This window comes from Longispora albida DSM 44784, from assembly GCF_000379825.1.
In the GTDB taxonomy this organism is placed as follows: Bacteria; Actinomycetota; Actinomycetes; order Mycobacteriales; family Micromonosporaceae; genus Longispora; species Longispora albida.
The window spans coordinates 57,672-112,532 of record NZ_KB903835.1; the positions used below are offsets into that span (position 1 = coordinate 57,672).

64 protein-coding genes and 1 tRNA gene (2 of these 65 running past the window's edge) are annotated in these 54,861 nt (G+C 70.8%); 34 read left to right on the forward strand and 31 right to left on the reverse strand.

The annotated features are described in order from the left end of the window. The 8 genes from A3G1_RS0123445 to A3G1_RS0123480 all read right to left on the reverse strand — a co-directional run. On the reverse strand, positions 1-1,197 hold the 5' portion of the coding sequence (locus A3G1_RS0123445; RefSeq protein ID WP_018351938.1) for a DUF1963 domain-containing protein. Its footprint begins 834 nt before the window's first position; only the first 1,197 of its 2,031 coding nucleotides appear in the window; the start codon lies at positions 1,195-1,197; the stop codon falls past the left edge of the window. 76 nt (positions 1,198-1,273) lie between these two features. After that, positions 1,274-1,675: a hypothetical protein gene (locus A3G1_RS0123450; protein WP_018351939.1), complete on the reverse strand. Its 402-nt coding sequence runs from the start codon at positions 1,673-1,675 to the stop codon at positions 1,274-1,276. A gap of 43 nt (positions 1,676-1,718) precedes the next feature. Beyond that, positions 1,719-2,267: an SMI1/KNR4 family protein gene (locus A3G1_RS0123455; protein ID WP_018351940.1), complete on the reverse strand. Its 549-nt coding sequence runs from the start codon at positions 2,265-2,267 to the stop codon at positions 1,719-1,721. Next, positions 2,260-3,282 carry a DUF6244 family protein gene (locus A3G1_RS0123460; protein ID WP_018351941.1) on the reverse strand — a complete coding sequence of 341 codons (1,023 nt, stop codon included), beginning with the start codon at positions 3,280-3,282 and terminating at the stop codon, positions 2,260-2,262. Before A3G1_RS0123460 ends, A3G1_RS0123455 begins: the two co-directional genes overlap by 8 nt. Positions 3,283-3,436: 154 nt before the next feature. After that, positions 3,437-4,357, reverse strand: a complete 921-nt coding sequence (locus tag A3G1_RS0123465) for an Imm1 family immunity protein (protein ID WP_018351942.1) — start codon at positions 4,355-4,357, stop codon at positions 3,437-3,439. A 48-nt stretch (positions 4,358-4,405) separates the two neighbouring features. Further along, positions 4,406-4,744: an Imm1 family immunity protein gene (locus tag A3G1_RS0123470; protein ID WP_157641339.1), complete on the reverse strand. Its 339-nt coding sequence runs from the start codon at positions 4,742-4,744 to the stop codon at positions 4,406-4,408. 94 nt (positions 4,745-4,838) lie between these two features. Continuing rightward, positions 4,839-5,285 carry an Imm1 family immunity protein gene (locus A3G1_RS0123475; protein WP_026212439.1) on the reverse strand — a complete coding sequence of 149 codons (447 nt, stop codon included), beginning with the start codon at positions 5,283-5,285 and terminating at the stop codon, positions 4,839-4,841. Between the two features lie 286 nt (positions 5,286-5,571). Beyond that, positions 5,572-6,090 (reverse strand): DUF6244 family protein, encoded by a 519-nt coding sequence (locus A3G1_RS0123480; RefSeq protein ID WP_018351945.1) that lies wholly within the window; start codon positions 6,088-6,090, stop codon positions 5,572-5,574. Between the two features lie 343 nt (positions 6,091-6,433). Here A3G1_RS0123480 and A3G1_RS0123485 point away from each other — a divergent pair, with 343 nt between their 5' ends. From A3G1_RS0123485 to A3G1_RS0123500, 4 genes are all read left to right on the forward strand, one after another. Beyond that, entirely contained in the window at positions 6,434-9,064 is a 2,631-nt protein-coding gene (locus A3G1_RS0123485) for an FtsK/SpoIIIE domain-containing protein (protein ID WP_026212440.1), read from the forward strand. Beyond that, positions 9,061-9,708 carry a hypothetical protein gene (locus A3G1_RS0123490; RefSeq protein ID WP_018351947.1) on the forward strand — a complete coding sequence of 216 codons (648 nt, stop codon included), beginning with the start codon at positions 9,061-9,063 and terminating at the stop codon, positions 9,706-9,708. Before A3G1_RS0123485 ends, A3G1_RS0123490 begins: the two co-directional genes overlap by 4 nt. A gap of 8 nt (positions 9,709-9,716) precedes the next feature. Further along, positions 9,717-10,088 carry an ASCH domain-containing protein gene (locus tag A3G1_RS0123495; protein WP_026212441.1) on the forward strand — a complete coding sequence of 124 codons (372 nt, stop codon included), beginning with the start codon at positions 9,717-9,719 and terminating at the stop codon, positions 10,086-10,088. 62 nt (positions 10,089-10,150) lie between these two features. After that, positions 10,151-10,744 carry a P-loop nucleotide/nucleoside kinase family protein gene (locus tag A3G1_RS0123500; RefSeq protein ID WP_018351949.1) on the forward strand — a complete coding sequence of 198 codons (594 nt, stop codon included), beginning with the start codon at positions 10,151-10,153 and terminating at the stop codon, positions 10,742-10,744. Between the two features lie 121 nt (positions 10,745-10,865). On the opposite strand, the gene A3G1_RS38935 is transcribed toward A3G1_RS0123500, so the two are convergent. Both A3G1_RS38935 and A3G1_RS0123510 read right to left on the reverse strand, forming a co-directional pair. Next, complete coding sequence (locus A3G1_RS38935) at positions 10,866-11,951, reverse strand: hypothetical protein (RefSeq protein ID WP_018351950.1); 1,086 nt, start codon at positions 11,949-11,951, stop codon at positions 10,866-10,868. Between the two features lie 100 nt (positions 11,952-12,051). Beyond that, entirely contained in the window at positions 12,052-13,014 is a 963-nt protein-coding gene (locus A3G1_RS0123510) for a hypothetical protein (RefSeq protein WP_040479560.1), read from the reverse strand. A gap of 253 nt (positions 13,015-13,267) precedes the next feature. Between A3G1_RS0123510 and A3G1_RS0123515 the strand changes: the two genes are divergently transcribed. The 3 genes from A3G1_RS0123515 to A3G1_RS0123525 all read left to right on the forward strand — a co-directional run bounded on the left by A3G1_RS0123515 (position 13,268) and on the right by A3G1_RS0123525 (position 15,073). After that, positions 13,268-13,498, forward strand: coding sequence for a hypothetical protein (locus A3G1_RS0123515; RefSeq protein ID WP_018351952.1), 231 nt, complete (start codon positions 13,268-13,270; stop codon positions 13,496-13,498). 72 nt (positions 13,499-13,570) lie between these two features. Then, positions 13,571-14,170 (forward strand): DUF6461 domain-containing protein, encoded by a 600-nt coding sequence (locus A3G1_RS0123520; RefSeq protein ID WP_026212442.1) that lies wholly within the window; start codon positions 13,571-13,573, stop codon positions 14,168-14,170. Positions 14,171-14,482: 312 nt separating this feature from the next. After that, positions 14,483-15,073 carry a DNA-directed RNA polymerase subunit alpha C-terminal domain-containing protein gene (locus A3G1_RS0123525; RefSeq protein WP_018351954.1) on the forward strand — a complete coding sequence of 197 codons (591 nt, stop codon included), beginning with the start codon at positions 14,483-14,485 and terminating at the stop codon, positions 15,071-15,073. A gap of 108 nt (positions 15,074-15,181) precedes the next feature. Here A3G1_RS0123525 and A3G1_RS0123530 read toward each other — a convergent pair whose 3' ends face one another. Then, the gene (locus A3G1_RS0123530; protein WP_018351955.1) at positions 15,182-15,604 is read right to left on the reverse strand and encodes a GFA family protein; all 423 of its coding nucleotides are present in this window, start codon (positions 15,602-15,604) and stop codon (positions 15,182-15,184) included. A 51-nt stretch (positions 15,605-15,655) separates the two neighbouring features. Beyond that, positions 15,656-15,883 carry a hypothetical protein gene (locus A3G1_RS0123535; protein WP_245563580.1) on the reverse strand — a complete coding sequence of 76 codons (228 nt, stop codon included), beginning with the start codon at positions 15,881-15,883 and terminating at the stop codon, positions 15,656-15,658. Between the two features lie 137 nt (positions 15,884-16,020). On the opposite strand from A3G1_RS0123535, the gene A3G1_RS40795 reads away from it, so the two are divergent. The 3 genes from A3G1_RS40795 to A3G1_RS36435 are packed head-to-tail and all read left to right on the forward strand — an operon-like array spanning position 16,021 to position 17,017. Next, positions 16,021-16,164 carry a hypothetical protein gene (locus A3G1_RS40795; RefSeq protein ID WP_018351957.1) on the forward strand — a complete coding sequence of 48 codons (144 nt, stop codon included), beginning with the start codon at positions 16,021-16,023 and terminating at the stop codon, positions 16,162-16,164. Beyond that, positions 16,137-16,496, forward strand: coding sequence for a hypothetical protein (locus A3G1_RS36430; RefSeq protein ID WP_018351958.1), 360 nt, complete (start codon positions 16,137-16,139; stop codon positions 16,494-16,496). Before A3G1_RS40795 ends, A3G1_RS36430 begins: the two co-directional genes overlap by 28 nt. Next, the gene (locus A3G1_RS36435) at positions 16,493-17,017 is read left to right on the forward strand and encodes a flavoprotein (RefSeq protein WP_083937072.1); all 525 of its coding nucleotides are present in this window, start codon (positions 16,493-16,495) and stop codon (positions 17,015-17,017) included. The genes A3G1_RS36430 and A3G1_RS36435 overlap by 4 nt, the downstream gene beginning before the upstream one ends. Before the next feature lie 8 nt (positions 17,018-17,025). Here the strand turns inward: A3G1_RS36435 and A3G1_RS0123555 are convergent, their stop codons facing one another. The 6 genes from A3G1_RS0123555 to A3G1_RS36450 all read right to left on the reverse strand — a co-directional run bounded on the left by A3G1_RS0123555 (position 17,026) and on the right by A3G1_RS36450 (position 23,180). Continuing rightward, positions 17,026-17,916: a phosphotransferase gene (locus A3G1_RS0123555; protein ID WP_018351960.1), complete on the reverse strand. Its 891-nt coding sequence runs from the start codon at positions 17,914-17,916 to the stop codon at positions 17,026-17,028. After that, entirely contained in the window at positions 17,913-19,358 is a 1,446-nt protein-coding gene (cofE, locus tag A3G1_RS38940; protein ID WP_083937073.1) for a coenzyme F420-0:L-glutamate ligase, read from the reverse strand. Before cofE ends, A3G1_RS0123555 begins: the two co-directional genes overlap by 4 nt. Positions 19,359-19,491: 133 nt before the next feature. After that, a complete protein-coding gene (locus tag A3G1_RS0123565; protein ID WP_018351962.1) occupies positions 19,492-20,490 on the reverse strand; it encodes a phosphotransferase family protein in 999 nt (332 codons plus the stop codon). A gap of 114 nt (positions 20,491-20,604) precedes the next feature. Further along, a complete protein-coding gene (locus A3G1_RS39830; protein WP_083937074.1) occupies positions 20,605-21,117 on the reverse strand; it encodes an SLOG cluster 4 domain-containing protein in 513 nt (170 codons plus the stop codon). A 27-nt stretch (positions 21,118-21,144) separates the two neighbouring features. Next, entirely contained in the window at positions 21,145-22,542 is a 1,398-nt protein-coding gene (locus A3G1_RS36440) for a helix-turn-helix domain-containing protein (protein ID WP_157641341.1), read from the reverse strand. Beyond that, on the reverse strand, positions 22,539-23,180 hold the full coding sequence (locus tag A3G1_RS36450) for a non-canonical purine NTP pyrophosphatase (protein ID WP_018351965.1): 642 nt from the start codon (positions 23,178-23,180) through the stop codon (positions 22,539-22,541). The genes A3G1_RS36440 and A3G1_RS36450 overlap by 4 nt, the downstream gene beginning before the upstream one ends. Positions 23,181-23,341: 161 nt before the next feature. Between A3G1_RS36450 and A3G1_RS0123590 the strand changes: the two genes are divergently transcribed. Beyond that, positions 23,342-23,773, forward strand: coding sequence for a hypothetical protein (locus A3G1_RS0123590; protein WP_157641342.1), 432 nt, complete (start codon positions 23,342-23,344; stop codon positions 23,771-23,773). 218 nt (positions 23,774-23,991) lie between these two features. On the opposite strand, the gene A3G1_RS0123595 is transcribed toward A3G1_RS0123590, so the two are convergent. The 9 genes from A3G1_RS0123595 to A3G1_RS0123635 all read right to left on the reverse strand — a co-directional run bounded on the left by A3G1_RS0123595 (position 23,992) and on the right by A3G1_RS0123635 (position 30,897). Next, positions 23,992-25,386: a hypothetical protein gene (locus A3G1_RS0123595; RefSeq protein WP_040479464.1), complete on the reverse strand. Its 1,395-nt coding sequence runs from the start codon at positions 25,384-25,386 to the stop codon at positions 23,992-23,994. Then, positions 25,377-26,147 carry an HD domain-containing protein gene (locus tag A3G1_RS0123600; protein ID WP_018351968.1) on the reverse strand — a complete coding sequence of 257 codons (771 nt, stop codon included), beginning with the start codon at positions 26,145-26,147 and terminating at the stop codon, positions 25,377-25,379. Before A3G1_RS0123600 ends, A3G1_RS0123595 begins: the two co-directional genes overlap by 10 nt. A 33-nt stretch (positions 26,148-26,180) precedes the next feature. Next, entirely contained in the window at positions 26,181-26,732 is a 552-nt protein-coding gene (locus A3G1_RS0123605) for a CYTH domain-containing protein (protein WP_018351969.1), read from the reverse strand. Further along, positions 26,722-27,036 (reverse strand): hypothetical protein, encoded by a 315-nt coding sequence (locus A3G1_RS0123610; protein ID WP_018351970.1) that lies wholly within the window; start codon positions 27,034-27,036, stop codon positions 26,722-26,724. The genes A3G1_RS0123605 and A3G1_RS0123610 overlap by 11 nt, the downstream gene beginning before the upstream one ends. A gap of 23 nt (positions 27,037-27,059) precedes the next feature. Then, on the reverse strand, positions 27,060-27,575 hold the full coding sequence (locus A3G1_RS0123615; protein ID WP_018351971.1) for a nucleoside-diphosphate kinase: 516 nt from the start codon (positions 27,573-27,575) through the stop codon (positions 27,060-27,062). Beyond that, positions 27,572-28,321: a class I SAM-dependent methyltransferase gene (locus tag A3G1_RS0123620; protein WP_026212446.1), complete on the reverse strand. Its 750-nt coding sequence runs from the start codon at positions 28,319-28,321 to the stop codon at positions 27,572-27,574. Before A3G1_RS0123620 ends, A3G1_RS0123615 begins: the two co-directional genes overlap by 4 nt. Before the next feature lie 172 nt (positions 28,322-28,493). Continuing rightward, on the reverse strand, positions 28,494-29,717 hold the full coding sequence (locus A3G1_RS36455; protein ID WP_157641344.1) for an MFS transporter: 1,224 nt from the start codon (positions 29,715-29,717) through the stop codon (positions 28,494-28,496). Between the two features lie 20 nt (positions 29,718-29,737). Beyond that, positions 29,738-29,959, reverse strand: a complete 222-nt coding sequence (locus A3G1_RS0123630; protein ID WP_026212447.1) for a DUF397 domain-containing protein — start codon at positions 29,957-29,959, stop codon at positions 29,738-29,740. Between the two features lie 14 nt (positions 29,960-29,973). Then, positions 29,974-30,897 (reverse strand): helix-turn-helix domain-containing protein, encoded by a 924-nt coding sequence (locus A3G1_RS0123635; RefSeq protein ID WP_157641345.1) that lies wholly within the window; start codon positions 30,895-30,897, stop codon positions 29,974-29,976. A gap of 518 nt (positions 30,898-31,415) precedes the next feature. Here A3G1_RS0123635 and A3G1_RS0123640 point away from each other — a divergent pair. Next, the gene (locus A3G1_RS0123640; RefSeq protein WP_026212448.1) at positions 31,416-32,693 is read left to right on the forward strand and encodes a helix-turn-helix domain-containing protein; all 1,278 of its coding nucleotides are present in this window, start codon (positions 31,416-31,418) and stop codon (positions 32,691-32,693) included. Here the strand turns inward: A3G1_RS0123640 and A3G1_RS38945 are convergent. After that, positions 32,682-34,397, reverse strand: coding sequence for a S9 family peptidase (locus A3G1_RS38945; protein ID WP_157641346.1), 1,716 nt, complete (start codon positions 34,395-34,397; stop codon positions 32,682-32,684). The two genes, A3G1_RS0123640 and A3G1_RS38945, sit on opposite strands and share 12 nt — an antisense overlap. Positions 34,398-34,933: 536 nt before the next feature. Here A3G1_RS38945 and A3G1_RS39835 point away from each other — a divergent pair. From A3G1_RS39835 to A3G1_RS41890, 18 genes are all read left to right on the forward strand, one after another. Beyond that, positions 34,934-35,701, forward strand: a complete 768-nt coding sequence (locus A3G1_RS39835) for a GOLPH3/VPS74 family protein (RefSeq protein ID WP_157641347.1) — start codon at positions 34,934-34,936, stop codon at positions 35,699-35,701. A 16-nt stretch (positions 35,702-35,717) separates the two neighbouring features. Next, the gene (locus tag A3G1_RS0123655; protein WP_018351978.1) at positions 35,718-37,235 is read left to right on the forward strand and encodes an APC family permease; all 1,518 of its coding nucleotides are present in this window, start codon (positions 35,718-35,720) and stop codon (positions 37,233-37,235) included. Positions 37,236-37,248: 13 nt separating this feature from the next. Continuing rightward, positions 37,249-37,941: a GNAT family N-acetyltransferase gene (locus A3G1_RS0123660; RefSeq protein ID WP_018351979.1), complete on the forward strand. Its 693-nt coding sequence runs from the start codon at positions 37,249-37,251 to the stop codon at positions 37,939-37,941. Positions 37,942-38,022: 81 nt separating this feature from the next. After that, positions 38,023-38,277, forward strand: coding sequence for a hypothetical protein (locus tag A3G1_RS0123665; RefSeq protein WP_018351980.1), 255 nt, complete (start codon positions 38,023-38,025; stop codon positions 38,275-38,277). Continuing rightward, a complete protein-coding gene (locus A3G1_RS36475; protein WP_018351981.1) occupies positions 38,277-38,876 on the forward strand; it encodes a GGDEF domain-containing protein in 600 nt (199 codons plus the stop codon). The genes A3G1_RS0123665 and A3G1_RS36475 overlap by 1 nt, the downstream gene beginning before the upstream one ends. Positions 38,877-38,899: 23 nt before the next feature. Continuing rightward, positions 38,900-39,289 carry a hypothetical protein gene (locus A3G1_RS0123675; RefSeq protein WP_026212450.1) on the forward strand — a complete coding sequence of 130 codons (390 nt, stop codon included), beginning with the start codon at positions 38,900-38,902 and terminating at the stop codon, positions 39,287-39,289. Continuing rightward, a complete protein-coding gene (locus tag A3G1_RS0123680) occupies positions 39,271-39,990 on the forward strand; it encodes a hypothetical protein (RefSeq protein WP_157641349.1) in 720 nt (239 codons plus the stop codon). The genes A3G1_RS0123675 and A3G1_RS0123680 overlap by 19 nt, the downstream gene beginning before the upstream one ends. A gap of 77 nt (positions 39,991-40,067) precedes the next feature. Beyond that, positions 40,068-40,778, forward strand: a complete 711-nt coding sequence (locus A3G1_RS0123685; RefSeq protein WP_018351984.1) for a hypothetical protein — start codon at positions 40,068-40,070, stop codon at positions 40,776-40,778. 211 nt (positions 40,779-40,989) lie between these two features. Then, on the forward strand, positions 40,990-41,691 hold the full coding sequence (locus A3G1_RS0123690) for a hypothetical protein (protein WP_018351985.1): 702 nt from the start codon (positions 40,990-40,992) through the stop codon (positions 41,689-41,691). Beyond that, on the forward strand, positions 41,688-42,302 hold the full coding sequence (locus tag A3G1_RS0123695; RefSeq protein WP_018351986.1) for a hypothetical protein: 615 nt from the start codon (positions 41,688-41,690) through the stop codon (positions 42,300-42,302). The genes A3G1_RS0123690 and A3G1_RS0123695 overlap by 4 nt, the downstream gene beginning before the upstream one ends. Next, positions 42,299-42,814: a hypothetical protein gene (locus A3G1_RS0123700; protein ID WP_018351987.1), complete on the forward strand. Its 516-nt coding sequence runs from the start codon at positions 42,299-42,301 to the stop codon at positions 42,812-42,814. The genes A3G1_RS0123695 and A3G1_RS0123700 overlap by 4 nt, the downstream gene beginning before the upstream one ends. 39 nt (positions 42,815-42,853) lie before the next feature. Continuing rightward, positions 42,854-43,384 (forward strand): hypothetical protein, encoded by a 531-nt coding sequence (locus A3G1_RS0123705; protein ID WP_157641350.1) that lies wholly within the window; start codon positions 42,854-42,856, stop codon positions 43,382-43,384. Positions 43,385-43,888: 504 nt separating this feature from the next. Continuing rightward, positions 43,889-44,734: a metallophosphoesterase family protein gene (locus A3G1_RS38955; protein WP_018351989.1), complete on the forward strand. Its 846-nt coding sequence runs from the start codon at positions 43,889-43,891 to the stop codon at positions 44,732-44,734. Between the two features lie 129 nt (positions 44,735-44,863). Beyond that, a complete protein-coding gene (locus A3G1_RS40150; RefSeq protein ID WP_018351990.1) occupies positions 44,864-45,682 on the forward strand; it encodes an NUDIX hydrolase in 819 nt (272 codons plus the stop codon). Then, positions 45,679-47,634 (forward strand): ABC transporter ATP-binding protein, encoded by a 1,956-nt coding sequence (locus A3G1_RS0123720; RefSeq protein ID WP_018351991.1) that lies wholly within the window; start codon positions 45,679-45,681, stop codon positions 47,632-47,634. Before A3G1_RS40150 ends, A3G1_RS0123720 begins: the two co-directional genes overlap by 4 nt. Then, positions 47,634-48,146: an NUDIX domain-containing protein gene (locus A3G1_RS38960; protein WP_018351992.1), complete on the forward strand. Its 513-nt coding sequence runs from the start codon at positions 47,634-47,636 to the stop codon at positions 48,144-48,146. The genes A3G1_RS0123720 and A3G1_RS38960 overlap by 1 nt, the downstream gene beginning before the upstream one ends. 146 nt (positions 48,147-48,292) lie before the next feature. Then, positions 48,293-49,228, forward strand: a complete 936-nt coding sequence (gene hemC, locus A3G1_RS0123730; protein WP_026212453.1) for a hydroxymethylbilane synthase — start codon at positions 48,293-48,295, stop codon at positions 49,226-49,228. 61 nt (positions 49,229-49,289) lie between these two features. After that, entirely contained in the window at positions 49,290-50,345 is a 1,056-nt protein-coding gene (locus tag A3G1_RS41890; protein WP_245563582.1) for a GNAT family N-acetyltransferase, read from the forward strand. Between the two features lie 132 nt (positions 50,346-50,477). Here A3G1_RS41890 and A3G1_RS0123745 read toward each other — a convergent pair whose 3' ends face one another. Further along, a complete protein-coding gene (locus A3G1_RS0123745; RefSeq protein WP_157641351.1) occupies positions 50,478-50,882 on the reverse strand; it encodes a hypothetical protein in 405 nt (134 codons plus the stop codon). Positions 50,883-51,471: 589 nt separating this feature from the next. On the opposite strand from A3G1_RS0123745, the gene A3G1_RS0123750 reads away from it, so the two are divergent. Continuing rightward, positions 51,472-52,884, forward strand: coding sequence for a DUF3631 domain-containing protein (locus A3G1_RS0123750; RefSeq protein WP_157641352.1), 1,413 nt, complete (start codon positions 51,472-51,474; stop codon positions 52,882-52,884). 46 nt (positions 52,885-52,930) lie between these two features. Here A3G1_RS0123750 and A3G1_RS36495 read toward each other — a convergent pair whose 3' ends face one another. Continuing rightward, positions 52,931-53,458 carry a hypothetical protein gene (locus tag A3G1_RS36495; protein ID WP_157641353.1) on the reverse strand — a complete coding sequence of 176 codons (528 nt, stop codon included), beginning with the start codon at positions 53,456-53,458 and terminating at the stop codon, positions 52,931-52,933. A gap of 49 nt (positions 53,459-53,507) precedes the next feature. Here A3G1_RS36495 and A3G1_RS0123760 point away from each other — a divergent pair, with 49 nt between their 5' ends. The 3 genes from A3G1_RS0123760 (at position 53,508) to A3G1_RS0123770 (ending at position 54,683) form a co-directional block, all read left to right on the forward strand. Then, on the forward strand, positions 53,508-53,810 hold the full coding sequence (locus tag A3G1_RS0123760) for a hypothetical protein (protein ID WP_018351998.1): 303 nt from the start codon (positions 53,508-53,510) through the stop codon (positions 53,808-53,810). Between the two features lie 79 nt (positions 53,811-53,889). After that, positions 53,890-54,468, forward strand: coding sequence for an eS6 family ribosomal protein (locus A3G1_RS38965; protein WP_157641354.1), 579 nt, complete (start codon positions 53,890-53,892; stop codon positions 54,466-54,468). A gap of 143 nt (positions 54,469-54,611) precedes the next feature. Next, positions 54,612-54,683: transfer RNA gene (locus A3G1_RS0123770), tRNA-Lys, on the forward strand. A 173-nt stretch (positions 54,684-54,856) separates the two neighbouring features. Here the strand turns inward: A3G1_RS0123770 and A3G1_RS0123775 are convergent. After that, a protein-coding gene (locus tag A3G1_RS0123775; protein ID WP_018352000.1) for a tyrosine-type recombinase/integrase crosses the window boundary here: on the reverse strand, positions 54,857-54,861 show its 3' end. The gene runs 1,525 nt beyond the window's last position; the window shows 5 of its 1,530 coding nt (coding positions 1,526-1,530); the start codon falls outside the window, past its right edge; its stop codon occupies positions 54,857-54,859.

The following is a 54,861-nucleotide window of genomic DNA, read 5'->3' on the forward strand; positions in this document are numbered from 1 at the left end:
GGCGCTTGCCGCGATGGCGGCGAAACGGTGGCCGAGGCCGCACCGGTCGAGCTCGGCCATCAGCACAGCGTTCTGCTCCTCGCTGAGCAGCTCCATCTCCGGTCCGGGTGCGGCGGGGCGCAGCGCGTGGGCTAGGGCTGCAGCCTGTTCGGCTTCCTCAACGGCCCACATCGCCGCCAGATCGTCGAGCTGTCTGCTGCGCAATCCTGCCGCGAGGAGGATTTCGGCGAGGTGCTCGCGCAGGTCCACGGCGTCGGGACTGCCTGCCGGGCGGCGGGTGTGGTGACCGGCAGGGAGCGTCACGGTCAGGGGGGCGGGCTGCCCGAGGTATGCCTGGAGCCCGGCGTCGAGGCCGAATGTGACGACCGCGGCCTGGCCGTCGACCTCGACGTGCTCGATCGTCGCGCCGGGCGGGAACACGAGAGTTCGCCTCGGCTGGCCGTCGATGATGACGAGCAGCGTCCACAGCCCGTCCCCGGCGGCATCCGGCCTCGCCAGCACGACATGGGAGCCGGGGCTGCGGCGGGCGGCGCGGCGCGCGACATACAGGCTCAGCCCGTTGTCGCTGATCCCGCGAAGTACTGACGCCTGAGCCCAGGCGCGCAGGTAGGTGAGTTTGGTCAGGTAGGCGTGCTGGCCGTGGGTGAGCTCGGGCCAGTCGTCGCCCGGGTCGAGATCCCGGCGCGGCCGGCGTTCGGCTGCCCGGATGACCGCGTCGTCAGCCAGTGCCAGGAACAGGCTGGTGAAGTCGGCGTACCAGGCGGTGGCCATGCTCAGGCGCACCGCCTGCCCGGCACGCGGGTGACCATCACGGATCAGGGCGTAGAGCGTGCCATGCTCGGCATGCACGCCGATGACGATCACGTCGCGCGCTGTCAGCCCTTCAGCAGCGAGAGTGCCGTGCTCGGCGTGAAACGCCACCATGGCTGGTGCGGTGAGCCCGTCGCCTTCGCCACGCAGCTCGGCGAGGCCGAACAGGGTGGTCTCGAAGTGCATTCGTGGCCAGCCGTCGGCGTGGAGCAGGAACTGCCGGTAGTCGGCCGGCAGCCGCACCCCCCACTTGTCCTCGAACACCGCGATGTCGTCGGCGGTGGCGCGGGCACGGGGCAAGGTGTAGTGCTCAGAGGGGCCGCCGCCGCGTTCGTTGATCTCGTTCTTGGCGATGATCATCATGCCGAGCAAGACACGCCAGTCCACGCCGCGAGCGTCGTCGGTGTCGATCGTGACCTCCAGATCAAGGGATCCGGCCGATCGGCCGGACGGGGGCGGCCGGTCAGGCGGCAGGCGCGTCGGTGATGCCGCAGTAGTCGAGCGTGAACGTCCGCAGGAGCCGCAGGGCCGGAGCGGACACCGTGATCTGGCCCTGGCCGGTGACGGCGAAGTCGTCCTGGCCGATCTGCCCGGCGATCACCAGCCAGCGAAACCGCGGCACCTCGGCCTTGGAGAAGGGCTCCTGCGCCTGCGGGGACATTGCCACCTGGGCGGACGCGAAGTGGCAGCCGGTCAGGCCGGACTCCTCGATGGCCCGCGCCAGGCGCGGACTGGCCAGGTAGCACGGGAAGCTTTCGATCAGATCATCGCCGAGCCAGTCAATGATCTCGTAGTGCAGCGCCGAGACCACGGGCGGGTGGACGGTGCTGTCCATGACCGTGCCCGGCCCGAGTTCCCCGGGCACTTCCGGTTCCAGAAGGTGATAGCCCACATCTCGCCTCGCCGCTTCAGGAACCGGCCGTCCCGGCGCGCAGTTTGTCGGCCTGCTGCAGGGAGTAGTCGCGCATGGTGGCGATGAACTCCGCCAGGCCGGTGTAGCGTTCGACTTCCTCGCCGTCGAGCCAGATCACCGTGCCAGCATCCGGCCGGCCGTGGCGGATCATGACGAACATGGCGCGCATGCCCACCCCGGCGCAGACCGGGAACACGTCGGCGCGGGTGACGTCCAGGTCCTCGAAGACGTCCTCGGACTCGTACACGTCGAGGATGTCTGCGGCGACCGCAGCCTCGGGTGTCTGGCCGTTCAGGTCGGCCAGGCCAAACAGCTTGGCGCGGAAGTAGAACGACCGCCACCCGTCGGCGTGTGCCAGGAACTGGCGGTACTCCTCCGGCAGCGGCCCCCCGGCGGCATCCTCGAAGGCGGCGATGTCTTCGGGTGCGGCTGGGGTGTTCGGGGCGACCAGGGGTTCGAGGTGGTCGGGGTCGAGTTTGTCGGCCTCGTTCTTGGCGAGGATCAGCTGGCCGATGAGGGCCTTCCAGTCCACCTGGTCACTCATCGTCGTCGTCCTCGTCTCGTGGGATCTCAATTTCGAAGCTTTCCGGTCGATAGCCGACAGGGTATCTGGCTGACTGCGATCCAAGCGAGCTGTTCATCCGGTGCGTGTGCCTGCCCCAGCCCTGCGGCGGATCCGCCACCCCAGTCCACGTCGTGTCGGGCAGGTGCGCGGCCACCAGCTCGCCGTAAGGCTCCCCGGCGGCCTGGGCGCGTCGGCGTTCGAGCTCAGCGGCACGCTCTTTGTCTTTGTTGAGCTGGCCCCGGACACTGACCCGGCCGGTGACCGGGGTCTGCCCGGCCTCCAGGGCGCGCTGGGCGCCCTCGACGTACTCGACCAGGTGCAGCCGCTCGTCATCTGTCGGGTTCTCGACGAGCCGCAGGATCACCGGGCCTTCGGTGATGCCGAGTCGCCGCATCAGCGTGCCGTGGCCGACCGGCCGTTTCACCGGCTTGGCTGCTCCCGTTGTCCCGCCCCCGCCGCCCCCGCCGCCCCCGAGCCCTCCGATGGCAGTGACCTCGGGGATCTGCGCGGCGGCGTGGTTGCGGGCGGTCCCGGCGGCGCGCTTGCCCCGGGCGGCGGCCTGGTTGACCTGGTCGAGCAGCCGCAGCAGAGGACCTGGCTCGGCTCCGGCGAGCGCGGTGCGCACCGTGCTCTCGGCGGTGTCCAGCGGCGGGAAGCAGGCCGTGATCGCCGTCGTGGAGGTGTCGATCGCCGCGATCGACGCCAGCAGCCGCTCCCGGACCTCCTGCGGTGTTGTCCCTGACCCGATGCCCCGCACCGGTGGCTCCGCGTCGCGCACGGCCGCATGAGCCGCGCCCAGGCTGGCGGCGACCGTCTCGATCGAGGTGACCACGTCCGACATGCTGTGCGCGACCCCGTCGAGACCCTGGGCGTGCGCCTGCTGGCGGACCCGGTCGGCGTGGCCGATCGTCGTGGCCGTCGTCGCCTGCGCGTCGCTGATCTCCACACCAGCATTGGCCAGCGCGGACAGAATCGGAGCGGTGACAGTCGCCATGCACGCCTCTCGCAGGAGTCCGGTATTCCGGACCCGCACACTAGAAGACAGACTCGCTTTTGGACAGACCCGTGACTATCCGTCAAACAATCCGCGCAGAATCGCGCAGCACCGATAACGGTCAGTGAGGGTGGCTGGCGCTGGGGCTGCTCAGCTACTTCGCGGTCCAGGCCACCCTATCGTCGCGGGCACCCGACGTTGCGTAGACAGTCACGATGCGGCGCGCGGACTGCAGTGAGACCCTGGCTTTGCTGCCAGGCACCGAAAGCGTGCGCCCGTCGGCGTCGATGCTGACGATGAGGTCCGGGCCAGGCGGCAGCTCGACGGCGTAGGTTTCATCACGTTCCCAGCAGACCGCGGCACGACCGGCGTCGACATCGACATCGACCCTGAGTTCTGGCGAACCGGGCGGGCCGAACCAGATGCGCTGCCCGCTGGTCCCGGTCGCCGTGATGTAGCCGGCCTGCTCAACAAACAAGTCCCCGGCAGCTTCGCCATCAGGCAGAACCTCTTCCTGTCCGTGGAAGTGGGTCATGACGCGCGTCACTTGGCTATGAATTTCATCCGAGCGGTCCAGCATGTCCTGTTGCGGCGGTGACCACCGGAGATTGGCTGGGCGTTTTCCGGCGGACAGGTACTCCACGACGGCAGCAGGGAACCTGCCTGTGGCCGCTGCCCACGTGAGTGCAGGCTTGCTGCCGGTGGTGATGTAGGCGATCGCCGCCTGTCGGGCGGTTCCCACAGATACCACCGCTAGCTCGGCTGGAATGGTGACCAGCGGTCCTTCGGTCTCCAACACTTCGAGAGGCCCAGCAGGTGAAAGTTCCACGGCGTGGGATCCGTCCGGGATCCAGGTAACCGCTGCCCGTCCGGCCTGCGCGTCGATATCGATCCGGAGTTCGGCCCCGGACCGGGGATCTGCCGAATCCACATCCAGGTTCGGGCAGAGCCAGATCGTCATGCCGGTACCGCCGTGGGGCTTGAGTGACTCGGAACGGATATCGAAGTGCTGGGCGGCATCGTCTGGCCCATGCAGGGCCTCAACGCTGCAGTAGTCGATGTAAATGAAGGGCACTACCGCTCACCGGCTTTCGGCCGCAGGTCTTGTATGCGTGTCTTGGCTTCAGGAGGCGGAGGGTGACCAGCGCACATTCGCCGGGCGGAGGCCGTCGGTGGTGTAGGAGACGGCTATGGCTCTGGCGGTCGGAACGGACACGACCGCGAGTTCTGCGGGGATGGTGACGTCGGCGGCGCAGGAGGACTCCACGACGGTCAGCGCGATGGTGGGCTCAAGTTCCTTGGCATGCGTGCCGTCAGGCAGCCACCTGACGTCGGCTCTCCCAGCATCCGGATCGATGTCGATGCGCAGCCGCAGCGATGCCTCGTCGAGGTCCGCGCGAGGGTCGGGGGGCTGATCGGAGATGGCCCACCACATGGTCTGGGCTGATCTGCCGCCCCGCAAGATCCGTTGGTTCTGCTGGTCAACAGCTCGGCAGCGTCGTCGGGCCCGGTGAGCTCGTAGGCGACACCGTTGTAGTCGTACATGACTGTGAGCGTCACTGAGACCATCGCAGCAGTGTTGGCCTTCGGCCGGTCATCACGTACTCAGCTATAGCCGAGTGCGCCGAATCTACGGACACCACCGCTAGTTCGGCTGGCACTTCGGAGAGCTGGCCGTCTTCTGACGTTTCCAGGACGGTGATGGGACCAGCCTGTGGCAGTTCGAGGGCGTGAGTATCGTCGGGCAGCCACCGCAGCGCCGCCCGGCCAGCGTCGTAGTCGATGTCCAGCCTGAGTTCTGCATCCTCGACGCCGACAGGCGCGAACCAGTACGCGAAGGCCCTGCTGCCATGTGGGGCGATGCGGTCGGCGCGTCGGCTGAAGAACGTCTCAACGGATGCGGCGTCGGACAGCTCTTGCTCGTCGATGTCCCACCAGACGGAGTAAGTCAGATTTTGGCGTCGCATGCGAGCCGCGACATGGCCTTCCACATGGCTGATCACAGCCTCAGGCCAGCCACCGGCTGACCAGGGCCTGAGCCCCGCTGTTGAGTCATGGTTTTCACCGCTGACAATCTGCTCCCCCTGGAACATCCCGGTCGTTCGATCTGGGCGCTTGCCGCGCACGTAAGGCCGCCGTACAGGAAGGCTCGCGCCTGCATCCCGGATCTCTGCTGGAATCTCCGCAGGTGTGTACCAGCGGTGGCCAATCGGCCGGGCTGAATCTGACTGATCGAGGGGCGCCCGGCCGATGCAGCGGCAGAAACGGCTGCGCTGGAGCTGCCCCCGCTCAGTTTCCCAGGCTGCTGGCCTGCGGGATCTGTGCCGCGGCCTTGGTCTTGGCTTCAGTGGCCTGCTGTTTGCCTCGGGCGGCTGCCTGGTTGGCCATGTCGACAAATCGCAGGAGGGGGCCGGGGTCGCCGCCGGCGAGGGCGGTTTTGATGACGCGTTCGGCTTCGTCGAACGCCGGGTAGGTAGCCATGATCGCTGCAGCAGCCTGTTCGATGCTGGCGATGGAGGTGTTGAGACGGGTCTTGACCTCCTCGGGGGTCATCCCGTCCTTGATCTCTCCGACAGGGCCGCGGGCGTCGGTGACGGCGTTGATCGCGTTGCCGAGGGTGACCTGTGCGTCGTCGAAGGCGTCGATGACCTGGCCCATGTGCTGGGCGACGCCGAGGAGACCTTGGCCGAGGGCCTGGGTGCGGACCCGGTCGGCGTGGTCACGGCCGCCCGCGGTGTTGGTTCTGGCCTCGTCGAGTTCGGTGACCGCCGCGGCGAGAGTGGTGAGGATGTCCGTGAGCGCGGTCATGCGTGAACCGGCCTTTCGGGCAGCAGGGGTGAAGACGGCGCACAGCCTTGCACACGGTTCGTCTCCGCGAAAGACCCATGACGCTCAGTTACCCCCACTGCGGGAGGTCCAGGCCGGCATGCGCGGGTGCGCCAGGCCGTGGACCGCAAGCTGTATGCCCAGGTCAGGCTCCATTGAGGAGTCCGGTGTTCGTGGTCGTGGCGCGGCTGGCCTGGTGGCGGGGCTGCCAGGGGCGGATCGCATCGAAGTTCACGCTTGGTGATCATGGCTGACAATTCGGCGGATCTTCTTGTACTCTCCGGCCGGTTGCGCGGTTTGGGATGCGGGGAGCAGGGGGTTGACGGTGAGTCGTGTCCGGCGGCATTTCGACGCGGCTGTGACCGCCTTCCAGCAGGCCCGCACTTCGCTGTCCGCAGCGCAGGAGTCACTACGGCGCGGTGCGTCGGAGCGGGGCGCTGCCGCCGCTGGTACTGAGGCGGCTGTCGGGGGTTTGGTGGCGGAGGTCGCCGCGACGGGCCGGCTGCTGACGCAGCCTGGCTGGCGGGGCCTGGACGTGCGGCGGCTGGGCATGGATCTGCCGCCGCTCGGGGAGCAGCCGCCCGGGGACGGGCCGATGCTGCTGCACGCCGGTATCGGCTGGTTGTCTCCGGATTCCTGGTTTCCCCTGGTATTGCCGCTGCTGGGTGAAGGTGGCGGGCACTGGCTGGTGGACGCGGGACTGCGGACGCGGGCGGCGTCATCGCTGCTGCGGGCCGTGCTGGTCCGGCTCCTGGGAGCGATGCCGCAGGGCCTTCTCGACGTCCGTCTCGTGGACGGGGCGACGGCGGGGTCGGTGTTCACGCCGTTCCATCCGCTGATCAGCGCCGGCGGCATGGCCCCCGTGGCTATCGACGCGCAGTCGGTGGCGGCGGTCATGGACGAGGCTGAGGAGCATGTGCGGCGCACGCAGGCGCTGGCCGCTCAGGGTCGGCTGGATGGGGCGCCGTGGATGGTGGTGTGCGGGCAGCTGCCGGAATCACGGGCGGACCTGGCCCGGGTGCAGGCCCTGGCTCATGCCGGCCCGGGTGGCCGGCTGCATTTCGTGCTCGCCGGATGGCCCCCGCCCGGACCTGGGGAGCGGCCGGTGCTGGATCACGGGTTCACCTTCGCCGTCGATGGCCAGTACGCCCGGCTCGCCGACCCGCCCGGGAAGGCGATGTTCAGCGCTGACGGGTCGGGGATGCCGGTGCCGGTCAGCCTGGATGATGATCCGAACCTGCAGGCGGTGGCAGAGCTGTGCCGCAGGCTCGCGGCGAACGCGAGGTCGGCGGCGGCGCTCACGTTCGCCGACCTTGTGCCTGGCGAACTGCAGTCGGCTTCGTCGGCGCGGGGCTTGTCGACGGCGGTGGGCTTCGAGGGCCGCGACGAGGTGGCACTCGCGTTTGATGACGTGACCCCGCACTGGCTGGTCGCTGGCCGTTCCGGCAGCGGCAAAACAGTGTTTCTCCTCGACGTCCTGTATGGACTCGCGGCCCGGTATCACCCGCGTGAGCTGGCGTTGTATCTGCTGGATTTCAAGGAAGGCGTCAGTTTCGCCGAGTTTTCGCCATCGGACCGGGACCCCACCTACATTCCGCACGCACGCGCGATCGGCATCGAGTCCGATCGTGAGTACGGCATCGCGGTGCTGCGTTCGCTGAATACGGAGATGACGGCTCGTTCCGGGGCGATGAAGAGGCACGGTGTCACGACGCTCGCGGCGCTGCGGGCCGCAGACTCGCAGGGGCATTGGCCGCGCATCGTCGCCGTGATCGATGAGTTTCATGTTCTGCTCAGTGGCCCGGGTAAGCAGGCCGCCGTCGCCGTGGGGCTGCTGGAGGACCTGGCCCGTAAGGGCCGCTCCTACGGCATCCACCTGCTCCTGGCCTCGCAGACGATCAGCGGTGTTGACGCCCTGGTCACCAAGAAGGAATCGATCTTCGCCCAGTTTCCGCTGCGTATCGCCCTGGCCGGTGCGGCTGGCATTCTCGATCCGGCGAACACGGGGGTTGAGGGCCTGCAGGTCGGGCAGATGATCGTCAACGACGCCGCCGGAGCACCGGGCCGCAACAGGGTGGTGCGCTTCCCCGACGCGCACGCCGCACCGGATGCGATCGCCGCGCTGCGCACCAGGCTGTGGACGATGCGCCCGGAGGGGCTGGCGCCGCCGCACGTGTTTCAAGGCTTCGCCGAGCAGCACGTCGACCCTGTGCTCGCCCTGCTGGCCAGCGAACAGCCTGCTGTCGTGCGGCTGGCGGTCGGCCGTGCCGTGGACCTGGCCTCCAGCGTCGCGACGGTCACGCTGGACGCCTCCCCAGGCCGGCACCTCGCGGTTTTGGGGGCTTCCGCGGTAGGAGCGGACGTCCTGCACGCCGCGACCCTGACGCTCGCCGCGCAGCATCTTGCGGGCACGGTCCGGTTCCTGATCGCCCCGCTGGCCGCCGCGGCCCAGGACACAGCCGCCGATCTCACCATGCGCCTGGCCGCCAGTGGGCATGCCTGCGCTCAGGTCACAGCAGACGGGCTGCCGGGCGTGCTGGCCGGCCTCGCCGACGGCGGCAAGGACACCTACCTCGTGCTGCTCGGCGCCGACGCCGCCAGCGCCACCCTCACGGCCCGCGACCCCGCCACCCGCCGCAGCGGCGCCGACGACCTCCGTGCCGTTCTCGCATCCGGGCCGGGCCGGGGTGTGCATGTGCTGGGCTGGTGGCGCAGTACCCGCCGCCTCGCCGACGACCTCGGCGGCTCGGCAGGCCGCGACCTGATCTCCTGCCTCCTCGCCCTCAACGTCACAGGCCCCGACCTCGCCACCCTGACCGGCGACCCGATGCTCGAGTGGCAGCCCCGCCCCAACCGCGCCCTGCTCCTCGACGCCCACAACCACACCCGCCAGCTGATCGTCCCGTTCGTCTGGCCCGGCCGCCACGACGACCTCACCGCGGGAGAATCCCTGTGACCTCCTTCGCCACCTACCGCACCCTCGTCCGCCAGCTCTGCCAGCACCTCACCGACCGGGCCGGCACAGCCGCCACCACCACCGCGCATACAGCGACAGCTAACGCCGCCGTCACCGACCTGAACACCCGCCTCACCGAGCAGGCCACCGCGATCACCGGCGCGGCCCGCAGGCTGCGCTACCCGCCGCCCCTGCTCGACACCCCGCCGCCCGCCGGGCAGCCCGCCGACGCCACGAGCGCGCTGGCGGATGCCGAGCGGCATGCTGAGGAGTCCCGCCGCGAGCTGGCCAGCGCCTTGCACGCCGCAGCCCGTCCGGCGTTCCTGCCGTCCGCGCCCGCCCGGGCCCGCAACGCCGCCGTCTACACCGCCACGGCCGCCCTGGCCTTGATCGGCCAGTGGACGGTGCATCTCGGTGTTGAGGACTGGTTCGCCTCCGCGACCTGGGCGCTGCTGGGCATCCCGGCTCTCGCATACTTCACCGCGATCGGCATCGTCCTCATCGTGTCCCGGCCCCGCCTGCCCTCCGTGTCGGCACCGGGCCTGGCGGAGGCCAACCGGCGGATGGGGGCCGCGATCTGCTGGGCGATGTTTCCTGCCAGCTGGCTGCTCGTCACCGTCCTCACCGACGTACTGACCACATAGGAGCAGCGTTGCCCGGCCGTGACGGCGGTTCCGCGCCGCAGCCCCGCCGGAGGGTGTTGCGGCTTCGCCGCGAGTTCTTCGACCACCTCGCGGCAGGACGCAAAACCGTCGAGGTCCGGGTCTGCGATCCGGAACGGGAAGGCATCGCACCCGGCGAGCAGATCCTGTTCACCTGTGAGAGCCAGGAGGTGCTGGCCGAGGTCGTGCGCGTAGCCCGCTACCGTGATTTTCACAGCCTCCTCGCCGCCGAGCCGATCGGCAGGATCAACCCCGGCCTCACCCGCGAGCAGCAGCTGGCGGTCCTGCGCGAGATCTACCCGCCCGCCAAGGAAGCCCTCGGCGCGCTCGCCATCCGCATCACCGTCCTCCGTCAGACCTGATCCGGCCGCCCGCCAGCCTCGCAGGCATGGGACTCGTGCTGGGGTGGTGTTAGTTTGTGCCGATGCACGCAGAAGCGTTCGTCGTAGCAGGCGCACCCGGCGCGGGCAAGAGCACCGTCGCCCAGCTCCTGCTCGAACTGCTGCGGCCCGTCCCGGCTCTCCTCGACAAAGACACCCTCTACGGCCCGTTCGTCGCCGCGACACTGCGGGCGGCAGGCCGTGACCCGGGCGAGCGCGAAGGACCCTGGTACGACGAGCACGTCAAACCCTTCGAATACGGTGCGCTGGCCGCCACGGCGGCAGAGATCCGCCGGCACGGCTGCCCGGTACTGCTGTCGGCCCCGTTCACCGGCCAGATCCACAACGCCGACCAGTGGGCAGGCTTTTACGAAGCGCTCGGCGGCGGGACGGTCGAACTGATCTGGGTGCGCTCTGACGAGGCGACCCTCCGTGAGCGGATCACCGCCCGAGGGCATGCCCGCGACACGGGCAAGCTGCAGCGGTGGGAGTCGTTCCTGGCCGGGGTGCGGATCGGATCGGTGCCGCCGGTGCCGCACCACGTCATCGACACCAGGATCGGCGCCCCTGCACTCTCCACGCAGATCCAGGACCTGGCCACGGTCCTGGCGGTCCAGCCACTGCCAGAAGCCCTGTGACAGCAGGTGTCTTCTCCCTCCTGAAGCGCTGGCGCCGGGATCTGCTACGGCAAGCCGGCTCGCGGCCGAGTCGGCGGCATCGTGTACCGCCGGCTCGAGCCGCGGGTCGGCGGGCTGTTAGTCACAGCCAGCTGGGCTGCAGGATGTAGGTGATCAGGGCGGCCAGGATCAGGGGGATCGCGGCGGTGAGCATGCCGCGGCCGAACCAGCGCAGTTTCTCTCGGAAATCGAAGGCCGCGACCAGGTCGTCGACACTGTGCATCCAGTCAGGTTTGGCCTCGATCTCCGCGCGGATTCCGACGAGACCGGCGATGGACCTGCTCACCTCGCTGGTCAGGTCCGTTTGGCCCGCACGCATGACTGCCTGGTCGATATTCTCGGCGGCCTGATTGAGCTGGTAGGTCCAGGTTTCCCTGTTGCGGTTGAAATCAGTGAGGGCCTGGATGAGGCTCGCGTGGTTATCGGGGTTGCCGAGCGTGTCGGCGGCTTCCAGCAGCAGGATGCTGTGCTCTTCCCAGTGTTTGAGTTTGTCCGCGGCTTCAAGAAGCGGCGCGGTGTGGTCCTGGAGATGGCTCAGGTCCTGGGCCGCTGTGTAGAGCAGACCGGCGTGGTCTTCGAGGTGACGCAGGCCGTCGGCGGCACCTGACAGCATTGCGACGGTGTCGTCGTCGAGGACGGGAACGTCAAGGAGACGGTCAGTGGTCTCCCGCAGCAGCGCGGCGGCTTCGGCGTTGATCACGGCGAGCTGGTCGATGGCGCCGCGTACCTCGGCCGCGCTGCGGGTCAGTGCCTCGTCGATGCACGCCTTGAGCATGGGCTCGGTCAGCTGCGACAGCCCGGCCATCCGCTCCCCGAGGTCCCCTTCGCGGTCATGCTTCCACTGCAGCAGGATGCGCGCGGGGTACTGGTGGGCGCGGGTGCCGTCGACGTCCTCGTGGTGGACTTTGCACAACAGCAGAAGGTTAGCGAACGAACGGCGTTCGTCGTTGGACATGGCCGGGTCGTAGCGGGGGCCGCCGGGCTTGGCGGCGTAGATGTGGGCGATGTAGACGGAGGTGGTGGCCTTGCCGGGCTGGCGGGTGACAGCCGGGACCCGGCAGCCGGGGGCGTAGCAGAAGCCGTGGCTGAGGATGAACAGCAGCCGTTCGTCGGCGGTGGCGTAGGCGCGCGGGTCGATCGGGTCAGCGGGTTTGGGCGCGGCGGTCATGGATTCCTCACGTGTGGTGCCGGTCAGGGATGGGCCTGCCGCCGCGACATGCCAGGCGGAGTGCGCGGTCGCGGCAGGCTGTGGTGGACTGCGCCTGGCGTCAGGCGGCGGCGTGTGATGCCTGCCAGTGGGCTGGCAGGTCCTCCCGGAGCACCCGGGCGAAACTCGCGCGAGCAACGGCCAGGTCGACCGGGCGGCCGGCGAGCCCCGCGAGGAACGTGTCCAGCGGCCAGACAGCGAGGTGACCGAACCGGGTGGCGTAGACGCCTACGGAGTGCAGCCGGTAGCGGTCGGTGTAGTCCATGAGGGTGTAGCCGAGGAGCTGGTCGAGGTCGTCGCGGCCGAGGCTGGCCGCTCGGGTGCCGTCCTTGCGCGGCTTGCCGCCCTGGCTGGCCTTGATGTCGAGGAGCAGGCCACCGGCGATCAGATCCGCATCCGCCCTCAAGTCGAAGCTGCCATCGAACGTCGGACCCGAAAAGATCTCGCCGCCCGGCAGCCCGGGCAGCAGACGCTCCCGGGCCAGCTCGCGCATGCCGATCAGATCCGCGACCTCGTCCGCGGTGGCCAGGGCCAGCAGTTCCCGTACCGGGGAGTCCGGGGTGAGGCGGTTGAGCCGGGAGCCCTCCACGGAGTACGCGCGCAGCGGTTCCACCAGAAGCGCCAGCGCGTAACATACCCTCGCCCACCACTCCTCGGAGCGATCTGCGAACCGGGCGGGATCCATCGCGACGGGCTCCGCCTGGCCGTCTGTCATCCTGACCGCACCCAGCCCAGCCAGCAGCCTCAGTCCGGTCTGGACACTCGGGAGGCCGTGCCGCTGCGCGGCGGCGACACCACTGAGCGCAAGACCCAAACTGGGCGAAGGGTCTGCGAGAAGCCGAATCCACCAGTCGATAGCCGTGCCCTGCGTGGACGCGGCCACTCCCGGCGCGGGCAACTGCCGGGCATGGCCCGCCGCCTCGCGGAACTCCCGCTGGAAGAGCACGTGATGCGGGAAATGCTCCCGAAGCCACAACGCAACCGGGCTGCGCGGATCACGGATCTCCGTCGTCAAATTAGACATAGGCGCACGGTAGAGCCAGGGTCCGACAAAAACACAGATGATCATCACTATGATGATCATTGATGGCAAACCTGCTGGTCAGGAACAGTGCCCGACACCCCTTGGCCCAAGTAGCGGATCCAGTGGTCCAGTCACCCAGCCGGCATGGACGTCGTGGCATCCGGACCGGCGTAGCGGGCGGCCAAGCCGATGGGCGCGGACGGCCGAGGGCAACTGGCAGGTTGACTCATCTCGATTCAGGAGGAACGTTACGGTGAACGCCCCGCAGCTCCAGCAGATCACCGCCCAACCCGACGGAACCTACGGCGTGGTGATCACCGACACCGCCGGCGAACAGCAGACCCTGCGCTGCACCGTCTCCTCCGGCCGTGACGTTCCCGTGGTAGCGGCCGACCCCGACCTGTTCATGGCCGGTCGGCTCGGCAACCCCCGGCTTGTGATCGCCGCCGTCGTTGCCTTCCACCAGGCGCGGCAAGCCGGCTGAACTACCCAGCCGCTGTCCTGCCGGTCAGCGGCGATGATGGTGTTGTCGTACCCGGACGGCAGGATCTCCCGCATGGACATCCCACCCGAATCGTTCGGCAGCGACGTCCGTCGCTGCGCGATGATCATCGACGAGTTCGATCTGGAGGTCGCCGCCTGCGTCACTGTCGTCTGCCACCCAGACATCATCGCCGTCGCCCTGGCCTACAACGCCAACCCGGCCGACGCGCCGTGCATCGACGACCCGGCCCGAACCGAGGATTACATGGCCGACGGCGTGCCGTTCGGCACCGTGCTCGCCGGCCGTATCGGGCAGGCCACGGTGCTCGTGGAGCCCAACGGCTTCGGCGGCACTGTACCCGGCGCACTACAGGCGATGTCACGGCTCGGCCGCACCGCGAGCGTGTTCTGGAACGTCAACGCCGTGTCCAAGCTGAGCCTCGCCGAAGACGGAGTGCTGCTCAGTGGCTTCGAGCTGCTGGGCCCCGAGATGCGCTGGGGCGAGCAACCGCAGGCGTGGGGCCGCTACCTGGACGGGCTCACCCTCGGCATCGACGGCAGCCCGTACCTGTGCCCCACCGGGCTGGTCGCCGTCGAACGCGCGAGCAGCACCCGGCTGTCCGCGGCGTGGTTTCGCCGCCCCGACAACCTGGTCATGCCCGTGACCTACTGACCCATGCGGACCCAGTGCCTGGGCCGGAACGACGATGCCGGTGGGCTCGCGGGAGCCGCTGGCTGCGGTGGAGCGGCACAAGGGCCGGGGGCGGGACAGTCGTGCGTCGTCCCGAACCCGTACAGATGGGAACGCAGTATCGCCAACACCGTCGCCGTCACGCAGTATGGCTGGGAGACCCAGTTCCTGATCACACCCTAGGGGAAGCCCATGACCGATGATCAACCTCAAGCTGTTCGTCCCAGCGAGGCGCCTCTGATCAGTGCGGGGACAGGTCCGGGCCGAACTGAGCACGCTGACCCGGCCAGTGCGGTGCGGCGGGCGATCGACTCCTTTCACCGCGAACGCCAGAGCAGCGCCCGATTCGGCCGGACCGCCGTCACCGGACACCACGAGACGGTCGAGATCTGCGTCACCCGCACCGGCCAGAACGTGGTGATCCTCGGCGATGGCCCCCTCGCGGACGAGCTGCGGGCGTGCTTTCCCGTACAGGGCTGGCAGATCGCATCACTGCCAGTGCCGGGTACCGCGCTTCGCGACGTCGCAGGCCAGCTCGACTCCCGGGTGTACAACGCAGTAGCGCGGAGTGGTTACCGCACCTTGGAGGAAGTCGCGGCAGTCTGCGACGGCGCGCTCCTGGACATCCGCGGTTTCGGCTCAAAGTCCGTGGACAACCTTCGCGGCGTGGTCGCCGCCCAGCTCGCCAAGCCCGGCACCGCGCTGATCGACGACCGGCCCGTCACGTTCACCGGGCCGCAGGTGCGGGAGCTGGCGAGCCTGCTCGGCAACCTCATCGACATCACCACCGCGCGCGGCAGCGACGCCATCGCCCGGCGGGCATCCGACATGCTCGCAGCTTTGCGCCCCGGCACCGACACGAGCCCCGGCAGCGAGGCCGGCTGACGGGTCGTCGAAACCCCTCGGAGCCCGCCGCGACTTGCTGCGGAGCAGCATTGAACCGTGCTGGGTGCGCATGCCAGCCAGCGCGCGCCGGACCCGGCGGGATCCCCATTAGCTGTCGGCGTGCTGGCTATCGGGTACCGCAGGGAGCCAGGGCACCGCGTTGCTGCGGAACGACTGGTTGACCGGCGTGAGGCGCGGGTCGCTGGCATCGTCAAGGGCCGGGATGTTGATGCCGATCCAGGCATTCCCATAGTCCCAGGCAGCGACCGAGCTCCCGCAGGTCCGGCAGAACCCGCGCCGGGTCTTCGCCTCGAAGGTGTCAAACCACGACGGCTCGCCATCCTCACCCGTCCAGACGAGGCTCGCGAGAGGAAACGACACCCAGGTCTGCAGCGGCCCGCCAGCACGCCGCTGGCAGTGCCCGCAGCTGCAGGCGTGCGGGTAGTCGGCTTCGCCGCTGACCGTGAACCGGATCCTCCCGCACAGGCAGCCGCCCGCGCGCAACCCGGCGGTTGTGGTGCTGCCAGACATCAGCTCAGTCTCCGCTCGCTCTGGTACGGGAAAGGTGCTGCTCGGGCACGTCTACGCCGGGGCGGTGACGTCGAGCCGCCGCCAGCGGCCCCGGGCTGCCTTGCGGATCTGCGCGGCCAGGGCGAACGCGTTGGGCTCGCTCAGCAGCTCCTGCAGCTTCGACCGCTCGTGCGTGCGGATCTCCACCTCGCATGACCCCGAGGACGGATTACGGCGGACGAAGACGATCATCTCGTCGAAGCCGGTTGCGTCGTTGTGCCAAGCCGCGAGTTCTTCCACCACGGCATCCTCGAACACCTGGCCGAAAACAGCAAACCGGCGCGCCGGGCCCCTGCCGTCCGGCTCGGCCGTGACCACCCCGAGCGGCGCGGAGAATTTCGATTGCGTCGATATAGGCGGGCATTGACACTCTGCCCATGCGTGACTACCAATCCGACACCTACGGCGAGAAGATCGCCGGTGTCTTCGATGCCGGGATCCTGGCCGGCGGCCGGCTGTCCGAGGCCGCAGGCGACGTCGCAACGCTGCCCGGGTGCTCGCCGACGGCGGGGCGCTGGTGATCGAGGGGTGGTTCGTCGCCGACCCGTCCCGCTTTGACCGGGGCCAGCGGCTGGAGGCCCGGGACCTGTCGGCCGGCTGGATGCACCTCGACGCCAGCCGGCACGACCCCACCACCCAGCGCATCAGCGGCCAGCAGATCGTCATCACCGAAGCCGGCATCACGCTGTACCCGTCGCACCTGCGGTACACACACCCGGCCGAACTCGACCTGATGGCCCAGCTCGCCGGCCTGGCCCCGGCCGGCCGATGGGGCGGCTGGGCGGGCGAGGCGTTCACCGCCGACAGCCGCGCCTACATCGCCTGCCACACCAAGCCTGCGAGCCGACCATGAGCGCGCACGGCATCCGTCCGGTGGTGCGGGTGATCGCGTCCGCGGCGCCCCCGGTGCTGCACATCCAAACGCTGCTCGACCAGGTGCAGGCGGCCGGCTGGAGCCCGCACCTCATCGCCACCCCGACGGCGGCGACCTGGCTGCACGCCGACGGCGGGCCGGTCGTGTCGTGGGTGTCGCGGATGCCGATGCCCGGCGAGGACCTGGTCCTGTCCGACCCCGCCCTGGTCGTGGCGGCCCCGGCCACGTTCAACACGATCAACCGGTGGGCCGCCGGCGTGAACGACACCCTGGCCCTCGGACTGCTGAACGAGGCCCTGGGCGCGCGGCTGCCGATCGTGGCCGCCCCGCACGTCAACAGTGCCCTCGCCGGCCACCCCGCCTACCAGCGCAACCTGGCTCTGCTCCGTCAGGCGGGGGTGCGCATCGCCGGCGACGGCACGCCGTGCCCGGGCGGATGCCACGGCGCCGCGCACTGGACGGACGTCATCGCCTGCCTCCCGGAGCCGGGAGGCAGGTAGCCGCCCGGTCAGAGCAGATCCCGCAGCAGCCGGCTCGCCCGGGCGGCCTGTCCTACCAGCAGTGTCAGCCGGCGGGCCCGCTCGGGCGCGTGCTCAGGCAGGGCGGTGTGCAGGCGGATCTCGCGGGCGGTCAGCAGCGCCAGGTTGACAGCGAATGCCGCGGCGAGCTGTGACTGGTGGACCTCGGTGGCGATTGCCTCGCGCAGCGGCGGGCTGGCGGTTCCGGCGACCAGGTCCAGCAGCGCGAGGTCGTAGCCGGGCAGCAGCCAGTCGGCGTGCTCCCAGTCGACCAGCTGCACACCGGTGTCGGTGAGCAGGATATTGGTGGGCAGCACGTCGCCGTGCGCGAACACCGGCGCCGGGCAGCGCTCCAACAGGGCGGCGGCGGCCTGAGCGTCGGTGGCGCTGAGGTGTCCGAGGCCGTGCTCGCGGTCGATGGCCTCGCGGTCGCCGCCTGGCGGCGCCCAGCCCGGCCGCCAGGCAGCGACAGCCCTCATGGCCTTGAGGAGTCGGGTGGCCACGGCGGGGCCGGGGTCGTGGTCGAGGAACCGGTGCTCGCCGAGCCGGACGCCAGACAGCCGCGACACCACGGTCAGCGCGCCGGCGTGATCGCACAGCAGGCGCGGCGCGGTCACCGCCGGGGGGTCAGCGGCGAAGCCCGCGTACACCCGCACCTCGTGCTCCCGCCGCGCACGCCAGTGCCCGTCACCGCTGGTGAGGAGTTTGACCACCACCGGCTGCCCGCGCAGGGCGCCGGCGGTGACGATCGCCTTGTCGGTGTGGTGCAGCACCTCGTCCCCGACCACCAGGCCGTCCACCTCACCGGCGAGAGCGCGGAGGCAGGCGAGAGCCTCGGCTCGGACCCTGCTCGGGTCGCAGGTGTCTGTCTGGGGTGTCATCGGTCGTGGGCGAGGTCGGCGTCGACGTCCGGTCGCGGGGGGCCGACGATGAGGCGCTGGATGGTCGCGTTCTCGTCGATCGTGTAGGACGCGCCGCGGATGACGACCACGCCGAGGCCCGCGTCGGTCTGCCCCATGATGATCGACGCCGTGGAGGCCAGCTCGTCGACCCGGTTCATGACCGGCCGGGCCGGGTTGCCGTACAGGTCGCGCTCGCCGTCGGGTTCCTCCAGGTGACGGATGCCAGCGAGGCCGATCGCCGCGCCGTAGGCGCCGTCACGGTGGTCCAGCCCCAGGCTGTCGGAGATGATCACCGCCACCCGCACCCCGAGCCGGTCCCGCAGCCCGTCACGGATCCGCCGCGCCGAGGCGTCCGGGTCGACCGGCAGCAAAACCGCCCGCCCCTCACCCCGAGGGCCGGCGTTGGAGGCGTCGACACCCGACCCGGTGCCCTTGATCCCCCGCCGGTCGACGGTGACGACGTGACGGCCCTTCACCTCCAGCACCGCGGCGGCCTCGTCCAAATACAGCTGGCAGATCCGCGGATCACGACCAGTGCGCTCGGCCAGCCGACGCGCTCGTTCGCTCGGCGCCACGTCGGCCAGGAGCACCACCCGCCCCTCCGCTTTCGACACCAATTTCTGGGCCACCACCAGTACTTCGTCGCCGGTCAGGGTGTGACCTTCGTCCAGGAGCGCGCGTTCGATGATCTCGGCCAGGTCGTCGCCTTCCTCAATGAGGCCGATCCCGCGCACACCTCGAGCGGTCAGGTCCCAGCTCGTCACGTCTGCGCCTTCCCCGGTCATGAAGTCCGGCCGTTCAGCTGGGAACACCGTTGTTCTGCCTGTCGGGGACCTGCGGCAGCCAGGGCACAGCACTGGTGCGGCAGGACTGGGCTGGCGTTCAGCGGCGAGGATGGCGTAGCTCAGCGAGTCCCGCCACTGGCCGCGCACGAACATGTGGTCGCGGATGCGGCCTTCGTACCGCAGTCCAGCCTTCTCCAACACTCGCCTGGACCCTTGGTTGTCTGGGTGGCAGACCGCTTCGATGCGGTGCAGAGCGAGCGTGTCGAACCCGAACGCGACCAGCAGGCCAGCGACCTCGGTTCCCAGGCCCTGACCCCACCGGTCGGGCGCCAGCGCGTAGCCGAACTCGCCGCGCCGGTGCACGGTGCTGGTGACCGCCAGCCGCACCACCCCGACCAGCAGTTCGTCGTGCTCGACGGCCAGATTGAATACCAGGCGCGGCGTCGCCGCGGTCTCAGCCAGCCACAATGCCAGCGTCTGTTCGGTGACTGTGATGTCGGCGTGGGCGTCCCAGTGCGTGTGACGGGTGACTGCCGGGTCGCGGGCATATGAGTAGATCCCGGCCGCGTCGCCGGGACGCAGTTCGCGCAGCACCACCCGGGCGCCTTGGATACAGATGCCGGCACTGTAAGTCATGAGTCTCCCAATGTGATGCCGCACGCTGCTGCTAGCCAGAAGCCTGGGCGAAGATCGAAGTCGAGGTGATGGCTGCGTCCTTCATGGAGGACGCCGATCGTGTGCACGCCCCGCCCACTCCGGCATATCTGGCCTACTCCGGTCGTGAGGTGACCAGCTGTGTGAGGACGGCGGCCATCTCGACGTAGGACTGCGACACCTCGTCGGCCGCGCTGCGCCGATGGCGCTCCAGCCGCAAAGCTGCAAGATGCCGCGCCTCGTACACCGCCGCCCGCCAGCGACCGGCCGGCGTGATGTCGGGAGGGCCGTAGGCGGTCCAGAACGCCTCCCGTCCGGGACGGGCCTGGGCCATGCGGATGGGCCAGTCAGCAGCCGGGTCGCCCCACAGCGCCCGGTCAGCGTCGAGCACCCCCGTGATCACGGGGCTGGGCGCGTCGCGGGCGAGCAGGATGTTGGTGGTCCACAGGTCTCCGTGCAGGAGCCTCGGTTCGGTGATCTCATCGAGTACCGCCGTGTCGGCACTCACGAGGTCGATCACCTCCCACAGGTCGGCGGAGTCCAGGCCGAGGTCGTCGACGTCGGCGGCGAGGTCGGCGAACATGGCGACGACCGCTTCGCTCCACGTCGTGTGCCCGGGCCCGGCGATCGGCCCGAAGTGGGGGCCGCGCACGTCGTGCACGCGGCGGGTGATCGCGCCGAGCTGGGCGAACAGCGGTCCCCAGTCCGCGTGGTCGTAGCCGCGCAGGGCCTTGGGCGCGGGCACGCCGGGCAGCAGGTTCTGGAACATGTGGTCCCGGTTGATCAGGGAGCCGGTGAAGTCTGCCCCCAGCACGCGCGGGACCAGCGGTCCGAGGGACGCGAGGTAGGGCAGCGTCGCGTACTCGGTGCGCATCAGCTGCCGTTCGCTGCGCCGCTGCCGTGGGGGTTCCGGCGCGACACGCAAGATCACGGGCGCGGCGTGCCCGTCGAGCGTGACGCAATAGGTCGAGTTGTACATCCCGCCATCCAGCTCCACCGCGGACGTCACGACCGTGTCCACGCCGAATGTCTGTCGGCACATAGCCTCGATCGTCTCGGCGGCGAGGGGCCTCTGGAAGTCGTCGTGCTTACGGGGGACGGAGCGCAGGTCCACTGGTCTCCTTGGTGGGCTGCGGGCTTCGTTGGCTGTCTCTCCAACGGTGTTCGGGTTACTCGCGGTACTCGCGTGGGTGGGGCGCGCCTGGGAGCAGGGTCCCGGCCGGTCGGCTCAAGGTGCTCTCTCCGGTATCGGAGGCTGGGCCGAGCTGGCCTCAGGGGTGAGAGAGAGTTCAACGGCCTGTTCGGGCGTGCGGGCGGTTAGGGTTCCGGGTATGGCCTCGCCGTTGGGGCCGTGGATGCTCCATCCTCCGATGCTGATCACAGGTATGCCGCCGCGCCGGTGTGCGAGGGCGAGTTCGGAGAGGGTGCCCCATGAGCCGCCGACGATGATGACGGCGTCGGCGGACCAGACCAGGATGGCGTTGCGTGCTTCGCCCATGTTGGTGACGATAACGGCCGAGAGGTCGGGTGAGGCGTCTTCGCGACTGTCGCCGGGGCGGATGCCGATCACGAGACCGTTGCGGGATCGAACCCCTGCTGCGACCGCGGCCATGACTCCGGTGCCGCCGCCGCAGAGGACCGTCGCGCCGGCGTCAGCGAGGAGTTCTCCGATTCGGTGGGCGTTGGTGGTGTCTTCTGGCGTGCAGTCGCGTGGCCCGCAAACGGCGATCTGGGTGGTCATGGTCCTCGTTTCGTATGTGTCGCTTGCCTAGGTTGTGGGCAGGGAGTGCGCCGGATATGCGAGGAAGAGCGCGATCTCTTCATGAAGCGCGCCGAGGCTTCTGTCGCCGGTGAGGGCGGCCTCGAGTTTTCTCATGCGGCTGGTGATGGGTGTCGTCCTGTGTTCGGCAGGGAGGCGAAGCACGGGCCCCAGGGCATGCGTGACCCCATCGAGGTCTTCCAGCGCGAGGTGGGCCGCAGCAAGATCCTGTCGGGCGGCGGCGATGAGTTCTGGGCTGCTGGAGGTGGGCTCGACGGTGAGTAGCTCGATGGCCCGCTCGGCGTCAGCTACAGCTCGGCGCTGATGTTCACGGCCGCCCAGCGCGAGGTGTGCTTCGGCGGCGTAGTAGGACGCTTTCCCGGGTTCGAAGAACCACACCCCGACCTCATCGGATCGGCGCTCAGCGCCGGGTTCGGTCGCGACGGCAGCCTCCGACAGCGCGCGCTCGACCGCGGTGGCATCGCCCATTGCGGCGTAGGCGCGGGCCTCCTGGCTAGCGAGGCGTCGCCGGCTGCTGGCGGTGCTGGCGTGCTGTCGGCCTGCGGCGGCGAGCGCGGCGGCGCGACGGGGGTCGCCATTCCAGTAGGCGATGTTCGCTTGGATCCAGCGGATATACACCTTGAGCAGGCTGTGGTCGGCGCGTTCGGCGCACAGCCATGCGGTGCGGGCGTGGGCGTCGGCTGGTCCGGGTTGGCCGAGGTCAGCGCAGGCGTGGGCTAGGAGGGCGGTGAACTGCCCGGCGAGGAGGTAGAGGTCTCGGGTGAATGCGGGGTCTGGGTGGGCGTCGAGGAGATCGAAGACGAAGCTGCGCATCTGAGCGATCGGCCGGAAGACGGCATAGGGTGGTTGGAGCAGGAATTGGTCGGCCCAGTGGTAGGCGTCGCCCGTCAACTGCTCCAGAAGTTCGGTGCTGATCGGGCGCCCGGCTCGGCGCACGAACTGCCCGGACTCGTCGGTGGCCATGGCGACCTCCTCGCTCAGTACCTCCGGATCCCATAGTCCGTGAGGTCCCGTGAAGCTCCCATTGTGCCCTGATAGGCCGCCTTCTGGGAGGCGCTGAAGCCCCGGGCCGTGCGAGGTCGGCGATGGTGGGATAGCCATCCATCGGTAGGCGCGTGCGGCTTCCTCGCGGCCGGCGGCTGAGGCGAGTTCTTCGATCGCGTCGAATGCCGCGGTCAGCGTGTGGCGCGTTTTGAGGACCAGATCGCATTTCTGCCAGAAGGCGCGTGTGCCGTCCTGGTGGCCGGTCTCGACGTTGGCGACCGTCGAGCGGGAGTAGCCGAGTTGAGCCGCGAGCTCATGCTGGGACAGGCCCATCGCCTTTCGGACCGCCGCGAGATTTTGGCCCAGTTCCTGGCGGGCGCGGGCGATGTTCTCGGGTCTCACCGGGCCGGTCCCTCGACGGACGGGGCGTCACCGCAGGCTGTGGGTGCGTCACCGTCGAGTGGTGTCCCACCCAGCCAGCGGCCGAACTGCGCGAACACCGAGCGCGTGCTCCACTCGTCGAAGATGGCTTGTCTCTCCTGCTCGGGAAGGATCGACAGCGGCACGTCGGCGCCGGGCGGGATGAACACGTCCCACAGGGGCGACCACGTTCCGAAAGCTCCGTCGACGGCGGGTGTCGAGGCGATGGTTCCTGGCTCGCCGTGTTCGGTGAAGGTGTGCACAGTGCCGTTCTCGTCGACGTAGGCGAGGGTGGCGATGAAGGAGCATGCCCGGCCGGTGGTGAGGTCCGCCAAATGGGTGAGGCCTCGGGCGCCGACGGCGGTGACGAGTTGTTTGACCATGGGGCCGGGCCATCCGCCGAACTCGTCGATGAACATGCCGGAGTCCTCGACGAACAGCGGCTGGCCGACCGCGGCGAAGGCCGCCACCGCCTTGTGGCGGGCGACGACCTCGACGGAGGTGCTCTGGATCTCGTCGAGGTCGAGCTTGATCTGTTCCACCTCGACGCCGAAGGCGTCAAGGTGGCCCTGGGCGATCGGGATCTTGTTGACGTTGCCGGTGACGAAAAGGATCTTCATGGCTGCTCGTTCCTCGGATGGACGCGGCCGGTCGTGGCCGCGGGGACTGGCGGTTCGCCGGATGGCATTGGAGGCTCCGACGGGGATTCCCGTTGCGGCATGGGGGCGCTCTCGGCTCCCAGGGCGTGCAGCGCCAACGGGACGAGGGCGCTGGTTGGGAGATGCGCGTCGAGGACGACGACGGCACCCAGCGTTGCCGCGAGGCGAAGGAGCGGCTCGGTGTAGGCGCGGTGGCGTCGCGTCCGGTGCCGCAGAACATCGGTGGCATCGTCTGTGCGGGACGTCAGAGGCTGACCGCACCCCGCGCACCTGGCCGGGTCAGCCCGCTGGGTCGCCGCCGGCGCGTGGGGGTCAGCGGTGGGATCCTGCTCGCAGGTCTGGCAGACCCTGCGGCCGGCAGCCCGGGAGGCGAGGACTTCGTCATCGGCGTCCAGGACCAGCAGGACAAGGCGTGCATCGAGGCGAGAGACGTGCAGGTGCAGGTCGAGGAGTTGCACCACGTCGCCGGGCAGGTTCTCCAAGAGCACCAGGCTGGTGCCGGCGGGCTGTGCGGCGAGGGTGTGGCGGAGGGCGAATCCGAGGGCGACGTCTGAGACCCAGCCGAGTTCGTTGACGGGTTCGAAGGCGGCGGTCGCGGCAGGGTGTGCCAGGCGGGCGGCTCGGATGGCCGAACGGGGCGAGATCACCGGTGCTCGGGTGAGCACCGCGAGCTCGCGGGTGAGGGTGGTCTTCCCGCTGGCGGGTGGCCCGATGACGCCTGCGAGGACCGGGCAGCTGTCGCGGGGCCGACGGGGTTCGGGAATCGAGGTCGTCACGCGGCCTCCTGTCGGCGGTGTCCGGACGGTTGTGCCGCGGGCCGGGCGCGCATCAGTGTGTGGCGCAGGTCGATGAGGCGGGGCGCGATCGTCACGTCGAGGTCCTTGACCGCTTCGAGGGAGCCGTCCCCTGTGACGACGGCCTGGCGGATGGTGTGCCGCAGGTCGGGGTAGGCGGGGTTCACACCGATCTCGCCTTTGGGCATGGTGGCATTGAACGGGAGCACGATGTCCAGGTGATTCCAGTAGTTCCAGGCTTGAAGCGCCTTGTACTGGTCGAAGTAGAAGTAGAAGTCGGGGTAACGGCCGAACGCGCGCAGCTCGCGGTGGATGAGGTGCCCGAGGAGCGGCGCGGCGTGGGGACGCAGATCGTCGAACTCCCAGCGCAGTCTCCGCCAGTTCAGGTCGCGCGCCGTCGAGGTGAGCAGCCGGGCGCACACCAGCAGGGCGACACGGTCGGCGACGTAGGCAGCCAGGTGGCCAAGCTCGATGGTCGGGTCCAGTCCGGGGAGCCTAGCCGCGAGTTCGGCGGCGCGGGGTTGGAAGCGGGCGAGGTCGAAGCGGCCGGCCATGCCGGGGAAAGCGGCGAACAGGAGGTCCTTGTACAGCCAGTTGTCGAATTCTCGCCGTTCGCGCAGGTCGCGTGCTCGTGGTGCGTTGGAGTGCAGCATCAGGTACTCGGCGAGGACCTCGAAGTACAGGTAGCCGAGGATCGGCAGGTGGTCGACGGCGTCGGCCAGCCAGTCGAGGAAGGACGCGGGGTCGGTGCGGGTACCGCGTAGCGTCCGGGTCAGGCAGGCGGCCAGGAACGGCATGCCGTCGCGGACCCGGCCGATGATCGTGTCGCGGAGCCGGTGTCGTTCCCCGCGGGCCAGGAGGTATTCGAGGTCCTGGTAGATCTGGAGGTGGATCTCGCCGAGGCGTAGGTAGTCGATGCCGATGGTGCTGCGGCTGGTGCCGGGCGGCAGGTCGATATCGATGATCAGCGGGGTGGGCGTGCCGTGGGTGTGACCGTTGCCTGCCGCGAGCGCGGTTTCGCGATGCAGGACGTAGGCGCCGAGGTTGTGCATCGAGTACGTGCCGCCGACGCGCCGCAGGGGTGTGCAGTAGACGCTGCCGACGAGGCAGCCGCCGCTGGGGTACAGCACACCGCGGTCGATGATCTGGTCGAGGGTGTGCGTGACGTGCAGCAGGCTGACGGAGCGCCTCTGCCGGAGGGTGTCGAACAAGACGTTGTCCGCCAGCAGCTCCCCGTTGGGGGTGTCGGCCATGCGGCGGTTCCATGCGGCCAGCTGCACGGCGATCGGATCCGAGGGCTCGACGGCGGGGGCGTGGGGATGATGGAAGACGTGGACGTCAGCCCACTGCTGGTAGGAATCGCTCACGCCCATCCGGAACCCCACCCTTCCAACGCGAGACTGACGCAGGCGGAATCGCCGACACCGTCGAGGTACTGGCGTTCGCTCACGGCGACGAGATCGAACGCGCGGGACTTGAGCCAGTCCGGTGGGATCAGTCGCAGTTGGGCGTCGTCGATCCACCAGGTGAGCTTCGGGAGCCGGTAGCGGTCGAGGGCGTCGGCGGCTTTGACGATGTCGACGGCCTCGGGCGCGCGGACATAGCGCCGGTGATGTTGTGGAGTGAACCGTTCGTAGGGCACGTCGTGGAGTTCGATCGCGGCGGCGATGATCGGCCCGCGTAGATTCGTGGCCTCGGGGGCGAGGCGTTGGATGATCTGGGTGCTGCGCTCGGCGAACCATGCGGCGGCCCGGGCACCGTGCCCAGGGTCGTCGCGGTCGTGGAGGCGCCGGCAGTCGTGCAAGGCCCCGGCGATGGACACCTCGGTCACATCCCGATCGGATAGGCCCTGCAGCTTCGCCAGGACCGAGGCGAGGGCGGCCACCCGTGCGCCGTGGCGAAGGCCGTGGATCGTCCCGGCGACGGCCGGCTCACCGAACCATGCCCTGGGGACGAGCGGAGGCGCCTGCGGGACGGGCAACCGCGTCCCGGACGGCACGTCAAGGAATGTCGGCCGGTTGTCGGTGATCCAGTTGAGCGTCTCGGGGTCCATGTGTTGGTGGCGCGGAAGATTGCGCTGAGCAGCCAGGGCGAACAAGGGCACCGTGGTGTCGGTGATGGGACGGTCGGCCATGGCACCTTCCAGGTGAAGCGGGGGATGTGCGGGCTAGGGGTGGGTGGCGGCGGCTTCGAACCGGCGGGTGAACTGGCGTAGTTCCTCCTCGGTCATCACCGTGACGCCCAGGTGGTCAGCGACCGCTCCGATCTGCCTCTCGGCCTCAAGCTGATCCTCCGGGCCGGCGGTGTCGGGCAGGACGATCTCCAGTTCCACGTGGTGGCCCCAGTCCCTGCTCCACTTGACCGCCAGGTCCACGCCGTCGAAGCGATAGTTGTGGCGCTCGGTGACGGCGGTGTGCCGCAGCTGGGCGTAGCCCAGCGCATCGAAGACCGCGACCGCCGCGGGGATGTCGGCGTCGGCGATCGGCAGCTCGATCTCGGGAAACGCGGCGCCCTCGCCGATGCGGCTGGTCTTGACCACGACCATCGCGGTCTGCGCGGTCAGATTGCGCACGACCTTCAACAGCTTGTCGGGCAGGACGTAGAAGACGATCTCCTTGTCGTCCTGCCCGAGGTCGAGAGCCTCGACACGCAATCGGCCTTCCAGCACCTCGCGCTCCGCGGCGGTCAGTCGGGCGCGGAACTCGATCTCAACGGGCATCCGGATCTCCCGCTTCGGTGAGCAGGTCGGCGAGCCGGGCGGCGACGACGCCGTCGTGGAACAACTCAGGCAGAGGCACGTCGCCCACCGCCTGGCGGTCGGAGGCGACGTCGCTCAGGGTCTGCGACGGCAACCGGTGTGCGATCTCCAGCGCCTGCCGCGCGAACTGGCGGGCGGTCTCGGTGTTTCCGGCGTCTCGGTGGCGGATCGCCAGGGCGTAGGCGCATTCGGCGGCGGCACGGTCGTCGTTGAGGGCGAGGGCGCGGGCGTGTTGGTCTTCCAGCGCGGCGATCGTCACGGGCATGGCTCGGCTCCTCCAGCGGGGGGTCAGAACGTGTAGAGCTCGGCGGCGGTGGTGTAGTCGAACAGTTCCGCTTCGGAGAACCAGAGGGCCACCTCGGCGGCGGCCTCCTCCGGTGTCGCGGAGGCGTGGATGAGGTTGGCGACGGCCTTGCCGGCCGCGGTGCAGTGGGCGCGGGAGTGGTGGGCGAAGTCGCCCCGAACGGTCCCGGGTGGCGCCTGGTCGGGGTAGGTGGGGCCAACCAGGCGCCGGACGTTGCCGACCGCTTCGACGCCTTCGACGACGAGGGCGAGGACGGGGCCACGCCGCATCGCCTCGGCGTTGGCGGCGTAGACGGCGGCTCCGTGACGCTGTTCGAGGTCGGCGTAGTGCTGGCGGGTGAACGCCGCGTCCATCAGCGCCATCTTCGCTCCGACGATCTTCAGACCGGCGTCCTCAATACGCTGCACGACCCGGCCGATCAACCCGCGAGCGACCGCGTCGGGCTTGCAGACGACGAGCGTGCGCTCCGCACGCGGCACGTGCCCCTCCGGCCCGGTCACTTGCGTGCCGCCACGTACACGCTGCCCCAGGCCCTGTCCGGATTGCCGATGGTCGGGTCGTGTTCCCACGGTTCGACCGTTACGAAGCCGGCCTGCCGGCACAGCGCGGACAGGGTCTCGTAGTCATAGGCCCACAGATGCGGGCTGTAGCGAGTGCTGGCGTCCTGGTCGCGAAACACCAGGTTGACCACGCCGAGATAGGTGTCGTAGTCGTGTAGTCCGTCTCTGCGGCCGTACCACCGAGACATCAGCTGCTCCCGGACCCCGGCGTCGCCGGCCGCGTACCCGGCCAGGACGAAGGCCGCGTCGGGTACTCCGACCACCAGCTCGCCGCCCGGTTCCAGGATCCGGTGGCACTCGGCGAGCACGGTCTTGGCCGACACCGGGTAGTCGACGTGTTCGAGGAAGTGCTCGGTGAACACGAACTCCACGGAGCCGTCGGGCAGAGGAATGCCCTCCCGGACGTCGGTGACGAGATCGGCCGGGTCGGCGATGTCGATGTTGCAGAACCCCGGAAGCAGGCGCTTGCCGCCCCCGATCTGCACGCGCCGCACGCCCGAGGTCGCGTCGGATGCCGACGGGCGAAGGTGCTGCTCGAACCGACCCAGCTCGACCAGGCAGGCATTCAAGGCCCTCCGTAGCCCATGGGTGCACTGGGGGTCAGCGGCAAGCGCCGTGATTGTCGCCGACGCCTCGTCGGCGAGCGCGCGGACGGTGGTTGTGTCGAGGTCGGACTTCTGTCTCACCGATCGCCTCCAGAACAGCGACAACACCCCTCGCCAGAATTGGCATATCGAGGGGTTTGATTGACAAACCGTATCCCGCTGTATGCCAGCGCACAAGGGGATATAACGGTCGCTGTCGGCAAAGGAAACGGCGCGGCCAGGGTGATGGCCGCGCCGGATGAGAACTGCCAGGTCAGGCGATGGGGGCGTCCCGCGTCGTCAGCAGGAGCCGGGCGGAAGCGGCGACGGCGACGGCGAGGATCCCGCCGGCGAGCCACAAGGGAGTCCGCAGGTCGGTGCTCGCGGCGACCGCGCCGCCGAGCGTGGCGCCCAGGGGCAGTGCCCCGACCCCCAGTGTGCGGAATGTCGAGACGACGCGGCCGAGCATCGCGGGAGGGGCCAGTCGTTGCCGAGCGCCTACCACCACCACGCCGGCCAGGCCCGTGCCTGCCGAGGCCAGGGCCAGCGCGCACCCGGCGACGGCGGCGAGGGGCACCGCCGCGATTGCAGCCCAGGCCAGGACCTGGACGGTCAGCGCGACGAGCAGGGTGCGCATCTCGCCGAGGAAACCGATGATCCTCTTCGCCGACAGGCTGATCACGATTCCGCCGACCGCCCCAGCCGACAGCATCAGACCGTAAGCCGCCGTGCTCACGCCCAGGACGTCCTGGGCGTAGAGGACGAAGGTGGACAGCGCCCCTGCGTAGGAGATGTTGCCGACCACCACGAGAGCGCACAGGGCGCGCAACAGGCGATGGCGGGCCAGCCACTTCACGCCCGAGCCGATGGACCGCAAGATCGGTTCATGCCCGCCTGGAGCGGCAGTCGAGGGCGCGTCCCTCGGTAGCAGGAAGACCAGCGCCGCCGACAGTGCGAAAGACGCGGCGTTGGCGGCGAAAGGGATCCACGCCAACCAGGCGAAGGTGGCCGATCCGACCGGTGGGCCGATCAGCGACCGGCCGGCGGTGGTGGCGGCGCTGACCCTGCCGTTGGCCTCGTGCAGCCTGTCCGGGTCTCGCTCGGTCATGTCCGCCACGACGTGCTGCTGGGCCGTGTTGTGGAAGGTGTAGCCGATCATCACCAAAGCCGCGGTGATCGCGATCGCGGTGACCGAACCCATCCCGCAGGCGACCAGCAGCGCCAGACCCGCCAGTAGCAGGGCCCGGGCCGCGTCCGAGACGATCATGACGCGGCGGTGCGGCCACCGATCCACCAACGCGCCGGCGAACGGGCTGACGAACAGCCACGGCAACATCTCGGCCGCGCCGACCACCGCGACGGCGACCGGATCGCGCGTCAACGCCGCCGCCGCGAGAGGAATCGCGGCGGCGAACACGCCATCGCCGAGAGCGGACACCGCGACCGCCGCGTACAGGCTCCACAATCTCCTCGTGCTGCGATCGCCCACCACGGTCACGGTGCCCTCCGAGTCGTCAACTAGTCGAACTGGCCCTCGCGGGCGCCATTCAGGAAGACAGTCCACTCCTGCGGCGTGAAAGCCAGGACCGGGGAGTCCGCCCCCTGCTTGGTGTCCCGGATGGCCTTCCAACCGTCCGGGCCGTCCCCGACCTCGACGCAAGGCGCGTCGTTGCCACACTCGCCGAACCCGGTGCGCCAGTTGGTGAAATCGTCAGAGGGTGGGTATGAGGGATGCGTCATGTCGTAGCGTCCAATCACGAGATCCGCAGTTCGTTCTCCAGCCACACCCGGGTCGTCGCGGGGTCCAAGGCCATGCCCGCCAGTTGGCCCCACACTTCCTCATACCGCTCCACGTCCCGGGGCGCGGTGAACGATACCTGCGCGTTATAGGTCTCTGTCAATGCAAATGGTTCACCGTCGACCAGCTCGTAAAACGCGAACGAGTTCACCGGTACGTGCCCGTAGGGTGCCGCCCGTTCGATCACCTGAACCGTGATGTGCGCCAGCTGGGCGAACTCCACCAGCCGAGACAGCAACCCCTGACGCAGATCGCCAGTCGCCCGAGCCAAGCGAAGATCAAGCGCTTGCTCGGTGATCACCGCATGATAGGCAGCGGCACCAGGCAGCTTCATCGCCTCACCTCGAGCGAAGCGCCGCTCCGCCGCGGCCAGGGCTTCGGCCTCAGTGACCGCGTCATACCCCAGCATCACCGCTCGCGCATACTCAAGCGTCTGAAACGGCCCTGGACACATCAATGGCTGGAAGACCCGCAAGCGTCGCACACGCCGGTCGAGATCCATCAACTCCTGCTGCCGCTGAGCCAGCCCCCGCTGAGTGATCACGAAGTTGCTGACCACCTCGGTCGCATCCGCTGCCAGCCACAACAGGCCTTCCAAGTAATCATCGGCCGACATCCGAGCAAACGCCTGCTCGAGCAGGCGATGCTCACGAACCGTCAACGTGTCGTCATCCAGTCGAGCCCGGGTCGCCTCCAGGCAAACCCTGAACCAGGAGATCACCTTCTCCGCGGGAGGGCGACGCTGTTCGTTCTCCCAGCGCGACAGCGCCGATTGCGAAGTGCCCAGATCGCTAGCCAGAACCGGACCGGTCAAGCCCGCTGACGCCCGCAACCAGCGCAGCTCAACGCTCAACGACGATTGAGAAACCGGCGCAAGCACCAGTCCACCTCACAACCAGAACCCAGCGGGATGAATCACGACCAGAGTATGACAGCGTATGCCACCACGCCAGAGGTGCCGAGTGGCGAACTGGCATCAACCACGACACTCTCGATGTCGGCAAGCCTGCGGAAAAGTTTCGACATTCTGCTGACATAGGCGGCATGTCGTTGATCGTCATGGCGTCAGACCGTTGTGTAGGCAGAGCGGGGCGTTCGGGGTCGGCGCGCTCCAATGCGATCAGTGACGTTTGCGGGCCGTCGACCTGCTATTTCACTCTGACTTCCTATGCGGTAGGTCACGGTCTGCAACCTAACCCAGGGAGGCAGCCCGGGCGGGGCGTCGTCGGGTGTGTGGAGTGTCATCGCGGTGTCAACGCCTTCGGCCGGCGCCCGGTCCATGACAGCTCTGGCGAGGCGGTCGCGCTTGATCATGGACCGGTGTGGATGGTGACGCTAGGGTCAGGGCAGGTGCGGCGTCGGTGATGGCGTCGTCTGGCGTGAGGTCGAGGCTATTCGATGGCACAGGCTCCCCGGCGGCTGTTCCCGCAGACCTCGCCTCGCCATGCCTTCGGCGCGGCGGTCCGGGAGTGGCGGGAGCGGCACGGCTGGTCGCAAGCCGACCTTGGTGCGCGGGCTTTCGTCAGCGCCGACTTGATTTGCAAGATTGAGAAGGCTCAGCGCTGGCCTGGCCCGGAGCTGATCACCTCCCTGGAGACGGCGCTGGGAGCAGGAGGCGCGCTGGTCGCTTTCGGCCCGGCGGTGGAGGCGCAACGCCTGGCGCCACAGCACGCGCGGTCAGCCGACGTGCCGGTGGAGCAGGTGGCGTTGGACTGGCTGCTCGACGATGAACCCGGCCTGCGGGTGCGCGGCGACCGGGCCGTCGGCTGGATCGACGCCGAGTCCGTTGAGGCGGTGGTGGCGCGGCTGGAGGAGTTCCGCCAGCTCGACCACGTCCAGGGCGCGGGCATGACGTTCGCGCAGGTCACCCAGTACGCCGACACGCACCTGGCCCAACTGCTCGCCGGCCGGCCCGCAAGCGACGAGGTCGCGGTGCGGCTGTACCGCACGGCCGCCGGGTTCTGGGAGCTGGCCGGGTACCAGGCGATCGACTCCGGCCACGACGACCTGGCACAGGGCTGCTACCTGCGCGCGCTGCAGTGGGCGAGCGCGGCGGGCGACCGGCTGCTGGGCGGCTATCTCCTCGCTGTGAGCACCGCCCACCTCGCGTTGCACCGCGGCGACGTGGCTCTCGGCCTGCGGATGGCCCGGACCGGCCTACGCGGCACGCGGCATCGGGCCGGGCCGCTGGTGCGCTCGGCGTTCACCGCCGTCGCCGCCCGCGCCCACGCCCGCCAAGGCGACGAACAGGCCGCCACGGAGGCGATCTTGGCCGCCGAGCACGACCTCGGCTCCGCGGTCCCGGGTGAGGAGCCCGGCTGGATCCGGTACTTCTCACCTGCCTATCTTGCCGATGAGACCGCCCACGCCTTCCACGACCTCGGGCGCCCGGCGCTGGCGCAGCAGCAGGCCGACGACGCGATCCTCGGGGTGTCGCGGCGGCACGTGCGCCGGCTGGCGATCGACCAGGCACTCAAGGCGTCCTCTCTGGCGCGGGCCGGGCAGGTCGAGGAGGCGTGCGCGGTCGGGCGCAGCGCCGCCGACCACGCCGCGCAGACGTCCTCGGCGCGCACCCGCCAGCGCCTGGCCGATGTCCGCGATGACCTGGCCGCCTACCGCAACGAGCCGGCGGTGCGCGACTTCACCGACTACGTCCGCGACCTGCTACTGGCCTAAGCCGAGCACCCGGCGGGCGAACCGCAGCTCGGCAGCGAGCACCGCGTCGGCCAGGTGCGGGGAGGACAGGGTGTGGCTGTCGGTGTCCAGGAGCAGCACCTCGACTGGTGCGTGGCGGTCTTGCAGGTCGCGGGCCAGCGCCAGGGTGCCCGAGGCCGGGGTGATCGGGTCGTGGGCGCCGTGCACGAGCAGCACCGGCACCCGCACCTCCTCCGCGCGCACCCGCCCGGCTCCGCCGTCGAGGGCGAGGGCGTGCGCGCGCTGAAACCGCGGCACTGAGGCGGCCCACGCTTTCGGGTCGGTGATCGGGGAACGGGCGATCGCCGCCACGAACGGCCCCGGCGAACTGGCGGCGTGCAGGGCGGTGTAGCCGCCCGCGCTGGCGCCCATGACGATGACCTGGCCGGCCGTCGTGACGCCCGAGGCGATCAGGTGCTGGGCGACGGTCGCGCAGTCGGCGACGTCGTCGAGGCCCCACCGGCGATAGAGGGCCTGACGGTATGCGCGGCCGTAGCCGGTGCTGCCCCGGTAGTCGACGTCGGCGACGGCGAAGCCGTGGCGGGTGAAATGGTCAATGAAGGCGTCGCGCCGGCAGGTGATGCCGTCGGTCGGCCCGGGATGCGCCCGCACGATCAGCGGCACAGGCCCTGCCTGCTCAGGAAGGTGCAGCAGGTAGGTCACCCCGCCCGTGGAGTCCAGCACCGGCCCGGCGGCCGGGGGCGCGGCTGGCGGTGGCGGGCCGGCGATCACCTCGAACGCGCCGTCCGGGTCGACGAGCACGACCGCCGGGGCGGTCAGGGGCGTCGCGGCGATCATCGCCACCCGGTCGCCGGTGACCGCGAGGTAGGGCTTGATCGACGTGAACGGCAGCTCGACCTCGCGCGCCTCGCCCTGCTCGACGAGCACCAGCCGGTCGCGCGGCCCGCGCCGGGCGATGACGGCGATCGTCCCGCTGGGGAGGAAGGCGTAGCTGCTGTAGCCGAGCTCCCAGCCGGCCGCCGCGCATTCGGCGTCCAGTTCGACGACCGTGTGCGCCTGCCGGCCGTCGAAGCGGTAGAGGTTCATCCAGCCGGTGCGGTCGGAGACGAAGTACAGCGACCCGTCTGGACCCCACCGCGGCTCGGCCACCGCCTCGCGCGGCCCGCCCGCGACCCGCCGCGCGCCGGTGACCTGCTCGTCGGGGGTGTAGTCGCCGCACCACAGCTGCGCGCTGTCCCATGGCATCACGTCCGCGCTCCACGACATCCAGGCCAGCTTGCCGGGCGCGGGACGAGGCGCTGCAAGGAACCCCGGACTGCTGAGCAGATCCCGGGCCTGGCCGGAGGCGAGGTCCCAGACGGTCACCGTGTCGCTGTCGTCGTGCTCCTGCACGCCGAACAGCTCGCCGGCGAAGCACACCAGGTCTCCGGGCCCGCCTGGCGCGGCGGTGAGGTGCTCTGACGCGAGGTGGGGCTCCGGCCGCAGGAGCAGCTGACGGACCCGGTCGGCGCCTGCTTCGGAGAACCAGACGGCGTCGGCGTGGGCGGTGTAGGCGCCGCCGCCGTAGGCGTGCAGGCTGTTGCCGACCTCGACGCCGGGCGGGGTGAGACGGGCCGTTCCGGCGTCGGCGGTCCACCGCCGCAAGTGGGTGCCGTGCTCGTCGGACTCCAGCCACAACAGGCCGCCGTCCACGCTGGTCAAGGCGTCAAACGCCGGTGTGCTCACCGGGCGATGCTACCCAGGCGTCCCGGCCGCGCCCGGCGCGTGAGCATGCGGACAACTCTCTTGTCCGCATCGGCCGTCTACCCGCCGCAGCCGCTATGGGCGCCAATAGAAGCAGGTCAGCACGCAGGGCAGCGGTCACGCCAGGGGGCAGCCCGACGTCCCGGCCGGGTCGTCGACCGGCTGTCAACACATTGTCACCGCCGCTGTGTGCGCCTGTCCGACACGTCTGCCACGCCCGTTAGGTGAGACATCGACGCAGGTGACAGGCAGGCTGCGTCGCCGTGACCCGACCATGGAGGAGGACCGCCAGTGCGCACCCGAGCAACACTCCCTCCACGCGCCGGCCGCCGACCGCGCCGCGCGTCGGCGTGCCCCCTGGAGTGCGGTTCCCCGACCATTCCCGTGATGGCGACGCCGGCCCGGGTGTCGTCGTTGAACGGGGCACGGGCGCGGGCGCGGGGGTGCCCGCCGGAGCTGAGGGGCCTGGCGGTCACCCCCGATGTCGCGGTCAGGTGCGGTCTGCGGGCGGTGCGGTCGTGACCGCCGACGCACCGCACCGCCACTCCGTGCCGCGCCAGCCTTCACCACACCTCCAAGCGCCGGGTCCGGACGCCCGCAGGGACGCGGCGGCGTGGGCGGCGACGCCGCGCCCCGGTGTGCAGGCCGATGGCCGGCTGCTGGCCGACGCGGGCGACGGGCTGGCCGAGGCGTTGTTCACCGTCGCCCATGACCCCGACTCGGGCCGCCCGCTCGTGTCCGACGTCGCGCTCGGGATCGGCCTGGCGGGCGCGCTGCTGGTCGCGGAGCTGGCGTCGGGCCGGGCGGAGCTCCGCGACGGCCTGGTCATCGCCACCACAAACTCCTACGACGGGCTGTGCTGGCAGTTCGCCACCGCGCTGAGCACCTCCCCGCCAGCAGGGCCCGGAGTGTGGTTGCGGGTCCTGGCCGATGAGACCGCCGAATGGATCCTCGAGGGCTTGCTGTCCCGCAAGGTGTGGCTGATCCCGGACAAGACGCTGCTGCGCCGCCGTCCCGCACCCCGCCCAGCGGACCCGACCGCCGCGGAATGGGCCGCGGTCGTGGCCCGCAACCAGTTGTCGGCCGGCCCACGGGCGACGACCTCGGACGCCGCGCTCGCGGGCCTGATCCGGGCCCTGGACCTGCACCACCACTGGCTGCGCGACCACCCCGGGCAGCACGAGCCGTTGAAGGCGGTGGTCCGCCGCCTGCCGCAGGACCTGTTCGACCTGCTCGCCCTCGTCGAGCACACCATCGCCTCGACGGCGCTGACCCCCCGATCCTGACCTGCAGGAGTAGACGATGTCGTCCCCACCCCAGACCTCGGCCCGCCGGCCCGGCGCCGCAGGCGCGGCCCGCGCGTTGAACGCCGGTCAGCTCGGCGCCCTGATCCTGACGTCGCTGATGCTCAGCGCCGCCGCCGTCCTCACCGTCAACGCCGGAGTCATCCCCACCGGCTACACCGCCACCGGCGTCGTCGGCATGCCGCTGACGATCGTCACGGTGGGCTGCGTGCTGGCGGTGTTCTGCGTCGGCTACCTGGCGATGGCACAGCGCATGCCGAGCGCGGGCGGGATGTACACGTTCATCGCCGCCGGCCTCGGCAGGGCGCCCGGTGTCGGCGCGGCGTGGCTGGCGGTCGCCTCCTACATGGGCGTGCAGGCCGCCGCATACGGGCTGATCGGCTCCGCGGTCACGCCCCTGCTGCACGGCTGGTGGGGCATCTCGCCGCCGTGGTGGGCGGTCGCGCTCGCCTGCTGGGCCGCCGTCGGCGTCCTGGGCGTCCGCAAGATCACCCTGTCGGGTCGGGTGATGGCGGTCCTGTGCGTCGCCGAGCTCGCCGCCGTGGTCACCACCGCCAGCTCGAACGTCGCGACAGCGATGGTACAGGCCGCGCCGCTCGTCGAGCCGTGGGCGGGGTTCAGCCCAAACAGGATGGTCGTCCCGACGCTCGGGGCGGCGATGGTCGTGGTCGTGCTCGCCTACGCCGGCGTCGAGCACGGCGTCGCCTACGCCGAAGAAGCCCGCGACAAGGCCGTCCCGAAAGCCACCGTCGTCACGCTGCTGGCGCTGATGGTCCTCTACGCCGGTGCCGCGTGGGCGATGATGCTGCCCACCGGGCCAGAGGCGTTCCTGTCCAGGGCGGGCGAGCTGGGCCCGGACATGGTCGCCACCGTCGCCGGCGAGCAACTCGGCGCCGGCATGGCCTCGGCGGTGCGGGTGCTGTTCGCATCGTCCCTGTTCGCGGCCATGATGGCGTTTCACCAGACGTCGAGCCGCTACCTGCTGTGCCTGGGCCGCGAGCGCGTCGTGCCCGCGTGGCTGGGCCGGGTCGGCCGGCGCAGCCACGCCCCGGTCGCGGCGTCGCTGCTGCAGACCGCCCTGATCGGCGTCGTGATCGTCGCCTACGCGATCGGCGGCTGGGACCCGGTCACCAAACTCTTCTACGTCGCCGGCACCGCCGGCAGCTTCGGCGTGCTCGTGCTACTGGCCGCCACCTCAGTCGCGGTCATCGCCTACTTCGCCCGCTCGAGTCGGCGGCCCGGGGTGTGGACGTGGCTGATCGCGCCGACGGTCGCCGCCGCAGCCCTGGCCGGCATGGTCGTCCTCGCCGTCCTCAACTTCGCCGCCGTCCTGGGCGTAGGCCCTGAGTCCGCGCTCGGCTGGGCGGTGCCCACAGCCCTCGCCACCCTGGCCGCCGCAGGCTGCGCGTGGGGGCTGATGCTGCGGGCCACCAACCCCGACGTCTACGCCCGCATCGGCCGCGGACTGCGCGCCGACCTGCCCGCGCAACTGGCCGACTCCCCGGCCCGCGCCTAGAAGAAGCCCTCCGATGGCCGACCCCACGTCCACCACCCTCACCCCCGAGGAGCAGACCATGACCCAGACCCCGCTGACCGTCGACGTCGATCGTGACATCGAGATCGTCCGCGCCGCCCCGGGCGACCTCGACGTCGTCAACCGTCTGCTGACGGCCGCGTTCTGCGAGCCGCCGCTGGCGGTGTGCGCATGGCTGGTGCCCGACCGGCTGAGCCTGGAGCCGGTGATGTGCGACTTCTTCGCCATCCTCACCCGCGCCGCCGCCGAGCACGGCCGGATCCTGCTGGCGACCCGGGCTGGGCACCCGATCGGCGCCGCCGTGTGGTTCCCGCGCACCGCGCCGCTGCCCGACCAGCCGGACTACCCCGCCCAGCTCTCGGCGGCCACGGGCGAGTACCTGCCGCGCTTCCAGACCCTCGACGAGGCGTTCGAGACCCGGCACCCGCACAGCCCGCACGACCACCTCGCGCTCCTGGGTGTGCAGCCGGCGTGGCGAGGCAAGGGCATCGGCGGCCGGCTGCTGGACCACGCCCACGCCCGCATGGACGAGGTGGGCGTGCCGGCCTACCTGGAGGCGTGCGACCTCACCAGCCGGGAGCTGTACCGGCGGCACGGCTACGAGGACCTCGGCGTGCCGATCCAGCTGCCCGACGGCGGACCCCAGATCTTCCCCATGTGGAGGCCCGGCCCGGGGCACGCCGCATAGCCCGCGCGGGGCGGGCGGTGTCTTCGTCCGCCCCGCGCGGCCGACCATTCCCGATCGCTTCGAGGAGGAAGGGGGCTTGCCATGCCCGACACGGCGCACAACCCCACCGACGACGTCGACCTCGGGCTGGCGCGCACCGCCGACCGGCTCGCCGCCACCCACCACCCGCACCCCGACGACGCGCGGCGCTGCGCGGACCCGTCCTGCCACCTGGCCTGGCCGTGTGTGAGCTCGCGGTTCGCCGAGCGGGCCCGCGACGCCGCCACCGCAGCCTGGCCAACGGCATGGACGACGCGCCATGACCTGGCCGCAGCCGGGATCGCGGTGAGCCCGTGATGCGCGGCAGAGACGTCCTGGCGCTCACCGCCGCGGCCGGCGGCCTCGTCGCCGCCGGCGCGCTGACCATCGCCCTCGGCCGGGCCCGCAGGTCCGGGGCGGCGGCGCTCGCGCTCGCCCACACCGACGACCTGACCGGCCTGCTCAACCGGCGCGGGTGGAAGACCGCCTGCCGGGCACGGCACACCGGCAGGGCCTGGATTGTGCTCGTCGCAGACGCCGACGGGTTCAAACACCACAACGACGCGTTCGGGCACCTGGCCGGCAACCGGCTGCTCGTGGACCTTGCAAGGCGGCTGTCGGCGGTGTGCGGGCCGGGTGCGCTGGTGGCCCGTTACGGCGGCGATGAGTTCACGGCCCTGCTGCCGGTCGCGGTGGCGGCGCCGGGGCTGGCGGGCCGGATCGCCGAACGGGTCACAGCGGCGCTCGCGGTGCCGGCCGGGGTCAGCGTGGCGGTGGAGGTCACGTGCAGCGTCGGAGCCGCGCTGCTGGCGCCCGGCGAGCACATCGATGCCGCGCTCCAGCGCGCCGACGCGGCGATGTACGCCGCCAAGGCCGCCCGGGCGACGGCCCCGCTGCCCGCCCTGCGGGCGGCATGAGACCCGATCGAACGGAGGCAGTGGTGGGACGGCACAGCCAGCCTGAGTGGGTAAAGGTCGCCGGCCTCGACGTGACCGGCGTCGACCGGGCGACCAGACGCGGCCGGGTCGTCGGCGTGGCCTTGCAGCCCCTCGACGCCGTCGCGCCTGCGGCAGGCGGGGATTGGCTTGAGCTGGGCCAGACCTACCTCCATCACGACGGCACGGACTGGATCGCCAGCCGGCGCGGGCCCGGCGGCCAGATCACCCCGATCGGCCGCCTCGCCCCCACCCCGGCCTCCGCCGCCGACGCTGTCTCGCTGGTGGGGCTGCCGGGCCCGGACGGCCCGCTGGAGCTGACGGCCGGCGGCCGGTACGTCATCGACTACCAGGGCGAGGAGGGCGCGCTGTGGCAGTGGCAGGACGAGCAGTAGCCGACGACTCGCCGTTCACCCACCAGGCGCATACCTGGATCAGCGCCCCGGTGCCGGGCACCGGTGTGATCACGCTGCATCACGGGCCGGACGGCGAGGGCCAGATCCTGGCCCGGCACGCTGGCCGGACGGTGCGATGGCGGCCCCTGCCGCCGCGCAGCGTCCTGGCGGAGGCCACCCGGGCGGTATGGACTCCGTGGGTGAACGCGGTCGCGGTGGCCACCGACATCGAAGGCCAGCTGCCGGCCCCCGCGCTGACAGGCCTGGCCCTGGCGGTCGCCGACGATCTGACGGCCACGCGCCGCGACCTCCTCGGCCGCGTTCACCCGGCGATCTGCCACGCGCTTCCGCCCGCCGCCGCCCCGCCGGACGGGTACCGGAATCTGCCGCACATGGTCTCCGTGTACACGATCGACGGCAGGCGCACCGACCGCATCGTGTGGGAACTGGCCCCGGAGGCCCTGCTGCCTGTGCTGCTGGGCGGCCCGCTTCCTGACACGGGCGTGCTCGTCGAGATACACGCCCGGCTGCGGCTGTGGCTGACGCTGCGCGCACAGGCCCGCATCGGCCAGCTTCCCGCCACGCCGCTCGGCCGCCTGGCCGGCGAGCTGGCAGCCGCCGAGCCGCTGACCATGCCGATCGTCTACCGCCACGCCGCCGAACTCCTGGACCTCGCCCGCCGCGACGACCCGGACCCGTGACCACCGCACCCGGCCCTGGCACAGCAGGACCCGCACCCGCCTCGACACGTTCTTTTCAGCTAGGGGACATACCGCCGATGACCAGCGCTACCTTTCACGATCTGCTCGTCCCGCTCACCGAAAGCGACGTCACCCCGCCGCGCGGCATCGGAGTCGCCACCATCGGACCCCGATGGTCGGCCGGGGACGAGGGACGGCGGGTCCTGGGCAAGGCCAGCAACGGGATGCCGGTGCTGTGGGAGCCAGCCACCACCGGGCAGCTCGCAGCAGCCGGCCTGGGGGCCGCCCGGCGGCCGGGGGTGACCGGGGTGGTCCTGGCGCCGGGCGGGGCGGGCAGGGCACGGCAGAGGCTGGCGTTGTGCGCCGCCGTAATCCTTCCGCCCCGCCTCGGGCGCGGGGCGAGGGTGATCAGCCCCGAGCCGGTCGAGGTACCGGCCGGGGTGTCGTGCGTCGCGCACCTGGTCACCCAGCTACGGGGCACGGCTGAAACCGACACCGCGATCTGGGAGATCATCCCTTCCGCCAGCCTGGCCCTGGCCTGCGGAGGCACGCTTCCGGACCCGGCGTTGCGCAGGTTCCTGTCGGGCATGGTGGCGCAGCTGGCGGGGCTGCGCACCGCAGCCCGTACGGGCAACCTGCCCGCCACCGCCGAAGGCCAGGCACTCGCCGGGTTCCTCGACGGCAGGCCGCTGAGCATGGAGCTGGCTTCCGAAGTCCCTGATCTCATCTGTGCCCTGCTCGCAGGCGCCAGCGAGCAGGACCAGACGGGAGGCCAGAAAGCCGCCTGACCGCCTGACCGTATGCGCTGCGCGGCCAGCCGGGCAGGGCAGCTGGCCGCCTTGGCCACCGCGTTCTGCTTCCCACACGGGCACACCTCACCCACCCCTGACCGCGCACCACCCCCCTTTCCGGAAGGACGACCTGATCTGCCATGCACACCACCCCTGCCCCGCGCTCCGGCCCGCCGGTACCTCGCGCCTGCTTCACCGGATCTCGGCGGTGACCGCTCCGGTGCGGCTGACGCCGAGACTCCTCGCGCTCGGGCTGGTGCGGCGGCTGGCGGAGGTCGCCGGTCTGGAGATCTTCGCTCTGGATGTGCTGCGGGCTCTCGACGGCCTGGCGATCGCCACCGACACCCTGGCCTCCCAGCTGCCCGTCGCTGACAGCCAGGTGCCGCGGATCAGAGCCCTCGCCGAGAAACTGCGCAACGGGGCAGGGGAAGTCCAGGCCGCGCGCGGCGCGCTGCGAACCCGGGCGTTCCTCGCCTTCTGGCTGCTGGCCACGATCGGCCTGCTCGGGGGCACGCAGCTCTTCACACCGCCGTCGCCGCTGGCGACGCCGCTGAACGTCATGTTCTGGGCCGCGACGTCCGGCATGCTGATGCTGCTCGCCGTGACCCTGCTGGCCGGAGTCAGCCGGATTCGTACACGCCGCCGCTGCCGCCGGCTCGCCGCGCGCATCGTCGCCGACGGCACAGCGGCCGATGTCGCCGAGTGGGCACAGGCCGCCGGGGCGATCGCCGCAGCCGTGCGGCGGCGCGCGGCCTGGTTCGCCGACATAGAGATCCGGCGCCGCGGGGGCTGGCCGTACCTGCGGTTGCGCCGGCCCCTGTGCTGGTGGGACACGCTGCCCGACGACATCACCGACATTGTCGGCCGCATTGCCGATGCGGTACCTGCACCCCCGGCGAGGAACCCATGACCATCTTGATCACTGCGTCCGGGGGCGGCTGTGGTTGCCAGCGGGCACTGGAGCACTGGGCGCGCTGTGACCTGCTGCTCGCCGGCATCGCACTCGCCCTGGCCGCCGCCGATGAGCCCCGGCTGCGTCATGCCGCTGAGGACGTTGCCGCCGGAGCCGGAGTGGCCGGGCAGATCATCGGCGACGTCGTCAGCACCTGCCGGGCCCACCGCCGCGGGTGGCGGGCCGCAGCCCAAGCCCTCGCCGGCACGGTCCTGGCGTGCATGCCAGCGCTGACCGGCGCACCGCCACCGGCCGCGATCGTCTTGTTCGCCGCGGCGCTGGTCTGCTCGGTGCCGGCGGTGCGCGCGCTGCCGTGGGCGGTGCGCGCCGTGTGGCCGGCCCGCCACCTCACTCCCGCAGCCCGCGTGCCCGGCCCGGGCACGGTGCCTGAGGCCGTGGCGGGTGCCGAGGAGTACCGGCGCCTGGGCGTGGCGGCGCTGTCGGCGGCGACGTGCGCCGCCGGCATGCGCGCCGGCCTGACCGCCGCGCACACCTACTCCCTGCCACGCCACCTCGCCGCGGTCACAGCCTGCCTGACGCACAGGACCGACCGGGAGGCCACGGCATGACCGGGCTGATCATCGCAGCGGCAGCCGGGTTGGCCGCCCTGCTCGTGTGGGCGCTGGGGAAAGCGGTGCGCACCGCCGCCAAGGACCGCAAACGTGCCGCCGACGAGCACGCCGTCCGCCGCACCCAGCACCGGCTCCTCCTCGGAGTCGGGGCCGCGCTCGTCGTCGTGGTGGCCGCCGTCGCGCTGGCCGCCTTCGGCGGCCTCGACGCCATCCGATCTGTGCCCTCGCGCGCGGAAGCCGAGTCCGTCACCGAGGGTCCGTGCCAGGGCCGCAAGAGCGGCCGGCTGACCGTCACCCGCACGAGCGCGACCACGGCGTCGTGGGCCTACGTCCATGGCCAGCCCGTCGCAGCCGACGCCCAGGTCCTGCTGTCGCTGCGTGTCGGTGACCGTCATGTCGGCGGTGTGCGAGCCCTCTCCGGGCAGCTGGACCTCCCAGCTCCGCCTGCACGTGTGCACCTCGAAGGCAAGCTCGGCCCCGACCGGGTCTACGCCACGTGCATCGCCTGAACCCCAGATACCGCCCCAGAAAGGGACCCGGCACTCACCATGACCACCGCCATCGCTGAAACCCGCCGCTCTGCGGCCACTGCGCACCCGAGCACGCCCCGACGACGCAGGATCGGGCTGGCCGCTGCCGGCGTTGCGGTGCTGACCGCGGTGTCGGCGGTCGTGTTTATCGCCATCCGGGTCGACGTGCGAGTACGGGCCGAGCAGGGGGCGCGGGCGCTGCTGCTCCAGCTCGGCGAGCACCTGCCGGCCGGCACCGTGCGGCCGTCCGCCGGCGGCCGGGTCGAGGAGGGCTACCCGCCCGGCAGGGTGCTCCTGATTGACCGGGCCGTGTTCGGCGGCGTGGACGTGTGGGCGGTGCAGGAGTCGACCAGGGCCGCGCTGGAGACGGGCTGGCAGTTCGATGACGGGCCGTGCTGGCCGGGCGGGGCGTGCTTTGCCCGGCCTGGCGGAGGGTGGCTGTTGGTACGCCCGGAGGTCTCGTACTGCTGGGAGGCGCCGTGCGCGGTGAAGCTGCATCTGACCTACCCGCAGCCGAAACTATGGTCGACCGCCCCGAGCCCCGTGTGAGCGCCCCTGTGCCCGCCAGCATGGCGGGCCGCGCCGCGATCCATCCGGCCCCGACCGGGTCAGGACCGGGCGGCTGAACCCCAACGCGCCCCGGATCCCCAAACCCCGCGCTCCGCCCGGCCGGCCGCCGACACGGCGAGAGCCGGCGGGGGTGTGCTGGCCGGCACCGCAGCGGGGCCGGGACCAGCCAGCGGATTGGCCGCCTTATGGAGGCGGGATCTGCCGGGCGTGTGTGAACGCGATGCCTCCTGAACGTTGACCCAGCCTCGTTGCCCCTGCGACCTGAGCACCAGCCAGTGAAAGGACAGCCGGCCTGTGACCGCCCCGGCCACCACACCGCGCCACCAAACCCGATCCGCAGGACACGTCCCTGGCCCGCGCTCATCCTCGTCCAGCTCCCGGCGCCGGCGTCGCCGGCCGGGCAGCCAGGTACCGGCTAGCGCCGCGCGGGCCCGGCTGATCAGCTGGCCAGCGGGCCATGGGCTGACGCTGCCCGCGCCGCGGTTGTGGCGGCCCCGGCTGCTGGTGACGGGTGACTGGCACATCGGTGATGAGCGCTCGGCCGGGGTGTGGCGGGCCGGAATGCTCGCCGCGATCGGTGAGAGCCACCCGGATGTAGTGGTGGTCTGCGGTGACATCTGCCAGCGCGGCACCGCCGAGCAGGCCCGTATCGCCGCCGCCGAGTGCGCTGGCCTGGGCGTCTTGGTGGTCGCCGTGCTGGGCAATCACGACTACCTCAGCGGCGCCGCCGATGAGGTCGCGGCGATCCTGGCGGAGGCCGGAGTGGTCGTGCTGCGCGGCCAGTCGGTGCTGCTGGACTTGCCGGGCCGGGGCAGGCTCGCGCTGGTCGGGGCGATGGGCCAGATGGAGGCGGTCACGCCCCGCCAGCGGCACCTCGTGCCGGCCGCCGAGTACGACCCGGTCCACTACCGGCGCATGCTCACTCACCGCAGCATCCGCGCCGCGACCGCCGTGGTGTCCGTGCTCCACGTCCCCGGTTTCAAGACGGCGACCTCGGGCGAGCCGGAACATCTGGTTGAGCAGATGTTCAACCCGGCGATGGGCCGGGCGGTCGGCAGGTCCCGGCGGGTCCGGTTGTGCCTGAACGCGCACTGCCACCGCGGATGCGAGAGGTACCGCACGCGCAGCAGCGGGCTGCGGGGCCGGTCCGCGTCGTGCCGGGTCACCGGGACGCTGACCCGCACGTACGAGCTGGACCCGCGTACCGGCCGCGTCGCCACCGTGCACGAGGGCCTGCCCTGGCCCGCCGACCTCTACGACAAGCCCGCACCGCACCCGGGGCCGGGGGTGGCGCCTCGCCCCACGAGCGCCCGGAACCTGGCAAGCTGACCCATCGTTAGAACATTTGTGCTGATAGGCGGTTTTGGTTAGGCCGCCGGAGGCGACCTGATGTCGGTTGGGCTCCGGGCAGATGGTGCTCCTCGGACAGGCACGAATCCGTTGAGAGAAGGGGAAACGATGGCCGGAACTGAGCAGCGGGAGCAGACCTTGGACACGCAGACTCTGGCGGCTGCCCTGGGTGATGTGGTCGCCGAGCGGCACCGGCAGCATGCCTTGTTCGGCCGCCAGGACCTGCCCGACGGCACCGGCCCGGAGTATCGCGCGCTCGCTGACGAGGCGCGGATCGACTGCGAGAACGCCGAACCGCTGACGTGGCGGGACCTGGTCCGTGAGGAGGTCTTCGAGGCGTTCGCGGAGAGTGACCCGCGCGCCTTGTACGCGGAGCTGACGCAGGCCGCGGGGCTGATCGCCCAGTGGATGCAGGCGCTGCGTGGCCGGATCGACCTGCCGGACGCCGGTCATCTGCTCGCCGGGCTCGGCCGGCACCGGTCGATCGTGGATCTCCACGTGCTGCTGCGCCGCGCGGATGGGGCGGTACTGGTTGCCCAGCGTGCGGGGACCGGGTATGCCGATGGCTGCTGGCATCTTCCCTCTGGGCACCATGAGGCCGGGGAGTCCGTCCGGTCCGGCGCCGCGCGGGAGGTGCGGGAGGAGATCGGTGTCGTCGTCGCCGAGGAGGACCTGCGGCTGCTGCTCGTGCTGCACCACGCCGCGCCCGGCGAGGCGGCCCGCCTGGGCTTGTTCTTCGAGGCCACGGTCTGGGAAGGCGAACCTGCGATCACCGAGCCGGACAAGTGTGCCGGCCTGAGGTGGTCAGACCCGCATGCGGTGCCGGAGCCGTTCGTGCCGTACGCGAGGGCCGCTCTCGGGCACATCGCCGCCGGCCGGCTGTACGCCGCCGACGGGTTCGCGACCGGGGCCGGGGTGGCGGCATGAGCGCGCGGTCGGAGCAGTCCACCGCCCCGGTGCCCCGTCAGCCTGCCGGCCCCGAGGTGGACGGGGAGGAGGTGGAGCAGGACGCGCTGCTGGAGATGGAAGACGACAACCACTGGCACAAGTACACCACTCAGATGATCGACACGCGGTTCGTCACCGTGCTGGCCAGGCTGCCGCGACTGGCCCGGCTGGCGTTCGGGATGGCGTGGCGGGCCTCGCGCCGCGACACCGCCGCCACCGTCGTGCTTCAGGTCGCCTCGGGCCTGTTCACCGCGTTCGGGCTGCTGGCCACCCAGCAGGTGCTCGTGCACCTGTTCTCCTCCGGCCTGACCCGGGACAAGGTGATCTCCGCGTTGCCGTCGCTGCTGCTGGTGATGGCCGCCGCCGTCGCGCGGGGCGGCCTGTCGACGGCGGCCGGGTACGCCCAAGCCCGGCTCAAGCCGAGGGTACGCAACGCCGCCGAGGTGCACCTTCTGTCGGTGACCAGCCGGGTGCAGCTGTCCGCGTATGACACCGAGTCCTACGCCGACGCCCTCGACCGGGCACGCAACCGCGGCCTGTACGCCGTCGAAGAGCTCGTCAACGCCACCATCGACCTGCTGACCAACACCGCCCGGTTCGCCGCCGTCGCGATCACGCTGCTGACGATCCACCCGCTGCTGCTGCCGGTGCTGATCGTCGCCGCCCTGCCCGAGGGCTGGGGCGCGGTGCGCGCCGCGCGGGCGGAGTACCAGGCGTCGACCCGCTGGCTGGCCCGGGCCCGCTGGTCCTGGACGCTCGGGCACCAGCTCGCCTACCGCCGACACGCCCCAGAGGTCCGCGCCTACAACCTGCGCGGGTACCTGCTGCGAAGGTTCGGGGTCCTGCTCGGCCAGATCGAGCGGACAGAGCTTGAAGTCGCCCGCGAGCAGACCACCGCCCGGGTGATCGGCGGCAGCCTCGCCGGGATCGGCACCGCAGGCGTCTACGCCCTCCTCGCGTGGCTGCTCATCGAGGGGCACCTGCCTCTGGCCGCCGCGGTGACCGCCGTCTTCGCGCTGCAGACCGGCGGCAGCGCGCTGCGGAACCTGATCTTCAACGTGAACAAGGTGTTCGAGTCCGGGCTGTACGTCAACGACATCCAGGACACCGAGACCACTACCCTCGCCCGCCAGGAACGCACCGGGACCTCCACCCCCGCAGCGCCCGAAGAGATCCGCCTTGAGGATGTGTCCCTGACCTACGAGAGCGCAGAGAAGCCTGCTCTGGCGGGAGTGAGCCTGACCGTGCGGCGCGGGCAGACGATCGCACTCGTCGGAGAGAACGGCTCCGGCAAGTCCACACTCGCCAAGATCCTCGGCGGCCTGTACGAGCCGACCGGCGGGCGGATGCTGTGGGACGGCGCCGACACGGCCAGCTTCACGCCCGAGGAGATGCGCGAGCACATCGCGACCATCAGCCAGGACTTCGCCCGCTGGCCGTTCACCGCCCGCGAAGCCGTCCGCATCGGAGCCGAACCCCGCCCCGCCACCCAAGCCGACATCGAGGACTCCGCCCGCGCCGCCGAAGCCCACGACATGATCCTCGGACTGCCCAACGGCTACGCGACCCTCCTCGACACCAGCTTCAAGGGCGGCCACGACCCCAGCCAGGGCCAGTGGCAGCGACTGGCCGCCGCACGCGGATTTCACCGCGACGCGCCGGTGATCATCTGCGATGAGCCGTCCGCGGCGCTGGACCCGCGCGCCGAGCACGCCTTATTCCAGTACCTGCGCGACGGCGCTGCCGGCCGGATCACCGTGCTGATCACCCACCGGCTCGCCAACGTCCGCGACGCCGACCAGATCCTCGTCCTCGACCACGGCCACGTCCTCGAACACGGCGACCACGACCAGCTCATGGCCGCAGGCGGCGTCTACGCCGAGCTGTTCGCCCTCCAGGCCAGCGGCTACACAAGTGAGCGGGAGGCGTGATGGAACCGCACCACGGCAACCGGTTCGAGCTGCGCGTCACCGGCCGGGCCATCGTCTTCCGCGAAGGGTCGGTGCTGCTCACCGCCAGCGGCGCCGGCCAGGCGCTGTGGCATTTGCCGGGCGGAGGCATCGACCCCGGCGAGACCGCCGCTGAAGCCACCATCCGGGAACTGGCAGAGGAATGCGATCTGGAAGTCGTGCTCGGTGACCTGGCTTTCGTCCGCGAGACCACCTACCCCCTCGGTGACGGCGCGCACCGCCACCGCATCGACATCGTCCACACGGCCACCACCGCCACACCCGAAGCCGCTCGGCTCGGGCCCGAGCCAGGCCACACCACCGCCGTCGCCTGGATACCCCTCGGCGAACTGGACGGCCTTGACCTGCGCCCGCCCGAGCTGGCCCGGCTCCTTCCACGCCTGGCCGCCGGCCAGCCCATCCCGAGATACCTCGCCGGCCGCGAGGCCGGGCACCAGACAGACCGCACCCAGTCGAACCCGCCCGGCACGTGACGGCTCCGCCGGCGAAGTTATCCACAGCCTTGCCCACAGCCTCCTGCCGCGGGCAGGGCGGTGCGTGCGGCGCTCACATCACCGGCCCGGCAGCAGACGCGGCGTCGGGAAGAGCAGCTTGCAGCGGGCGGGCGTACGCTGCCGGGGTGACTGATATCGAGCCTGTTGTCCGTATCGGTAGCCGGCCGTCGGCGATGGCGATCGCGATGAGCCGGCAGGTGATCGCCCGCCTGGGGGAGGTGGCCCCGCTCGCCCGGTTCGAGCACGTGCTGGTGTCCACCACCGGTGACGAGTGGAAAGGCCCCCTGCACGAGATCGGCGGGAAGGGCTCCTTCGTCACCGAACTCGACCAGGCCCAGCTCGCCGGCCGCTTCGACATCGGAGTCCACAGCAGCAAGGACCGCGACGGGCTGCCGGACGGGCTGGAGCTGGTGTTCCTGGCCCGTGAAGACGCCCGCGATGTGCTGATCTCCCGCACGGGCGCCGGGCTCGACGGGCTGCCCGGCGACGCGACGGTCGGCACCAGCTCGCCCCGGCGGGCCGCGCAGCTGCGGCGCGGATGGCCCCACCTTCAGGTCGCCGCGGCCAGGGGCAACGCCGACACGCGCCTGGCGCACCTCGACTCCGGCCGCTACGACGCCGTGGTCCTGGCCTTGTCGGGCATGCGCCGCCTCGGTCTGGAGCACCGTGTCACCGCGATTCTGGAGCCCGATGTCCTCCTGCCCGCCGCCGGAGCCGGCATCGTGGCGCTGTCGGTGCGCGTCGGCGACCACCCGGCCGCCTCACTGGCCGCTTGGCTCGCCGACACCGATGCGACCGCGTGCGTGACCGCTGAACGCGCGGTCCTCGCCGGGCTCGGCGGCAGTTGCCTGTCAGCGATCGCCGCCCACGCCACCCCCGCGCCCGGGCAGCGGCTGAGGCTGCGCGCCGCCGTCTACGCCCCGGACGGCTCCCACGCCGTCGACGTCACCGAGACCGGTGCCGCCACACACCCCGAAGACCTCGGGCTGGAAGTGGCTGGCCTGCTGCGCGAGAAGGGTGCCGCCGAGCTCCTCGGCCCGCACGGAGGCCACTGTGGCTGAGCCTGACCCGGCCGCCGGGCTGTCCGGCGTCAGCCGCGACGCGACGGGGAACCCTTGTCTTGTGATCATTCGTGGCCCTTCCGGCTCGGGCAAGACCTCGATCGCGCGGGAGGTTCGACTCCTGCACGGCCGCGGAGCCGCCGTCGTGGAGCAGGACGTGCTGCGCCGCCTCATCCTCAAAGAACGCGATACCGTAGGCGGGCTCGCCCCTGCCTTCATCAGCCAGACCGTGAGATTCCTGCTGGGCGCTGGCTGGCCGGTCATCGTCGAAGGAATTCTGCACGCCGACAAGTACGGGCCCGTGCTGCGCGACCTCGTCGCCGCGAATCCCGGACCTTCCTATGTGTACTACCTGGACGTGCCGTTCGAGACCACGGTTCTACGGCACGCCGAAAGGCCGCAGTCGAAGGAATTCGGTCCGGCCGACATGGCCCAGTGGTACCGGCCCGGCGACGTGCTGGGCGTTGAGGGCGAACAGGTGATCACCCCGCCGGCCACCCTCGCCGAGAGCATCGGACTGATCGCCTCAGCCGCCGGTTGGCCGCCGCCGGGCGGCCCGTTCGACCTGGAGCCCCACCGCCGCCCCGCCCCCTCCAGGGCACGGCGGCGGCATGCGCGCGAGGCCGCAGGCACGGTGCGGATAGTGCCGATGGATATGGCGCTGGCCGGCCCGGTCGCCGAGCTGATGGGCACGGGCGCGCCGTATGTGACCGCGAGGACCGCGTCGGACTACTGGCTGTACGCGCGGTTGTTCTCCGCCTTGTGCCCGGTGGCGGTGCTCGACGGTCAGGTCGTCGGCGCCGCGATCGGCCTCGCCGGGCCGGACGATCCGGGCGGGGTGTACGTGCAGGACCTGCTCGTGCGTCCCGGCCATCGCCGCCGCGGGGTGGCGGGGCTGCTGCTGGCCGAGCTGGAGCGCCAAGCCCGCCTGGCTGGCGCCCGGCGGGTGTGGCTGACGTCGGAGCCGGCCAACACCGCCGCGCACGCCACGTGGACCGGATTCGGTTTCACCAACCTGCCCGGTGACCGCATCGTCGAAGGGGTGTCGGTGACGTCGGACTTCAAGGGGCCCGGCAAGCACCGCGCGGTCTACGAACTCGCGGTTACCGCCGCCTGACCGGGCAGGCCCTGCCGGTCAGCGCGGCGAGGTCTGCTCACGTCGGGCGGCCTGGTCCGGGCGCAGCCCAGGCGCGCCCTCGACGCCGACCTTGAGAGCGGCAGCTGCCGGAACCGGCAACCCGGCCGTCGGCTACGGCACCGGTGGCACGATCGGGGCCGGCAGGCCCCGGCGGTCTGCGGCACAGGCCCCGAGCGGCACCTGCTCGCCAACGCAGCCGGGGCTGAGCGAGCAGGACCCGAATGCCCGGTTACCCGCCCGCCGCAACCGGACGTGGCGGGCTGCGAACACAGCGGCGGCGCCAGCCAGCGCGAGGACGACCACCGCGTTGAAGACGATGAGGATCGCGGAAAGCTCACCGTCGGCGAGCTTCGGTCGCTGCCCGCCGATGACGGACTGGAGAAGACGGGGCAGGACAGCCACCGCGAACGCCGCGAAGGCGCACGCGAGCGCGCGGGACCGCAACCGGTCCGCCTGCTCCCACAGCGGCAGGCGCTGGACGCAGACGGCGAGCGGATCCGCCACCGGCTTAGACATCGGCACCCCCGGGTCGAGCGATTCGTCCAGCTTAGTGGCATCGCGCCGCGCGGGCGTTGGAAGCGCGTGCTCACCGCCTGCTCGGCGGCCAGTCGTATCGGGCTCTCCGTGAACCGCGCCTCGGGCGCCGCCCAGGTGCCGGGCCCCGGCCCCTGTCCGGTCAAGCCCACCTCGCGGTACCGGTGCACGTCCGGCGTCTGCTCGACCCCGCCAACCCGGCCGCCTCAGATTGACTGTCACGGATGTAACAGGTGTCACGGATGCGGGGCCTGCGCGGCCCTGGAAGGCTCCGGCCCATCGGTTCCGCCGGAGCTGCTCCAGCATACCCGTGACACCCGTGACATCCGTGTCAGGCGTTCGTTACGAGGTTGCGGCAACAGTTTGGCCGTGGCCTGGGCGAACGGCGGCTCGGCCCCTGTGTGGTCCTGCCGTCACGGGTGTCACGGGTGGACGAGGCACATTTTCGGTTGCCGGGGTAAGGTGCCGGCGAGGACGGGATGGGAGTTGCGACGGTGCGTCTGCTGGATGAGGCTGAGGCGCTCACCCGCCGGTATCTGGTCTGCCGGGCGAGCATCACTACACGGCGTTCGTGTTGTGGATTTTGCATACCTACGGGTTCGAGGTGTGGGACTCCACGCCGCGGATCGCTTTCATGGCCCCAGAGAAGGATTCCGGGAAGAGCCGGGCGCTGGAGCTGATCGAGGCGTTGTGCCAGAACGGGCAGATCATCGGCGGGAAGTACGGGATCAGCCTCGCCGGGATGCGCCAGTTCATCAACGGGCCCCTGACCCCCACGCTGCTGGTCGATGAGGTCGACACCGTCTTCGGGCAGGGCCGCTCCAATGAGGATCTGCGCGGGTTCATCAACTCCGGCTACCGGCGTAAGACCGGTGTGGTGGTGCGCGCGGGCAAAGCCGATGAGGGGCCGACCTTCTATTCCACGTTCGCGCCGGTGGCGATGGCGGGCATCAGCGCCCGTGCTCTGCCGGAGACGATCGTGTCGAGGTCGCTGGTGGTCCGGATGCGGCGGGCGCAGCCGTGGGAGAACGTCGAGGACTTCGACGACGCCGACCCGGCCGAGTGCGCGGTGCTCGCCGCCCGGCTGCGCGACTGGATGCGCGATCTGGTCGCCCGGGGCAGGCTCGGCGGCGCGGTGCCGGTTCCGGCCGAGGTGCGCAACCGGGCCCGGCAGATCTGGAAACCGCTGATCGCGATCGCCGCTGCGGCCGGGCCGGTGTGGCTGGCGCGGGCGCAGGCAGCGTGCCTGTTCTTCGTCGCCGACGCCAAAGCGCGTGACACCCCCGCTTTGGGCACCCAGATCCTCGCCTTGGTGCGGGACATGTTCATCGAGACCGAAGCCGCTGGCGGGCGCGACGCGGACTTCCTGCCCACCGACAAGATCGTCGAGCGGATCGCCGCCGAGTACACGATCACGCAGACGGTCAGCCACAAGCGCCTCGGCCTGGAACTCGCCGAGTACGAGGTCAAGCCGGTGCAGCGCCGCTACCAGGGCGGCGGGGCGAAGCGCGGGTACCAGCGGTGTGACTTCCTGAAGGCGTGGCAGTACTACCTGCCGCCCCTGCCCGAGGAGACCGCGTCGCCTGCCTTCGAGGTTCCTGTGGTCGCGGCTGCGGTGGCCGCTGTGGCGGGCCTGCCCCGGCCGCGGGCCGAGTTCGTCAGCCCGGTCCGCGTGGATGCGCGAGGCGCGCAGCCTGCCGTACCCGCGGATCCGGAGGCAGGCGCGCGGGCCGCGGTGCTTGACGCGCTGCGGTCCTGCCCGCCGCTGGACGGCGAGGCCGGACGGGTGGTGTTCACCCTGGCCGGGCTGGCCGGCGACTGCGGCCTTCCCGTGGAACGGATCGCCGACGTGCTCGCGGGCCTGGCCCGGCGGCGCGCGGTCCGCGGCCTGGAGCTCCTCCCTTCCTCTGGAGGTGGCAGCGTCCCGCTGAAGTGGCTGAAGGAGGCCCCCGCCGGCCAGCGCTTCTCGATCGTCGTGAAATAGCGCCCGCGTCCAGGCAACCGCGGCGGGCGCGGGTGCAGGGCGGTGCTCAGGAGGAGGGCTTGCCGCCGGGCGCGCGCAGGATCGCGGCGAGCACCGGCAGGAGATCCGGCCGCGCGGACAGGTGTCGCATCGCCGTGATCTGCTCCGCAGGCCACGGCCCGCCTCCGACGGTGAAGGAGTCGAGCATCAGCTCCAGCAGCTCGCGGTCGCCGAGCAGTTCCGCGGACGCGGGCCGGCATCCGTGCGGGCAGGCCATCGCCTCGGCCGCGCCCCACACCCGGCACACCATCGGCCGGGCCCTGTAGCCACCACACCGGCCGCCGTCCGTCAGCACGGGACATGCGCCGCTGGTGGTGGCGGGGACGACTGGCAGCGTGACCCCGGACGCCTCTGCGAGGAGGTCGCGTTCGGCGGGGCTCATCACGACTGGTTCGCAGAAGCCGGAGCACAGGCCCCGGCAGCCGGCGTCTGGCACCCGCGCGTACAGCTCGGCGAGTAGTTCCGCTACCGGCCGCTCAGCCACCCCGGACATCCCTTCGCCGCCACCGCCCAGCCCTGCCAGTTCTACCAGCACCAGCCGCTGGCCTTGCATCCGTTCGGCCTGGTGGCGCTAGCATCCCCTCATGGCGTCTGAGCCCGTGCACCCTGACCGCTACCCCGATCTCGAAGTCTTCGACCTGTCCGCTGAGACCGGCGCCAGCGGCCGGTTCGTCGGAACCCTGCTCGCCGCCGGCCTGACGTGCGCGGCCTGCGGCACGGCGACGGTCACCGCCTACACCGGCCCGCAGCACGGCCTCGCCTTCGACGTCCCTGAAACCCTGCACACCACCACGCCGGTCCTCCTCGAGCTGCAGTGGTGCACCCGGCACGGCATGGCCGGCATGCGCCTCGTCGACCCTGACGGCGCCGCGCACCACGGTCTGTGAACCGCCCCGCGCGACGGCGCGGGGCGCCGCAGCGTTGCGGCAGGCGGTAGGTTGAGCCGGCAGGTTCGGCGGGGAAAGGATGGCGATGACGATCCCGGAGTTCCTGGCTCATCTCCCGGCGTCCGGTGACCTGCCGATCCCTGTGATCACCTCCCGCAAGGACACCGGAGCCCCGGCGTTCGGGTCGGTGCGCGGCGACGTCGTCCTCCATCTCCTTCAGACCGGCGGGTGCGGTGTGTGCGGGCGCCCGCTGGAACGCGGCGACATCCATTTCGCCTCGCGCATCTACGACCTCCTGCAGGGCAGGGCCGGCAGCGAGCCTGCGATGCATCGTGCTTGCTGCGAGGCGAGCCTGCGGATGTGCCCGATGCTGCGGGGAGAACGGCGGACCTACCGCGGGTATGAGAACCACCCCGACGCACAAGAACCGCTGTGGTGGTACATCGTGGCCTGCGACTGGTACACCTTCGAGGAGGTCCTCGCCGGCCCCGGCCAGCCCGCCGGCGCGTTCGTCTACCCGACCGGCCTGGCGGCCATCACCCCGGTCGGCCCAGCCGAGCCGTACCTCATCACCGGCGACGAGGCCGCCCAGCTGCACGCCACCCTCGGAGGCCGGTATCCCATCCTGCCTCCGGCCCTGCCCGGCCCCGGGCAGTGAGCCCTGGCCTCGATGCTGGGTGAGCCCTCCCAGAACACACGCCGGTTCCAGGTGCTGAACCGCGGCACCTGGCGGAGCAAGGGGACAAGGCGCCCGCCCTTTGTCGAAAAGCCTTGCCCCGTCAGGTAGCCTCAGACAACGTGGGGCCGCTAGCTCAATGGCAGAGCTGCGGACTTTTAATCCGTAGGTTCAGGGTTCGAATCCCTGGCGGCCCACCCTCTGACCTGCAAAAACGCCCTCTCTGAAGTCGATTGCCGTCGATGATTTGGTCAACCTGGTCAACTTGGCGCGTGTTGAAGTGGGGAAATCCGCACCCCTTTTGGGTGAATGCTGACTCCTTGTCTCTTGCTCGATGGCACCCTGGCGTGCCGAGGCTCGGGCCGGAGCGTCAGG

Bases quoted from the DNA above. Each gene is read 5' to 3' on its own strand.
- A3G1_RS0123455 (WP_018351940.1), bottom strand. From the start codon at position 2,267: ATGAGTGACCAGGTGGACTGGAAGGCCCTCATCGGCCAGCTGATCCTC.
- A3G1_RS0123460 (WP_018351941.1), bottom strand. From the start codon at position 3,282: ATGGCGACTGTCACCGCTCCGATTCTGTCCGCGCTGGCCAATGCTGGT.
- A3G1_RS0123480 (WP_018351945.1), bottom strand. From the start codon at position 6,090: ATGACCGCGCTCACGGACATCCTCACCACTCTCGCCGCGGCGGTCACC.
- A3G1_RS0123500 (WP_018351949.1), top strand. From the start codon at position 10,151: ATGCACGCAGAAGCGTTCGTCGTAGCAGGCGCACCCGGCGCGGGCAAG.
- A3G1_RS38935 (WP_018351950.1), bottom strand. From the start codon at position 11,951: ATGACCGCCGCGCCCAAACCCGCTGACCCGATCGACCCGCGCGCCTAC.
- A3G1_RS0123510 (WP_040479560.1), bottom strand. From the start codon at position 13,014: ATGTCTAATTTGACGACGGAGATCCGTGATCCGCGCAGCCCGGTTGCG.
- A3G1_RS0123520 (WP_026212442.1), top strand. From the start codon at position 13,571: ATGGACATCCCACCCGAATCGTTCGGCAGCGACGTCCGTCGCTGCGCG.
- A3G1_RS0123530 (WP_018351955.1), bottom strand. From the start codon at position 15,604: ATGTCTGGCAGCACCACAACCGCCGGGTTGCGCGCGGGCGGCTGCCTG.
- A3G1_RS40795 (WP_018351957.1), top strand. From the start codon at position 16,021: ATGCGTGACTACCAATCCGACACCTACGGCGAGAAGATCGCCGGTGTC.
- A3G1_RS36435 (WP_083937072.1), top strand. From the start codon at position 16,493: ATGAGCGCGCACGGCATCCGTCCGGTGGTGCGGGTGATCGCGTCCGCG.
- A3G1_RS0123555 (WP_018351960.1), bottom strand. From the start codon at position 17,916: ATGACACCCCAGACAGACACCTGCGACCCGAGCAGGGTCCGAGCCGAG.
- cofE (WP_083937073.1), bottom strand. From the start codon at position 19,358: ATGACTTACAGTGCCGGCATCTGTATCCAAGGCGCCCGGGTGGTGCTG.
- A3G1_RS39830 (WP_083937074.1), bottom strand. From the start codon at position 21,117: ATGACCACCCAGATCGCCGTTTGCGGGCCACGCGACTGCACGCCAGAA.
- A3G1_RS36450 (WP_018351965.1), bottom strand. From the start codon at position 23,180: ATGAAGATCCTTTTCGTCACCGGCAACGTCAACAAGATCCCGATCGCC.
- A3G1_RS0123590 (WP_157641342.1), top strand. From the start codon at position 23,342: ATGCGCGTCGAGGACGACGACGGCACCCAGCGTTGCCGCGAGGCGAAG.
- A3G1_RS0123595 (WP_040479464.1), bottom strand. From the start codon at position 25,386: ATGGGCGTGAGCGATTCCTACCAGCAGTGGGCTGACGTCCACGTCTTC.
- A3G1_RS0123600 (WP_018351968.1), bottom strand. From the start codon at position 26,147: ATGGCCGACCGTCCCATCACCGACACCACGGTGCCCTTGTTCGCCCTG.
- A3G1_RS0123605 (WP_018351969.1), bottom strand. From the start codon at position 26,732: ATGCCCGTTGAGATCGAGTTCCGCGCCCGACTGACCGCCGCGGAGCGC.
- A3G1_RS0123610 (WP_018351970.1), bottom strand. From the start codon at position 27,036: ATGCCCGTGACGATCGCCGCGCTGGAAGACCAACACGCCCGCGCCCTC.
- A3G1_RS0123630 (WP_026212447.1), bottom strand. From the start codon at position 29,959: ATGACGCATCCCTCATACCCACCCTCTGACGATTTCACCAACTGGCGC.
- A3G1_RS0123640 (WP_026212448.1), top strand. From the start codon at position 31,416: ATGGCACAGGCTCCCCGGCGGCTGTTCCCGCAGACCTCGCCTCGCCAT.
- A3G1_RS0123655 (WP_018351978.1), top strand. From the start codon at position 35,718: ATGTCGTCCCCACCCCAGACCTCGGCCCGCCGGCCCGGCGCCGCAGGC.
- A3G1_RS0123660 (WP_018351979.1), top strand. From the start codon at position 37,249: ATGGCCGACCCCACGTCCACCACCCTCACCCCCGAGGAGCAGACCATG.
- A3G1_RS0123665 (WP_018351980.1), top strand. From the start codon at position 38,023: ATGCCCGACACGGCGCACAACCCCACCGACGACGTCGACCTCGGGCTG.
- A3G1_RS36475 (WP_018351981.1), top strand. From the start codon at position 38,277: ATGCGCGGCAGAGACGTCCTGGCGCTCACCGCCGCGGCCGGCGGCCTC.
- A3G1_RS0123685 (WP_018351984.1), top strand. From the start codon at position 40,068: ATGACCAGCGCTACCTTTCACGATCTGCTCGTCCCGCTCACCGAAAGC.
- A3G1_RS0123695 (WP_018351986.1), top strand. From the start codon at position 41,688: ATGACCATCTTGATCACTGCGTCCGGGGGCGGCTGTGGTTGCCAGCGG.
- A3G1_RS0123700 (WP_018351987.1), top strand. From the start codon at position 42,299: ATGACCGGGCTGATCATCGCAGCGGCAGCCGGGTTGGCCGCCCTGCTC.
- A3G1_RS0123705 (WP_157641350.1), top strand. From the start codon at position 42,854: ATGACCACCGCCATCGCTGAAACCCGCCGCTCTGCGGCCACTGCGCAC.
- A3G1_RS40150 (WP_018351990.1), top strand. From the start codon at position 44,864: ATGGCCGGAACTGAGCAGCGGGAGCAGACCTTGGACACGCAGACTCTG.
- A3G1_RS0123720 (WP_018351991.1), top strand. From the start codon at position 45,679: ATGAGCGCGCGGTCGGAGCAGTCCACCGCCCCGGTGCCCCGTCAGCCT.
- A3G1_RS38960 (WP_018351992.1), top strand. From the start codon at position 47,634: ATGGAACCGCACCACGGCAACCGGTTCGAGCTGCGCGTCACCGGCCGG.
- A3G1_RS0123745 (WP_157641351.1), bottom strand. From the start codon at position 50,882: ATGTCTAAGCCGGTGGCGGATCCGCTCGCCGTCTGCGTCCAGCGCCTG.
- A3G1_RS0123760 (WP_018351998.1), top strand. From the start codon at position 53,508: ATGGCGTCTGAGCCCGTGCACCCTGACCGCTACCCCGATCTCGAAGTC.
- A3G1_RS38965 (WP_157641354.1), top strand. From the start codon at position 53,890: ATGGCGATGACGATCCCGGAGTTCCTGGCTCATCTCCCGGCGTCCGGT.